This window comes from Aquitalea pelogenes, from assembly GCF_001515305.1.
GTDB lineage: Bacteria > Pseudomonadota > Gammaproteobacteria > Burkholderiales > Chromobacteriaceae > Aquitalea > Aquitalea pelogenes.
The window spans coordinates 1-56,260 of the sequence record NZ_LNQV01000008.1 but is presented as its reverse complement, the minus strand read 5'-3'; the positions used below and the strand labels follow the sequence as shown (position 1 = coordinate 56,260).

Genomic DNA, 56,260 nt, shown 5'->3' with positions numbered 1-56,260 from the left:
AGCGAGGTAAAAGCCTGGGAAGCCGATCAGGCCAAGATCAAGAAGCAGGAAGCCATGAAGAAGAAGCAGAAAAAACACAAGAAGGCCAGCGCTGCTGCCAGCACTGAATCCAAGAAAGACATCGGCCGCCGCGAAGACACCAGCAAGTAAGCCACACGGGGTGCTTGCCAACGCAAGCACCCTGACATTCCCGGCAAGTACCCCTCCTCCGTCATCCCCCGGCATCACGTCCAGTCACAGTGCAGTCAGCACCATCGGCAACAGTTCAACACATAATTTGATCAAATCATTTGGCAAGTACGGAAGGTCTGGGCTAGAATCATCTGGCATGTGCAAAATATTAAACGAAAAAGTTTAACGAAATGCCACAAACCAGCTACCCAGAATCCTACTATGCCGCCTCTGCCAAACCGGCCCCGTCCCGTCCGGCACTGCAAGGCGATATCGAAACCGACATCTGCATCATCGGTGCAGGCTATACCGGTCTTTCCACTGCCATTTCCCTGCTGGAAAACGGCTTCAAGGTTACCGTGCTGGAGGCCGCCAAGGTTGGCTTTGGCGCATCCGGCCGCAATGGTGGCCAGATCGTCAACAGCTACAGCCGCGACATTGATGTGATCGAACGCAGCGTCGGCAGCAAGCAGGCCAGGCTGCTGGGCGACATGGCCTTTGAAGGCGGTCGCATCATTCGCGAACGCATCGCCAAATACGATATCGACTGTGCGCTGAAAGATGGTGGCGTATTTGCTGCGCTGAGTGAAAAGCAGATGGGACATTTGCGATCACAAAAGGCATTGTGGGAACGTTACGGCCACAAGCAGCTGCAACTGCTGGGCAAGGACGACATGCGTGGCATCGTGGCAACCGACCAATACATCGGCGGCATGCTGGACATGAGTGGCGGCCACATCCACCCGCTGAACCTGGCACTGGGTGAAGCGGCAGCAGTAGAAAAACTGGGCGGCGTCATCTACGAACAATCGCCGGCCCTCAGCATCGAACGCGGTCAGCAGCCGGTGGTAACCACCCCGCAAGGCCGGGTCAAGGCCAGGTTCCTGATCGTGGCCGGCAATGCCTACCTGGGCAATCTGCTGCCGGAACTGGCCGCCAAATCCATGCCTTGCGGCACCCAGGTCATCACCACCGAACCTTTGGGCAACGAACTGGCTGCCAGCCTGCTGCCGCAGGACTACTGCGTGGAAGACTGCAACTACCTGCTGGACTACTACCGCCTGAGTGAAGACAAGCGGCTGATTTTTGGCGGCGGCGTGGTCTACGGCGCGCGTGATCCGGCCAATATCGAAGCCATCATCCGGCCGAAGATGCTGAAAGTGTTCCCGCAGCTGGCCAATGTGAAAATCGATTACGCCTGGACCGGCAACTTCCTGCTCACGCTGTCGCGCCTGCCGCAGGTTGGCCGCATTGGTGACAATATTTACTACTCGCAAGGCTGCAGCGGTCACGGCGTCACCTATACCCATCTGGCCGGCAAGATTCTGGCCGAGGCACTGCGCGGCCAGGCCGAACGGTTTGATGCCTTTGCCACCCTGCCGCACTACCCCTTCCCCGGCGGCACCCTGTTCCGGGTTCCGTTTACCGCCATGGGCGCCTGGTACTACTCGCTGCGCGACAAGCTGGGTATCTGAGCAGTTTGCACTCGCACCATTCAGGGGCTGCCGACAGGCAGCCCTTTTTCATTCCCAGACATTTACTGTTTTTAACCTTGTTTGCAAAAGCAAACATTGTTTGACCTGTTTTGCCGCGCGGCGGCTGCCGCCCTCGGGGATAATACGCGCTACGAGCATGATTCCGTCATCCTCCATCCTCAAGGCAGAGCAAGACAAGATGAGCAGCGCATCCATCACCACCACGGCCGGTCCGCTCGACGTACAGAACATCGTCAGTCAATTGATGACGGTGGAAAAGCAGCCACTCACCACCAGCCAGGGCAAGCTGAAAACCTTCAACAGCAAGCTCAGCGACATCGGCCAGGTCAGCTCGGCCCTGTCGGGTTTGCAAACTGCCGTCAGCGGCCTGTCGTCCACCAGCTTCCTGCATACGCTGAAGGCCAGCAGCTCAGACCCGACCGTCGCCACGGTAGACACCAATGGCACGGGCGTTCCCGGTAATTACCAGTTGGATGTGGAGGAGCTGGCCAAGCCGCGCCAGCTGGTATTTGACACCGGCGCGGACGGGCAAGCCCTCAGCAGCACAGCACCGCGCTGGACAATGTGCCCGACAGCCTCAGCCTTGAAGTAGCCGGCACTACCACCACCGTGCAATTGCGTGAGCCGGTCAGCACGGTCACCAACAGTGACGGCACCACCACAAGCACCACGCCAGCCAGCGTCACCCTGCAGGACATCGCCGACAAGATCAATGCCGCCAATGCCGGGGTCAATGCCTCCATCGTGCAATACAAGGGCAATTACTCGCTGGTAATTGCCGCCGCGGAACCGGGCTCGGACAAGGCATTCAGCATTACTGCCGGTGGCAGCGACAGCAGCCTGAGCGAAAACAGCAGCAACACGCTGGCCGGGCTGCAGCAAAGCGATACCGCCATCAGCGAATCCAACGACGCCACCGACGCCTCGCTCACCGTCAACGGCGTTTACGTATCGTCCAGCAGCAATACCGTCAGCGATGTCATTGGCGGTGCCACCCTCAGCCTGCAAAAAACCGGTGAAGCCAGCATCAGCATGGCGCAGGACAACAGCAGCATTGCCAGCAAGCTGCAAGGCTTTGTCGATGCCTACAACAAGGTGCAAAGCACGCTGGACAGCGCCGCCGGCGGCAGCATGAAGGGCGACGCAGCACTGACGTCCATTCGCAACCAGCTCTCCGGCGTGCTGCAAACGCCGGTCAGCGGGGCCGACCCGGTCAGCTCCTATGCCTACCTGTCCCAGGTGGGCATTGCCATCCAGAAGGACGGCACCTTGTCGCTGGACCAGACCGCCTTCAACAAGGCGCTGAGCAGCAAGCCTGCCGCCGTGGCCAATCTGTTCGGCAACAGCAGCAACAGCGGCTTTGCCGACCGCTTCAGCACCACCATCAATAATCTGCTGGGACCTGCCGGAATCATCATGACCAAGCAGCATGACCTGAACCAGAATGTCACCGACGAAACCACGCACCAGACACAGCTGCAAACCAAGCTGAGCGACAAGCAGGCCAACTACCTGCACCAGTACACCACGCTCAATGCCACGCTGGCCAAGATGCAGCAATCCACCAGCAATCTGTCCGGCCTGATGGCCGGGGTCAGCGCCGCCGGTTCATCTTCCGGCTCGGGCAGCAGTTGATCCCGGCCACGCTCACGCGTCAGCCGGTTGTTTGACAATGTGTGACGGACTTCACAGTTGGCAACATCTTTTAACCGGGGTTTGCCATCAAGACCTCCCTGCATCCGCCCGATAATGCAGACAGAGCCAGCCATGGCCTGTCTGCCCGATGGCGGACAGCAAGGAGAACATCATGAGTTCAGCATCCATCACCACCACCGCCGGTCCGCTCGACGTACAGTCCATCGTCAGCCAGCTGATGAGCGTGGAACAGCAGCCACTGACCGACAGCCAGAACAAGGTTTCCACCTACAAGACCGAGCTGAGCGACATGGGCCAGATCAGCTCTGCCCTGTCCGCGCTGCAAACCTCGGTCAGCAGCCTGTCGTCCGGTGCCTTCCTGCAAAGTTTCAAGGCGACAAGCTCCGACAGCACCATTGCCTCGGTCACCACCAGCACCGGCGGCATTGCCGGCAGTTACCAGTTGAATGTGAGCAAGCTGGCACAGTCCCGCCAGCTGGTATTCGATGAAAACAGCAGCGGCCAGCCCATTACCAGCGCTACCACCGCCATCAGCGGCGTGCCCTCCTCGCTCACTTTCAGCGTGGCCGGCACCAGCACCACGGTAAAACTGAACAATGGTGGCAGCGGCGGTGAAAGCCTGCAGAACATCTCGGACGCCATCAATTCAGCCAATGCCGGGGTCAATGCTTCCATCGTGCAGTACAACGGCAATTATTCGCTGGTGATTGCTTCGGCCAATTCCGGCTCGGCCAATGCCTTCAGCGTGACATCCGGCGGTACTGACAGCGGCAATACCAGCGGCAACACCCTGGCCGGCCTGCAACAAAGCAGCACGGCGGCCACCGAGTCGTTTGCCGCCAGCGATGCCCTGCTCACGGTCAATGGCGTCAATGTGTCATCCAGCAGCAATACCCTGACCGGCGTCATCAATGGCGCGTCGGTGAATCTGGAAAAAGCCGGACAAGTCACCATCGGCATGAGTCAGGATACGTCCGGCATTGCCACCACCCTGCAAGGCTTCGTCGATGCCTACAACAAGGTGCACAGCACGGTGAATAGTGCATTCAGCGGTGACATGAAGGGCGATGACTCGCTGCTATCCATCCAGGACCAACTATCGTCGGTTCTGCAGACACAGGTGGCAGGTGTGGATGCCACCACGTCCTTCGCCTATCTGTCACAAGTGGGCATTAGCCTGCAAAAGGACGGCACGCTGGCACTGGACCAGACCGCCTTCAACAAGGCGCTGACTAGCAACCCAAGCGCAGTGGCTAATCTGTTTGGCAACAGCAGCAGCACCGGCTTTGCCGACCGCTTCAACAGCACCATCAATAATCTGCTGGGGCCGACCGGCATCGTGGTGACCAAACAGAACGACCTGAACCAGAGCATTACCGACGAAACCAGCCACCAGACCGAAATCCAGACCAATCTGGACGCATTGCGTGCTTCCTATCTGCAGCAATACACCACGCTGAATGCCACGTTGGCGCAAATGCAGCAATCCACCAGCAACCTCGCCGGCTTACTGGCCTGAGATAGCTTGGCACCCGCCATGAAAAACGCCACCCGGTCCTGCCGAGGTGGCGTTTTTTATTGGTAAAGACAGGAGAATCAACCCAACAACTGGTTGCCGTTGATGGCATTCATCAAGGCCAGCGCCCCCAGCACCACAAAAATCAGCGATGCAACAATATGCACGGCCTTGGTGGGCAGGCGGTCGGCAAAGCGGCTACCCAGGTAGATGACCGGCACGTTGGCCAGCATCATGCCCAATGTGGTGCCAGCCACCACCGGCAGGAAGTCATGAAAACGCGCCGCCAGCGCAATGGTCACCACCTGGGTCTTGTCGCCCATTTCTGCCAGGAAAAAGGCAAACACGGTGGTGGCAAACACGCCCATCTGGCGCTTGGGCATGACGATTTCGCCTTCATCCAGCTTGTCCGGAATCAAAATCCAGCCAGCCATCAGGGCAAAGGAAGCAACCACAGTCCAGTTAAGGATATTGGGACTGAGTGCGGTGGACAGCCAGGCCCCCACACCACCGGCACCGGCATGATTGACCAGCGTGGCCAGCAAAATGCCAAGAATGATGGGAACAGGCTTGCGGTAACGCGCGGCCAGAATCAGGGAAAGCAGTTGGGTCTTGTCGCCGATTTCGGCCAGGGCTACTACACCGGTGGATACCAGAAAAGACTGCATCAAGTGTTCTCCATGGCCGGGACGCGAAAACGAGTGACCGCAATGCGTCCCGGCCATGCAGAGCATTACGGTCAAAAGTCTCGCCAAGTCTCGGACCACGTGTGCCATGCCGGAACCGGCAAGTCTGTTGACACACGTCCCTCTCGCATTCGGAGGGCGGCTACTCCCTGATGACGGGCTGCATTGTAAACGAGTCATGCCATTTGGCAAGCCCCTTGCCCTGATTTTCGCCATGCGCCGGGCCATGCAGCTGCCCGGCCATGGCCACCACGTTTAGCGCGCCGCCCAGGCGTTGAAACGCTGCTCCAGGTTTTCGCCGTGATCCACCCAGAAGCTGCTGTCTATCGCCACGCCCTGCTTCAGGTTTTGCGGTGCGGTAGGCAGATTGCCCAGCAGGCCCTTGTCGATCAGCGCTGGCGCCTTGCGGTGACTCACCCCATAGCTGATGCCCTTCACGTATTCAGCCTGCGCTCCCGGCTGGCTGACAAAGGCCAGGAACTTGTAGGCGGCATCCAGATTGGCGCTGCCCTTGGGGATGGTCCAGTAGTCGTAATCGTAGATATTGCCGTTCCACACCATTTGCAGCTGTTTACCGCCTTCCTTCTGCGCCGCGCTGATGCGCCCGTTATAGGCCGAACTCATCACCACATCGCCAGCGGCCAGATACTGCGCGGGCTGGGCACCGGCTTCCCACCACTGGATATAGGGCTTGAGCTGGTCGAGCTTGGCAAAGGCACGATTCAACCCCGCCGGGGTATTAAGCACCTTGTACACATCATGCGGTGCCACCCCGTCTGCCATCAGGGCAATTTCCAGCGTGTACTTGGCCCCTTTGCGCAAGGCGCGCTTGCCGGGGTATTTCTTCACGTCCCAGAAATCCGCCCAGGAACGCGGGGCGGTCTTCAGCTTGTCGCTGTTATAGGCCAGCACCGTACTCCAGGCGTAGGCTGCCATGCCACAGGCCTGGGCGGCACCGGGCAGCAGTTCTGCAGGCTTGATGATGCGGCGGTAGTCCAGCTTTTCGAACATGCCTTCATCACAGCCGCGCAGCAGGTCTGGCGATTCGACATCCAGCACGTCCCAGCTCACCCGCTTGCTGTCTACCATGGCACGCACCCGTGCCATTTCACCGTTGTAATCGCCACTCACCACCTTGATGCCGCTGCTGGCGGCAAAGGGCTGGTAGTAGGCTTTTTGCTGGGCTTCCTTGTTGGCACCACCAAACGACACCACGGTCAGTTCGGTAGCCTGGGCGGCAGCGCTCAGCAATACGCAGCCCAGTACGGCTGCAACACGACAATGCTTGAATGTGGGCATGGCAAATCCTTACAGGAGACTCAGCCAGGTGGGCGGCTGCAAGCACACTGTAGGGACAGCCCGGGGCATTGGTAAAATAGCTTTACCTTGTCAACTGCATCGGTTTTTGCGATGCACCAAAACCGCGCTCAACCCAAACGGCTGATGCTCTGCTCGCACAGCGAGACAAAGGCCTCGGCGCGGCGTGTCAGGCGCAGCTCTTGCGGCCACGCCAGCACGATATTCAGCGCAGGCACATCCTCCACAATCGGCAGGTACACCAGGGCATCGCCAGCATAGGACTGCCGGGTTTGCGGGCGCAGATTCAGCAGCGCATAGCCGTTGCCTGCCGCCACCAGGCCACGCACCAGTTCAAAACTCACTGTCTTGTGGCGCACCCGTGCCTCCAGATTGTGCAGACGAAATACCGACAGGAAATACTCGCGACTGTGTGGCAAATCCAGCAACACCATGGGCAAATCGGCCAGATCATGCAGTGACACCGCCGTTTGCGTGGCCAGCGGGTGATTGGCCGGCAGCACGGCGTAAGGCAAGACGGTTTGCAGCGTCTGCCGGTACAGGCTGGGTGCCAGATCCAGGTCGTACAGCAAGGCCAGCTCGGTTTTCCCGCTGAGCAGTGCCTGCTGCAACTGGCCGGTATCACCCTCGTGCAGCTGTACCGTGATATCGGGGTAGGACTCGCGCATGGCAGCCAGCAGGCGCGGCAGAAACAAGGGCGCAATGGTGGTGAAGCAGCCCAGCTGCAACTCACCCTGCAAGGACTGGCTCAATGCGCTGGCATGCAGGCTGAGGTCGTCCGCATGCGCCAGCAGGTTGCGCGCTGCCGCGACAAAGCTTTGCCCGGCGGGCGTCAGCGACACGCCCTTGGCATGGTGGCGAATGAAAAACTGCAGGCCGAACTGCTCTTCCAGCTGGGCGATGGCGCTGGAGATCCCCGGCTGCGAGGTGTACAGGGCATTGGCTGCCGCAGTGACACTGCCGTGGTCGGCCACCGCCACCAGATAAGCCAGCTGCCGCAGGGTATATTGCATAATATTTATCTATCCAGCAGAAAAAATAATAATATTTTCGGTATTCAATGTCGCAAGCTAGATTCGCCTTGTCAACCGACACACCACGCAAGCTGCCTTGCCCAAGGCGTAACGCAAAAACAATGCCCGGCCGCCGCAATCGGCATGGCCGGGGTGTAAACTGACGCACGGCCCTTGCCTGGCCGCCACACCGCATGCTGCGGTTTCATGGAAAGACGTTTGATGGAATCCCTTACCCTGCTCAACACGCTGACCGGTTTTGACACCACCAGCCGGCTGAGCAATCTGCAGCTGATCCGCTTTGTCAAAAACTACCTGGCTGGCTATGGCATCAGCAGCCACATCGTGGAAAACGAAGACGGCAGCAAGGCCAATCTGTACGCCACCATCGGCCCCACCGACCGCCCCGGCGTGATGCTGGCCGGCCACACCGATGTGGTACCGGTAGATGGCCAGACATGGCATAGCGACCCGTTCCAGCTGGATATCCGCGACGAGCGGGCCTATGGCCGCGGCACGGCTGACATGAAAGGCTTTCTTGCCAGTGTGCTGGCCCAGGTACCGCAACTGGCGCAAAGCCAGCTGCACACGCCGGTGCACCTGGCCTTCACTTACGATGAGGAAATCGGCTGCATCGGCGTGCGCCGCTTGCTGGAAGTGCTGGGCGGGCTGCCGGTCCTACCTGCCATGGGCATCATTGGCGAACCGACACAAATGAAGCTGGTGGCCGCCCACAAGGGCAAGACTGCCTGGCGGGTGACAGCGCGGGGGCACGAAGGCCATTCCAGCAACCCGACGGCCGGGGTGAACGCGGTGGAATACGCTGCCGAACTGGTCAGCTTCATCCGCAGCCTGGCCCGGCAGCGACGTCAGCACGGCCCGTTCGATCCGCTGTACGAAGTGCCTTACAGCACCCTGCACGTCGGCACCATGCAAGGCGGCACCGCGCTGAACATCATCCCCGCGCACTGCCAGTTCGACTTTGAAATCCGCCATTTGCCGGAAGACCCGCCGCAAAGCCTGCTGGACGCCATCCGCAATCATGCCCTGCAGGTGCTACAGCCGGAAATGCAGGCGGTGGACCCCGACTGCGGTTTTGGCTTCACGGAAAAAACCAGCTATCCGGGTTTGCTCACTCCGCCGGATGCCCACGTCGTGCGCTTTGTGCAGGATCTGCTGAACGACCACACCCCGCCACGCAAGATTGCCTTTGGCACCGAAGGCGGGCTGTTTGCCGAACGTTGCGGCATTCCCACCGTGGTGTGCGGCCCCGGCGACATCGCCCAGGCGCACCAGCCGGACGAATGGCTGGCATTGGAGCAACTGGCCGCCTGCGATGCGTTTTTATCACGCCTTGGCAGCCAGCTCGCCAGCCGCTGAGCCTGTCGCATGACAGCAACCGGCCCGTCTTTCTGCACAAGGAAGCCGGGCGTTTTTGCCCAACAGTGTTATCCTCTGCTGCCTTTGCCGACAGGAGCCCGCCATGGCCTTTTGCAGCAGCTTCAGCCCACAGGATCAAGAACCCGGCGCCGAACAGCTGGCGACGCAGCCCGGTCCGCTGCTGCTGGAATTCGGTGCACCCTGGTGCCAGTACTGTCAGGCGGCGCAACCATTGCTGGCCAGCGCCATGCAGCAGTACCAGGACTTGCCCCACCTGAAGATAGAAGACGGCAAAGGCCGTCGCCTCGGCCGCAGCTTCCGGGTCAAGCTGTGGCCCACGCTGGTGCTGTTGCAAGACGGACAGGAAGTTGCCCGACTGGTACGGCCCGACAGCCTGCAGGCGATCCAGCAATTACTGGCCAGCCTGCCCGCCGCGCCGCGCACATCCTGAATACCGCCCGTCGCCGCCAAGCCCCATCTGCGGCGGGCCGCAGCAATCAATGAAAGCCATGCAGTTGAATACCACCCCCATGCAGACGTCCACAGCCAATGCGTCGCCACGCGTGTTGTCGCTCATTCCGCCGATGACGCAGCTGAACACGCCCTATCCGTCCACCGCCTATATCACCGGCTTTCTGCGCTCGCGCCAGGTCACCGCCTTTCAGGAAGACCTGGCCTTGCAGCTGGTATTGCGACTGTTTTCGGCAAGTGGCCTGCAAGCCGTGCGCCAGCAGCTTGACACCATTCCGCCGAAAAAACGCAGTGCACAGCTGCACAGCTTTGTCGGCCAGTTCGAGCGCTACCTGGCCACCATCGGCCCGGTCATTGCCTTTTTGCAAGGGCGTGACTCCACCGTGGCGCACCGCATCTGCGGCCGTAATTTCCTGCCAGAGGGCGAGCGTTTTGCCGCGCTGGAAGTGTATGTGGACCCGGACGACCCCTATGGCGGCGACCCGCTAGCCTGGGCTTTTGGTGCACTGGGTCAGCAGGACCGCGCCCGCCATCTGGCCACGCTCTACCTGAATGACATTGCCGACGTGCTGCGCGAAGCGGTGGATGAGCGTTTTGAATTCGTGCGCTATGCCGAATCGCTGGCCATGAGCCAGCCCACCTTCGACCCGCTGGCACGGGCGCTGGCCGGCAAACCCACGCTGGTGGACGACACCCTGCAACAGCTGGTGGAAGAAGCCATTGCCCGGCATCAGCCGGACATCGTGCTGCTGTCGGTGCCCTTCCCCGGCTCGGTATATGCTGCCTTCCGCATCGCCCAGACCATCAAGGCGCGCTGGCCGGCCATCCGCACCGTGCTGGGCGGCGGCTTCGTCAATACCGAGCTGCGCGAACTCAAAGAAGCACGGGTATTCGATTACTTCGACTTCATCACGCTGGACGATGGCGAAAAACCGCTGCTGGCCCTGCTGGAACACCTGCAAGGCAAGCGTTCGGTATCGCGCCTGGTACGCACCTTCGTGCGCGAAGGCGGCGAGGTCCGCTACATCAACATGATGGAAGCCGACATCCCCTTCGAGGAAGTCGGCACCCCCACCTGGGACGGTCTGCCCATCGACCGCTACCTGTCCTTGCTCGACATGCTGAACCCCATGCACCGGCTGTGGAGCGACGGGCGCTGGAACAAGCTGACCGTGGCACATGGCTGCTACTGGAAAAAATGCAGCTTCTGCGACGTGACACTGGACTACATCTCGCGTTACGAAACCGCCTCCGCCAGCACGCTGGTGGACCGTATCGAGGCCATCATTGCCGAAACCGGCCAGACCGGCTTCCATTTTGTCGACGAGGCCGCACCACCCAAGATGCTGCGCGCGCTGGCCGAAGAACTGCTGCGCCGCAATGTGTCCATTTCCTGGTGGGGCAATATCCGCTTCGAGAAATCCTTCACGCCGGAGCTGTGCCAGTTGCTGGCAGAAAGTGGCTGCATCGCCATTTCCGGCGGGCTGGAAGTGGCCTCGGACCGCCTGCTCAAGCTGATGAAAAAAGGCGTGTCGGTGGAACAGGTGGCGCGGGTGACGCAAAGCTTTACCGAAGCAGGCGTGCTGGTGCATGCCTACCTGATGTACGGCTTCCCCACCCAGACGGTGCAGGACACGGTGGATGCACTGGAATACGTACGCCAGCTGTTTGATACCGGCTGCATCCAGTCCGGCTTCTTCCACCGCTTTGCCTGCACCGTGCATTCGCCGGTAGGCCAGAACCCGGAAGAATACGGCGTCACCCTGCAACCCTTGCCGCCGGTCAGCTTCGCCAAGAACGATGTCGGCTTCATCGACCCTACCGGCACCGATCACGACGCCATGGGCAAGGCGCTCAACAAGGCCTTGTACAACTTCATGCACGGCATCGGGCTGGATCAGGACGTACGCAACTGGTTTAGTGGCCGGGTACCCAAGCCACGCGTGCCACGCAACTTCATTGCCCGCGCCCTGGGGTGAAACAGCATTGACCGTGCTCGTGCCGCCCCCTGTCGGCCACTCCTCTTGGACAGGGAAAATGCTGAACGATTAGCGGGAAGATGACTCCAAGCAGCTGTTGCACGCGCAACAACTGCCCTTCCCCGCTACCGTCCAGTCCCCAAGGAGAAGCACCATGTCATCCAACGACAAGTCTACCCAGCCAAATCAGACTGCCGGCGTGGATATCACGCTGAAATTCCTGCAAGTCTCGATGAACAACGTCGAACAACTGGTCAATTTCCAGATCAGCACCAGCCGCGAGCATCTGGATACTTACGCCAAGTCACTGCACGCGCTGAGCCAGGCCAGCACGCCACAAGAAGCCATCAGCCAGATCAGCGACCTGGCCAAAGCCAATGCCAACCGCGCCATGGAGTGCTCTGGCGAATTTTGCGGCATCCTGTCCAAGGCACAGGAAGACTTGCAAGGCCTGGCTCTGGAACATCTCTCCAGCATGCAAAACTCCTTGCAAGGCATGGCCAGCTACCTGCAACCCCCGGCCAATACTGGCGACAAAAAGAAATAAGCTTTCACCCAAGCAAACAGCCCGCCATCCTGCCGGATGTGCGGGCTGTTTGTGCTTGACTGAGCAAGGCCTGTCAGACTGGCTTCAATCGTCGCCAAAGTCCGCAGCAGCGGCTTGCTCGTCTGCCTGCTTTTGCTCTTCGGCCAGCCGGGCCTGCCACTGCTCTTCGGTCAGGCCATGGCTACCATCACAATAGTCGCGCCGGCCACAGCCACAACGACCGATATCGGCCGGATTTGCCTGTACTCGCATTGCTGTCTCCTGTTCATCCCTTGCCTGCAGCCATCTGCACGGCAGTAACGGGACGGCTGCAGAGACTACCCCGTGCCGCCCGGATATTCAACGGTCACGATTGATTATCCGCCCTGCTTCGCCACTGACACGGATTCTGGCCACACCAGCAACAACATCCCGGATTACAGGATGTGCCACGGTTTCAACGCCCTGTTTTCAGTTGCGTCCACAAGCGGTTCTGCAAGCGCAGGATATCTGTCGGCAAAGGTTGCAACAGGAACAGCGTCTGCATCACCGCGGGCGGCGGGTAGATGCCGGCATCACTGGCAATGGCAGGCTGCACCAGTTTGCGCGCCGGGATATTGGGCGTGGGGTAGAACACCTTGTTGGTGATGCCGGCCGCACATCCGGCTGCAGGATGTGGTTGATCCACTGGTGCGCCGCTGCCGGGTTGGGCGCATCTTTCGGTATGGTCATCATATCCACCGAAAACGGCGCGCCGCTCTTGGGAATGACGTAGGCAATCTGGTAATGCTTGCCGGCATCTGCCGCCCGGCGCCGGGCAATGCCGATATCGCCCGACCAGCCTACCGCCAGACAGACATCGCCATTGGCCAGGTCATTGATATAGCCGGAAGAATTGAACTGGGTGATATAGGGTCGGATTTTCTTCAGGGTTTCAAACGCCGCCTGATAATCGGCCGGATTCTTGCTGTTCGGGTCCTTGTGCAGGTAATGCAGAGTGATGGCAAACACATCGCTGGCCTGATCCAGCATCGATACCCCGCAACTCTTCAGCTTGCCCAGCCGGGCCGGGTCAAACAGCAGGTCCCAGCTATCCAGTGGCGCATCATTGCCCAGCGCCGTCTTCACCTTGTTCAGGTTCAGCCCCAGCCCGTCGGTAAACCAGGCATAGGGCACGCCGTATTTATTGCCAGGGTCGGCACTGGCCACCATTTTCATCAGCTGCGGGTCCAGATTGGCCAGATTGGGCAGCAACGCCTTGTTCAGCGGCTGATAGATGCCAGCGGCGGCCTGACGCGCCATGTAGTTGGAGGTGGGCACCACCACGTCGTAACCGGCGCGGCCGGTAAGCATTTTGGCCTGCAAGGTGTCATCGCTGTCGTAGACATCGTATTTCACCTTGATGCCGGTCTGTTTTTCGAAGCTGGCAATGGTTTGCTCGCCGATATAGTCCGACCAGTTGTAGACATGCAGCTCGGCCGCCTGGGCGGTGAGGCCAAGACAGCAGAGCGTGGCGGAGGCAAGACGGCGCAGGGTGGGTGTGAAGCGCATGATGGTGAAACTCCTGTAGTGCGGACTGGCAACACCCGTCCACCGGCCAGGCTGACCGGTGGCGGGAACGATGGCGCTGTGCTGAAGGAGTGGTCCCGGCAAGGTCTGGCCGCTGAACGGCTCTGTAAGGATGCCGGTGGCGGGGCTTACAATATGCCCAGCTCGCGGGCGGTACGGTCGACTGCCCGCAGGGTTTTGCTCAGCAGCTCGTCAACCTGGCTGCGAGTGATGGCCAGTGCCGGTGCCATGATCATGCGGCCATGGGTGGAGCGGATGATCAGCCCCTCGTCAAAGCCATGGCTACGGCAACGCCAGCCGATATCATCTTCATTGGCAAACAGCTTGCGGCTGGCCTTGTCTTCACACAGCTGCAAGGCCGCCACCATGCCCGTGCCCTGGATGTCGCCCACCAGCGGGTGATCGGCAAACACTTCACGCAGGCAGCGTTGCAGATAGGGGCCGGTATCCTGCTTGACGGCATCCACCATGCCTTCGCCCTGCAACACATCCAGATTGGCCAGCGCCACGGCGGCGGCCACCGGGTGACCGGAATAGGTCAGGCCATGGGCAAACACTCCGCCCTTGTCGATCAGAGCCTGCGCCATGCGCCGCGACAGCACCAGCCCGCCCATGGGGATGTAGCCGGAGGTCAGCCCCTTGGCGATGCTCAGCGTGTCGGGCTGGAAGTCGAAATGCTGATGGGCAAACCATTCGCCGGTACGGCCAAAGCCGCCAATCACCTCGTCGGCACACAGCAGCACATCGTACTGACGGCAAATACGCTGGATTTCCGGCCAGTAGCTTTCCGGCGGAAAAATCATGCCACCGGCACCCTGGAACGGCTCGGCCACAAAAGCCGCCACCTTGTCCGCGCCCAGTTGCAGGATTTTCTGCTCCAGCGCGCGGGCACACTGCAGGCCGAATTCCGCCGGGTTGAGGTTGCCGCCGTGGCGATACCAGTCTGGCTCGTCAATGTGTTCAACCCCCGGAATCGGCAGATTGCCCATTTCGTGCATGAAGGCCATGCCACCCAGCGAGGCGCTGCCCACAGTGGAGCCGTGATAGCCATTGTGGCGGCCGATGAAGATTTTCTTGTCCGGCTGGCCCATCACGTCCCAGAAGCGGCGCACGGTACGAATCAGCACTTCATTGGCTTCGGAGCCGGAGTTGGTATAGATCACATGGCTGTAACTGCCGGGCAGCAGGGAAAACAGCCGCTCGGACAACTCCACCACCGCCGGGTGGGTGGTATGGAAAAACATATTGTAGTAACTCAGTTCCTTGAGCTGCCGGGTGGCGGCATCAATCAGCTCCTGCCGGCCATAGCCGACATTGGTGCACCACAGGCCGGACATGCCGTCCAGATACTGCTTGCCTTCGCTGTCCCACACATACAGCCCTTCGCCACGGGTGATGACGCGCGGCCCCTCCTCGTTCAGGGCTTTCTGGTCCAGAAAGGCATGAATATGGTGAGCGGCATCCATGGCCTGATAGTCGGCGGTACTGCGTTGCTTCTGATTGGTGTGCATTGTGGTCTCCATGCCGGGGCACCGGCTTACAGGCTGATCCAGGTGGTTTTGAGCTGGCTGAACTTGTCCAGCGCATGCAGGGACAGGTCGCGGCCAAAGCCGGACTGCTTGCAGCCGCCAAACGGTACGCCGGGGTCCAGTGCGTCCACGGTGTTGACCGAGACAGTACCGGCGCGCAAGGCACGCGCCACGCGGTGGGCCCGCTGCAGCTGGTCGGTCCATACCGCAGCCGCCAGGCCGTAAATGCTGTCATTGGCCATGGCAATGGCTTCGACCTCGCTGTCAAAACGCAGCACCGACAGCACCGGGCCGAAAATCTCTTCGCGGGCAATACGCATCTGCGGCGTCACTCCGGTAAACAGGGCGGGCTGCAAATAGCAGTCACTGTCACCCAGTCGCAGCCGCTCGCCACCAGCCAGCAAGCGCGCGCCCTGCCGCACGCCGTCCTCGATAAAACCGTGCACCCGGCCGGTATGCCCGGCATCCACCAGCGTGCCCAGCCGCGTGGCCGGGTCCAGCGGATTGCCCGGCTGGTAATGCGCCATTTCGGTCAGCACCTTTTCGACAAAACGGTCGTGGATGCTGCTTTCCACCAGCAGGCGCGAGCTGGCAGAACACACCTGGCCCTGATTGAAGCAGATGCCAAAGGCCGCCTTGCGTGCCGCCGCGTCCAGGTCGGCACAATCGGCAAACACCAGATTCGGGCTTTTGCCACCGCACTCCAGCCACACCATTTTCATGTTGGAAGCGGCGGAATACGCCAGAAAGCGCTTGCCGATTTCGGTGCTGCCGGTAAACGACAGGCAGTCGATGTCCGGATGCAGGCCCAGCGCCTGCCCGGCCTCCTCGCCATAGCCGGGCAGCACGTTCAGCACACCGGCCGGCAGACCGGCCTCGCTGGCCAGCTGCGCCAGACGGATGGCAGACAACGGCGACTGCTCGGCCGGTTTCAGCAGCACGCTATTGCCTGCCGCCAGCGCCGGTGCCACTTTCCAGGCGGCCATGTCCAACGGGAAATTCCACGGAATCACTGCCGCCACCACGCCCACCGGTTCGCGCGTCACCAGCGCCAGCGCATCCGGGCCGCTGGGGGCCACTTCGTCATACAGCTTGTCGCAGGCTTCGGCATACCAGTCGAACAAGGCCGCCGTGGCCGGCACGTCGATATTCAGCGCATCCGAGATGGGCTTGCCCATGTCCAGGCAATCGAGCAAGGCCAGTTCGTCGGCATTGTCGCGCAGCAGTTGCGCCAGTTTTTGCAGCACTGGCTTGCGCTCTCGCGGATGGCACCGCGACCAGTCCCCGGCCTCAAAGCTGCGTCGTGCGGCGCTCACTGCCAGGTCAACATCTGCCTGTGCACAGCGCGCCACCATGGCGATGGTCTGGCCGGTATGCGGACAGATGCTGGCAAACTGGCGGCCATCTACTGCATCTTGCAGCCGGCCATCCATATAGGCCTGTGCAGCAGGCTGCAGCGCGCTGGCGCAAGCCGTCCAGAATGACAGATCTTTCGATGACAACATGCTACTCTCCTGTCGGGTTTAGCCAGTCGCGACTCCACATACGACTGACATGCGATGGCCACAGTCTAGGCAGACTGCCCCACCCCGCCCATCGCCTTGATGGGTGAGGCCACTCACCCCTTGGGGGTAGCGCCGGGGCAGAACAGTTGCGGCATCATGCAAAACCATGGCCAATAGCGAAACAGGAGCAAGAACAGACATGCAGATCGCCGTGAGTGACCTGGCCTTTCATCACCGGCTGGGGAAATTGCTGGAACAACTGGGAGAGCCACGCTTCTGGCCGGTGCTGGCCAGTTTTCTGGGCGAGATTGCCACCTTCGATACCTGGGTAGTGCTGCTGTTCCAGGCTGACCAGCCACCGCTGATCCTGGCGGACCATGCCGCCAACCTCGCAGCGGACGACCTGTTTGCCGACTACCGTGCCGGGCTGTACCGCATTGACCCCTTCTATGCGTTCAGCCAGCAAAATCCGATGCCCGGCCTGTATCGGCTGGACGATGTGGCACCGGATTCCTTCCGTGACACCGAATACTACCGCCAGTATTTCAGCCGCAATGTCGGGGAAGACGAGCTGCAATTCCTGCTGCCCATTGCCGGCCAGGGCGTGCTGTCATTGTCGCTGGCCAGCCGTCAGCGCTTCAGTGCCAGCGAGATTGGCAGCTGCCAGTTATTCAGCCCCTGGCTGCTGACCCTGCTGCGCAAGGCATGGCAATTTGACACCAGCCTGATCGAACAGCAGCGCGACAACCCGGTGGAACGCCAGTCAAGGCTGGAAGATGCCTTGCGCCAGCGCGGCAATCCGCAACTGACCGAGCGTGAGGTGCAGGTCGCCCTGCTGATTCTGGCCGGGCACTCCACCAAGGCCATTGCCCGTGAGCTGGGCATTTCACTGGATACCGCCAAGGTGCACCGGCGCAATCTGTACGCCAAGCTGGGCGTCAGCCAGCAGGCCGGTTTGTTTCTGCTGTTTGCGGCCCCGGATGGCACTTCCAGCGCACCGCGCAAGCAGAAATAGTATTTGTCTTTTATTTTCAATGACTTGATTCATTGAAAAATATCAAGAACAGCAAGAATGCCACACTAAAACCCGGCATTTTCACATTGGCATTGCCAAGTCATTTGAATTTGTACACAATCAATTCAACGCAAGCGAAACAGGAAGAGCCAAGATGGCACAAGGAGGCAAACGAGATGGTGCCGGACGCAAATCGGCATTCGGTGGTGACAAAACCGTAGCCATGCGTGTGCCGGAACCCTTGCGGCCACTGCTGGAAAACTGGCTGGCTGAATATCGCCAGCTGCGTACGGTCAGAACAGCGGACACCCAGGATATCCGCACCCTGTCGGAAACCCTCAGCCAGCTGTCACTGCCCTTGTTCGCCAGCCGGGTACCTGCCGGCTCGCCCGTTGCCGCCGATGACCTGAAAGAAGCCGACATCGACCTGAATGCCCATCTGGTCAGCCACCCTGCCAGTACCTTCATGGTGACGGTGAAAGGCGACTCGATGATCAATGCCGGCATTCACGATGGCGACCTGCTGATTGTCGACCGCGCCCTGCCAGCACGCAGCGGCAAGGTGGTGGTGGCGGTCATCAACGGCGAGCTTACCGTCAAGCGGCTGGAAAAAACGGCAAGCGGCCTGTTCCTGATGCCGGAGAACCCGGCTTACTCGCCAATCGAAGTGCCGGAAGAAGCGGCATTGTTTATCTGGGGTGTGGTGACCAACGTCATTCACCCGGTCTCGTAAAGGAGCGCATGATGCAAATCGATGAAAGCCTGATCAAGATGAAGTTCATGGACTGGCGCCGTCTGCCGCGTGCTTTTCGTGAAGTCCGCGCCGGACAACCGCAGGTGCTGGTATCCCGCACTGGTCGCAGCTACTTTGTCCCGGTGCAGTTCGTCTAGACCGCGCGTCCGGGCAAGTTTCCCCTGTCGCGACAACATCATCAGACCAGCATGCCTGGTCTGATTTCATTTGGTTTACTCCCAGCGACAGCCCCGTTCTCATCGGCCAGATTGGCGTCGTGGGGCTGACCAGATCATCCTGATGGCCATGCAGGCAAAAAAAACCCTCCCGCAAGGGGAGGGATTAACAGGGTATCGGGGAAGTGTAACGACCGGAAGCTGAGGGCAGCCGGTCATACAGCGCCTGGATCCATACCAAGAACCAAGCACGTTTTCATCCTAACGTTTGCACCTGGCATTGGCTATGGGTGAATTTACTTAACAGACATATCCTGCATTACTCTCAGAATATTCTCAGCAGAAGTTTCGCGGCGAATCACTTCGAAAAAGTCACCCGCCTCCGGGTAGGTTTTTTTCAACTGCCCCAGCCACTGCTTGAGCCGTGCTGGCGGATAGCGCGACTCCCCTGCCTCGGTAAAGCACTGCTGGTAGAAATCCAGCAACCATTTCATCAGGGCCTGCCAGGCCATGGGCGTGTCGGATTGGTCGCCCGCAATGCGCAGTGCCAGGTCGGGCGCGGCAATCAGCCCCCGGCCAATCATTACCCGCTCACAGCCGCTTTGCGCCCGGATGGCATGGTAATCCGCCACGGTCCATACCTCGCCATTGGCAATAACCGGCACCGTGACATGCTCCCGGATACGGGCAATCCAGTCCCAGTGGGCTGGCGGCTTATACCCTTCCACCTTGGTACGCGCATGTACCACCAGCTCGGCTGCCCCGGCACTTGCCAAGGCAGCAGCGCAGTCCAGTGCCAGGCTCTTGTCCTCATAGCCCAGCCGCATCTTGGCGGTTACCGGTATCTCGGCCGGAACAGCCGCCCTCACCTGCCTGACAATGGCGTGCAGCAGTTCCGGCTCGGTCAGCAGTACCGCCCCGCCACGATGACGATTGACCGTGGGTGCCGGGCAGCCAAAGTTCAGGTCCACCCCCGGCGCACCCAGGCTGGCCACCTTGGCGGCATTTTCCGCCAGACAGACCGGGTCCGAGCCCAACAACTGCACCCGCACTGTTGTTCCGGCGCGGGTTTTGCCACCGTTCAGCAATTCCGGTGCCAGCCGGTGAAAAGTACGGGTGGGCAACAGCACATTGGTGACCCGGACAAATTCGGTTACACACAAGTCGATACCGCCCAGACGGGTCAGTACATCCCGCATGATGGGGTCAACCAGACCCTCCATCGGGGCCAGCATCAGATTCATGACTTAACCTGCTGAAAAAAGGGCGCTATTGTAACGGAATCACTGCCCGGGAGCGAATGCATGACCTTGAAGATCAGCCTTGTCACCCCACACCAGCTTGAACACTGCCTGCCGCTGTTTCAGGCTTATCTGGCTTTTTATCATGTACAGCAAAGCGATGCGGACTGCCTGCAGTTTCTCGAAGCCCGCATACGCCAGCACGAGGCCTGCCTGTGGCTGGCGGAGGACGCCGGCGTGGCCGTCGGCTTTGCGCTGATGTATCCCGGTTTCAATTCACTGACGCTCAAACCCAACTGGCTGCTGCACGATCTGTATGTCGCACCGGACTACCGCGGCAGCGGTGTCAGCAAGCAGCTGCTGCAAACCTGTCAGGCCCATGTCATCAGCCTGGGTGGTGGCGACATCATGCTGCAAACCGCCCACGACAACACCCGGGCACAGCGACTGTACGAGCGTAACGGCTTTGTGCTGGATACCGAATTCCGGGTGTATTACTGGGATGGCAAGAATACTTGACCGCACTGCCCGGCAGCGCCATGCTGGCGGCCCAGCAGAAACCGACAAGGAACACAGATGGACATTCCACGCGGCATTTATCGTCATTACCGGGGCAATCTTTACGAAGTGCTCGGGCTGGGTCTGCATTCTGAAACGCATGAACCCATGGTGGCCTATCGCGCGCTCTATGGCGATTATCAACTGTGGACACGCCCTGCCGGCATGTTCCTGGAAACCGTCATCCACGAAGGCGAGAGCCTGCCACGCTTCTCACCCGTCAAACTGTTCTAGCCACACAGTCCATGCGCATTTACCGTACCGACCAGTTTGCCCTGCCGCTGCCGGAAGGCCACCGTTTCCCGGCTGAAAAATACCAGCTGCTGGCCACCGCAGTGGCGCAATTTGCCGCCCCCCTGATGGAGGAAGCCCCGGCGGCCAGCGCATGGGAACTGCAACAGGTACATGCAGCAGACTATGTCGCCCAGGTGCTGGATGGCAGCCTGCCGCCACGCGCCTGGCGTGAAATCGGCCTGCCATGGTCGCCGCAACTGGTGGAGCGCTCGCGTCGCTCGGTCGGTGCCACTGTGGCCGCCGCCCGCACCGCCTTGCTGCATGGTTGCGGGGTGAATCTGGCCGGGGGCACCCATCATGCCTATCACGACAAGGGCAGCGGCTTTTGTGTATTCAATGATGTAGCCGTGGCCTCGCGCCTGCTGCTGCAAGAAGGCCTGGTGCGCCGCATTCTGGTCATTGATCTGGATGTCCATCAGGGTAATGGCACGGCCGCCATTTTCCGCGATGAACCACGCGTGTTCACCTTCTCCATGCATGGCGAAAAGAACTTTCCCTTCCGCAAGGAAGCCAGCTCGCTGGACATCGACCTGCCCGACCAGACCGACGACGCCAGCTACCTTTCCCGGCTGCAACGGCATTTGCCCGCGCTATTGCAACAACAGCCCGATATCGTGTTTTACCTGGCCGGTGCCGACCCTTATGCAGGTGACCGGCTGGGCAAGCTGGCACTGAGCAAGGCGGGTTTGCTGCAACGCGACCAGCTGGTCATGCAGCAAGTGCGGGACAGCGGTGCCGCACTGGTCATCACCATGGCTGGGGGCTATGCCAACCCGATCAGCGACACGGTGGAAATCCAGACCAAAACCGTCGCTGCCGCGTACCAGCTATTTGGCTCAGGCGTGTAAGATTCACCCGCCAGCCCCGACGAAACAGCGTACCTACCCCCATAAAATGGAGAGCGCAATGAACAAAGCCACCCTGGCCGGCGGATGCTTCTGGTGTACCGAGAGTATTTTTCTCGCCCTCAACGGGGTAAGCCAGGTGCAATCCGGTTATATCGGCGGGCAGACGCCCAACCCTGACTATCGCAGCGTCTGCAGCGGCCACACCGGCCATGCCGAAGCAGTACAGATCCGTTTTGACCCGGCCATCATCAGTTATCGTCAGCTGTTGCAGGTATTTTTTGCCACCCACGACCCCACCACCCTGAACCGACAGGGACATGATGTGGGCAGCCAGTACCGCTCCGCCATCTTTTATCATGATGCAGAGCAGCTGGAGACGGCCAGGGCCGTGATGGCCGACCTGGAACAACAAGGCATTTTTGCCGCACCCATCGTCACCAAGCTGGAGCCGGCCAGCCAGTTTTATCCGGCCGAGGACTACCATCAGCAATACTTTGCCCGTAACGCCGAGCAACCATACTGCCAGGCTGTCATTCAGCCCAAGCAGCTGAAGCTGCGCCGCCAGTTTGCCGACTGGCTGAAACCATGACGATACTGACCCGGCGACATCAAACCGCCGATAAAGTATCACCATGACAGCAGTCCGTGCAGCCAGCCAGCCATTATGCTGATAACATTCGCGCTGGCTGGCGCTGCTTGCGGCATTGCAACAAGCAAGCAATACCGGCAGCACATGCCGGCAAAAGGCAGACCGGACAAGGCGGTCACGGGTATCATGGAGCGCATTGACTTCGGGAGCTGCCCTTACCCGGTCGCCATGCCCCGCCACAAGCACACGAACCCGGCAAGACCACCCATGCTTCCCGTTGCTGACAGCCAGACAGGCAACGGGCCTGGCCTTGCCGTATCTGGCACATAAACAGCAATCGCTGTTGCAGGAGATGACCGTTAATGAAGTACATGATGCCCACCGTTTTCATTGTGGATGACGACCCGGCCGTACGCGACTCACTGGCCTTGCTGATCATGGCCCAGGGCATGCGCACGGTGACGTTCGCCAGCGCCATGGAATTCCTTGAAACCTATACCGAAGGTGAAATCGGCTGCATGGTGCTGGATATCCGCATGCCGCAGATCACCGGCCTTGCCCTGCAGGAAAAACTGGTAGAACGCGGCCTGTCCATTCCCATTGTCTTCATCACCGGCCATGGTGATATCGAACAGTGCCGCCGTGCTTTCCAGTCCGGTGCCATTGATTTCCTGACCAAGCCCATCGACCAGAACCGTCTGATCGACAGCCTGCGCAAGGGCATACGCCTGAGCATCCAGCAACAGCAGCAGGATGAAGAAACCCAGGAAGTGATGAACCAGCTGGCCCGCATCAGCGGCCGCGAGCGTGAAGTGCTGGAACTGGTGGCCGACGGCCTGTCCAGCAAGGAAATCGCCCGCCAGCTGGACCTGTCGCCGCGCACCATCGAAGTGCACCGCGCCAACCTGTTCAGCAAGCTGGGGGTGGATTCACTGGCCGACCTGATCCGCTTTTACCTGAAGGCGCTGGAAGCCACCGGCAAAAAACGCAGCGACGAGTCTTTTTTGAACGAAACCGCCCCAAGGCAGTAGAATCGCCACATGGAACGACTGTTCAAACATGTCTGCCTGGTGGCAAGACACAGCAAACCGCAAGTGGTGGAATCGCTGCGCACCCTGGCCGATCATCTGGCCGCTGCCGGCGTCACCGTATTCGTGGACAAGGAAAGCGCCACCCCGGCCGAAGCCGGTCCCCATCAGCTGATCGAACGCAGCGACATGGGCAAGCTGGCCGATCTCGTCATCGTGCTGGGCGGGGACGGTACCATGCTGTCCATCGCCCGCCAGCTGGCACCCTATCGCGTGCCGCTGGTCGGCATCAACCAGGGCCGACTGGGCTTCATGACCGACATTCCGCGTCATGAAATGCTGGAAGCCATCGACGCCATCCTGGGCGGCAATTTCGTGCCGGAAAACCGCATCCTGCTGCAAGCATCGGTGATTCGCGAAGACGCCGAAGTCGCCAATGCGCTAGCCTTCAACGACATCGTGTTCAGCCGCGGCGCCGTGGGATCGATGATCGAATTCGAGGTATTCATCGACAACCAGTTTGTCTACAGCCAGCGCTCGGACGGCCTGATTGTCTCCACCCCCACCGGCTCCACTGCCTACTCGCTGGCCGCTGGCGGCCCCATCCTGCACCCCACGCTGCAGGCAATTGCACTGGTACCCATCTGCCCGCAGTCGCTCAATAACCGCCCGATTGCGGTGAACGACTCCTGCGAAGTGGAATTCATGCTGACCCGCGGCCTGGACGCGCGCGTGCACTTTGACGGCCAGTCGCATTGCGACCTGATGGAAATGGACCGCGTGCTGATCCGCCGTTACCGCAACCCGCTGCGCATCCTGCACCCAGTGGGCTACAACTACTACGACATGCTGCGCCACAAGCTCCACTGGGGCGAGCGCCTGCTCTGACACGCACACACCATGCTGCTATCCCTTCTGGTCAAAGACTTCGTCATCGTTGACAGCATTGCGCTGGACTTCTCGCCCGGTTTTACCGTATTGACCGGTGAAACCGGGGCTGGCAAATCTATTTTGCTGGATGCCCTGGGCCTCTTGCTGGGCGACCGCGCCGAAGGCTCGCTGGTGCGCGAAGGGGCCGAACGCGCCGAAATCAGCGCCGAATTCGACAGCCGCCAGCGTCCGGAAATCAAGGCCTGGTTACAGGAAAACGCCCTGTCGGGCGACGACGACATCGTGCTGATCCGCCGCGTACTGGACAAATCCGGCCGCTCGCGCAGCTTCATCAATGGTCAGCCAGCCACCCTGGCCCAGCTCAAGCTGCTGGGCGAGTTCCTGGTCGACATCCACGGCCAGCACGCCCACCAATCACTGGTGAAAGCCGAGGCCCAGCGCGAACTACTGGATGCCTATGCCGGTAGCAGCTCGCTGGCCCGCGAAGTGCATCAGGCCTGGCAGGAATGGCAAGCCGCCCGCAAGGCACGCAGCGATGCCGACAAGCTGTCGCGCGAATCCGAAGTGGAACGCGAACGGCTCACCTGGCAAATCAACGAACTGACCGAACTGGGCCTGCAACAGGACGAATGGGCCGGGCTCAACCAGAGCCACTCCCGCCTGGCCAATGCTGCCGAGCTGGTACAAAGCGCGCAGTACGCGGTGGATACCCTGTCCGAGATGGAGGGCAACTGCCTGTCCGTGCTCACCCAGGTACAAAGCCGCCTGAGCAAGCTGGCCAACCTCGACCCACGGCTGGCCGACACCCTGTCCCTGCTGGATTCGGTAGATGCCGAACTGCGCGAAGTCGTCTACAGCCTGCGCGACTACGCCAGCGACATCGACGAAGACCCGGGCCAGCTGCAACAGGTGGAAAGCCGCATCGACAGCCTGATGAGCATGGCGCGCAAATACCGCGTACAGCCGCAGGAACTGCCGCTCAAGCTGGCCGACTGGCAAGCCCAGCTGGCCGCACTGGAAGCCTCCACCGACAGCGAAGCCCTGGCGTTGGCCGAAACCGCCAGCCTGTCGCGCTACCGTACCCTGGCCGAAGCCCTGTCCGGCAAACGCCGCCAGGCTGCCAGCGAACTGTCCGCCCGCATCAGCAAGGAAATGCAGCAACTGGCGATGAGCAGCGCCCGCTTCGCCATCGAACTGGCGGCCCTGGCCGAACCCGGTGCCCATGGTCTGGAATCCATCGAATACCTGGTGGCAGCCAACGCCGGAACCAGCCTGCGCCCCTTAGCCAAGGTGCCTTCGGCGGCGAGCTGTCACGCATCAGCCTGGCCATGCAAGTGGTGATCAGCCAGGTGGCCAGCGTGCCCACGCTGATTTTCGACGAAGTGGATGTCGGCATTGGCGGGCGCGTGGCGGAAGTCATCGGCCATATGCTGAAGCAACTGGGTCAACGCTATCAGGTGCTGTGCATCACCCACCTGCCGCAGGTGGCCTCCTGCGGCGAGCAGCACTGGCAAGTCAGCAAGCGCGAGGAAAAGAAGCGTGTGGTCAGCCGCATCACCCCGCTGGACGCCGAGCAGCGCGTGCTGGAAATCGCCCGCATGCTGGGTGGTGCCGAGCTCACCCAGACCACCCGCCAGCACGCAGCCGAAATGCTGGAAATGAACCGCGCCACCCCCTAGCCAAAATGGCTTGGGGCGGTTATGATTGCGTCCTCTTCGCCAGACGACACGGTCGCTGGCAAGAAACTGCGGAGGTTTGGGTGAGTGGTTTAAACCAGCAGTCTTGAAAACTGCCGACGGGAAACCGTCCGTGGGTTCGAATCCCACAGCCTCCGCCATTAATTATCATTAAAGCCCTGATTAATCAGGGCTTTTTTGTTTTCCACATCCACTGGTATGCCATTAGGTATGCCAGCAAGACATTCATTGTCTTACACGGCACTCACTCGCACGCGATGAATACACAACAAACTTATTCGTTGTCGTTTCACACCCGCCCTAGAAACGTTCTTTAGTCAGCACGCAAACTACACTGACCAACCGTTGCCATGTCACTGAGTACTGGAATACTCGTTTGCACGGGAGAAAAGTTTCTTCTCTTTCCATAAAATCAATTCATAGGCACATTTTCACTACCATACAAAAATGAACTTGTTATGCCATTTGCGCTGAAACTATTCATGGCATTGCTCACGACATCACCTCAAAAATGTTTGACTTGTACTAAGAGTTGGGTTACCACAACTATCGACCGGCCCCATCCATACAACCAAAGGACTTTCTACTCGACCATCAATACGATATTTCAGTCGGTACACTATCCTTACAAATCGCCAGCCCTCTCCAAATATACTCTTCCAATACTCCAACTCCCCCTCATCAACATTTCGCCTCTTAACAACAGAACAGCATCCTTTATTTTTATCAATAAAATCCCTAACGCCATCGTAATAAATAACATCCTTCGGATTAATATAGTTATCATAATTTTGAGCCACCCCTTCCCCCCGGAAGCTTTCTTTATAATCATCATAACCCGAAGCAGGCTGCGGATAACTCATAAGTAAATTTGCAATCGCCAGATTAATCAACTCATCATCAGAATACCTCCGCCGATCACTTATACAATAACCCTCAAGAGAGTCAAATGCATACCAGAGACTAAAAAAAATAACAACCAATAATGTAAAAATAATCTTCCATTTCATACAAACCCCAAACAATATAACCTCAAAATTGAATAAACATTAGCCGCACAATTTTCCACTCAACAATATGATTCACAAACAACCCCCTTCATCGCTGCCGCAATCCCTCACCCCGCCCCGGCCACCCACTTCAATCATGCCTTGATGCAGCGCAGCTGACAGACCCGGCAATCAAGAGCGCATACAAGTAATGCAATAAAGAGTGCTTCAAATCCAGCCTCACCTCGGATTTCGCAAATTCTTTTTCAAGTCATCAAAAACAAAAACCTCCTGCACTACATAAAACCAGCTATCATCCGGCTCATATTGCCTCCACCCCGCGGGCAACTCCGACTTGGCAACATAGCCTCTAAAATTAGGAGCCGTTAAAAATTGCAGACCATTTTCCCTATAAGCATCACCAACAATATAAATACGCCTGGATTTTGATAATTTATAAAAGTACAATCCAGAGTCACATCCATATGGTTGATCATAAACAAACGCACCCCTCACCCCCTTCCTCGAATAACGTATATTGTACTTTGCGAAATACGCTCGCAACGAATAATATCTGTCAGGATCCCCATCAATAATACACTCACCTTTGTAATTACGATTAACCACTACAAAACCCTTCCTGCCATTTTCATAGTAACCAACCTCCAAAAAATCAGGCACCCCCTCAACAACATTACCGACGCTAGCCATTGCCTCAGCCATTGCAATGTATTTGAATACACGAATTTCTGAAGCACAGGAAAAGCCAATGCATTCATAAAGAAACATGAACAAAATTAACTTATTCATCAATCTCTCCACTTAACCGACCGGCACACCCGAAAACAGTATCAGCATGATTTACTCACTCAATAATATCCATCATCAAGAATCCCTGCTGGCTTGATCACTTTTGCAAGTCTTCACGATAAATCGGCCAAGCTTTTCAAACATCAAAGAATCTACGGGGTATACAGTGGCTTTTTGAAGGACCCCGCTCCATCCTCCGGCCATCCCCTTCAATCATGCCTTGATGCAACATCTTTCAGCTCCCAAGTCAGACCTCCCCGATATGGCGTTTTAACCATTAATACAGCTTGAGAACAGACATACCGAGTTGAGTGACCTGTTTGGTGATGGAGGTATAGGATAGCGGCGTTCAATAAGCTGCTTGACAGCTTCGATCTTGAAGTTTTGGGGAAACATTCCATCAATGACTTTTGCATAAAAGCCAGTATGAGGCTTCCAAGCCATCAGGAAAAGAAGGAATGATTACAGCTCAATCAAACAAGCTGCCCTGCTCCGGTGCGGCTTCTTTCGGCTTGAGCGGTGCGGGGGCGGCGGTCATCAGTTCGGCGGGGTAGAGAGTGAGAAAGCTGCGTGCCTGTTCGGGATTGGAGCAGTTCAGCCAGTGCATGTACTGATCCGGCGGCACAATCACCAGCGAGCGCTTTTCATCGCCCGGCCGGTGCATGCGCTTCATCAGCGGATGGTGGTCGGCGTTGATGGTGATCTGGGTAAAGGTGTGGCTGATGCTGCCATCCGGCTCGGACCAGGCACGCCACAGGCCGGCCACGGCAAACGGACTGCTGTCGGCCATGCCGATTTGCCAGCGCTCGGCGCGGCCGGATTCATAACACGGCTCGTAAAAGTGCTGCATGGGCACCAGGCACAGGCTCTGCTGCTGCCAGGCACGGCGGTAGTTGAACAGTTCACCAATGGTTTCGGCGCGCGCATTCATGGTGCTGATGCGCACGCCGGGTGGCTGGTGGCGTTTGGGCACCATGCCGTAGCTGGCCAGTTGCAGCACCGCTTCGCCGTGGCGGCCTTTGACGATGATGGGTGCCAGATAGTCTTGCCAGCACTCGTCCGGCCACAGCAGGTCACCAGCTGGCAGATTGAAATGGCTTGCCAGCTGGCGCGGGTTTGGAGGCATGAAGTTGATGCACATGGCGGCATGGTATGCCGTCCGGCCCGGCCTTGCCAAGCGCGGCGGCTTCGGTTTTTCTCGCGCAAATCCTCACCCTGCACTGCCTGCTTTCTGCTATATTTGATTTTGTACATAATCATATAGAGCAGTTGCCATGCACTACCCCATTCCTCTGTCCCGCTCCAGCCCGCTGCGCATTCCACTGGTGGCCAGCAGCGTGCGTGCCGGTTTTCCCAGCCCGGCCGACGACTACGTGCAGGACAATATCAACCTCAACACCCTGCTGGTGGACGACCCGGACTGCACCTTCCTGATGATGGCCAGCAACGATGCCATCCACGGCATTTTCAAGGGCGACTATGTGCTGATCGACAAGGCACGCAGCCCGGTACACGGCAATGTGGTGGTGGCCGCGCATGAGGACGGCTTTGTGCTGCGCCGCCTGCACAAGCAGCAAGGCATGCTGGCGCTGCTGGCCGATGCGCCCGGCTATCCGATGATTCCGGCAGAAGGCGATTACACCTTGCAGATATGGGGGGTGGTGATTGCCGTGGTGCGGCGGCTGGTATGAGCACCTTTGCACTGGTGGATGGCAACAGCTTTTACGCCAGTTGCGAGCGGGTGTTCCGCCCGGACCTCATTGGCCGCCCCATCATCGTGCTGTCCAATAACGATGGCTGCGTGGTGGCCCGTTCGGCCGAGGCCAAGGCGCTGGGCATTCCGGCTTTCCTGCCTTTTTTCCAGATACAGCAACAGTGCTACAAGCACCGTGTGACGGTGTTTTCCAGCAATTACGCGCTGTACGGTGACATGTCGCGCCGCATGATGAATGTTCTGAGCCGCTTTGCCCCGGTGCAGGAGATCTACAGCATTGATGAGTGCTTTCTGGACGTCACAGGCATTCCAGACCTGGACAGCCACGGCCACCAAATCCGCCAGGCCGTATGGCAGGGATTGGGAATACCCACCTGCGTGGGCATGGGTAGCAGCAAGACGCTGGCCAAGCTGGCCAACCATGTGGCCAAGAAGCGGCCGGAGTGGAACGGCGTGTTTGAATGGGACTGGCTGAACCCGCGCGAGGCGGACCGGCTGCTGGCCGAATTCCCGGTCGGCGCGGTGTGGGGGATTGGCCGACGCATTGCCGAAAAGCTGACCCTGATGAATATCCACAGTGCTTTGGACCTGAAACTGGCCGACCCGCGCCATATCAAGCGCAAGTTCAATGTGGTGGTGGAGCGCACGGTGGCAGAACTGAACGGCGTAGCCTGCCTGGCACTGGAAGACGTGGCTCCGGCCAGGCAGCAAATCATCTCCAGCCGCAGCTTCAGCCGCCTGGTGCACGACCTGCCCTCGCTGTCGGCCAGCATCAGCCACCACGTAGCCCGTGCAGCAGAAAAGCTGCGCGCCCAGGGCTGCACCGCCGGGCTGATTGGCGTCAGCATCCGCACCAACCCGTTTCGCGACCTGGGCCAGTACCACGGCTACACCTGCGTGCCGCTGGTGCACCCCAGTGCCGACACCCTGCTGCTCAACCAGGCAGCCCAGGCTGCGCTACGCGCCATCTGGCGCAAGGAGTTCAGCTACCACAAGGCCGGAGTCATCCTGATGGACATCGGCCCCGCCACCCGTCAGCAGCCGGATATGTTCTGCCCGCTGCCCGACCCCAAACGCAACCGGCTGATGGCCGCCATCGACAAGCTCAACCGCGATTTTGGCAGCGGCACCATCAAGCTGGGTGCCGAAGGCCTGACCGAGGACTGGCGGATGAAGCAGGAAAAGAAATCGCCCTGCTACACCACCCGCGTGGGCGACATCGTGCAACTGCGTTAAGAGCCGCTAACAAAAACCCTGCTGCTGTGTTGCGCCGCCTTGCCGTACTCCATGTACTGTCGGCGTCGGCGCGGCCTGCTGGCGCTGATGCTGCACACTCAGGCCCCGGTCGCCACATAGCCAATCCGGTAACAGGCGCCGTCCATCTCCTGCTGCCGGAAATCCTGCTCGCCACGCCAGGCCGATACCCGCAGCAGCTGCCATTGTCGCGGGTCGTAAGCGGTCAGCACCGACACGGCACCTTGCTGCTGTAACCGGGCGGCCTGTTCCTGCTCCTGCTGGCGCAAGGCGTCAAGCGACTGACCGGGCAGAATGGCTTGCGTCTGGCAGAGGCACACGCTGGCGGTGGGCATGGCATGGCTCCCGATGCTGTTCCAGACCGGCCAGATATCCACATGCGGCCTGCCAAAGTCGGCGCACAGTGCCTTGAAACCGGGGCTGGAAAGAAAACGGTTGATGCCCTCGTTATCCCGCCACAGGTAGAACGGCGCATAGGCATTGACGCTGCCCGGCTGCCGGACATCATGTTCGGACCAGAGATAGGCCTTCCATTCGAGCTGGGGAAAGCCATCCAGCAGATGGCCGCGTTCACGGATGCGCTGCCGGATGATGGCCATGTCGTAGTCGGCGGGCAGGACAAAACGGTATTGCATGGCAAGCATGATGGGTCTCCTAACTGTCGCATTCAGGCAGTGCCGACTTGCCATTGCCAAATGACCAGTCTTCCAGCCCGGTGGTGGTAATCACCACCATGATGTCTTGCTGGCGCAAGCCGGGGCTGGCCGCCAGCCGCTCTGCCAGCCGGGCAAAGAATGCGCGCTTGCACGCCGTGCTGCGCGCCCGACCGGCGGTAATGTGGAACAGGGTGAAGTCCGCGCTGCGCGCACCTGCGGTGGCGAAATAGTCCCGGTCAAACACCAGCTCGCCAGCCCCACATTGCTGGAACACCTGAAAACAGTCGCCGGCCGGCACCTCGAAACTTTCTTCCAGCGCCTGCTGCAGGCTGAGCGAGATGGCCTTCAGCCAGGATTCCGGCTTGCCGGCGGCCAGTGCGATACGGGTATAAGGCATGACCGGCTCACTTTCCGTGCGGAATGGCGGCCAGCACATCCACCGCCGATGCAGCGGCAGGCCAGCCGGCGTAAAAGGCCAGATGGGTGATGAGCTCGCCCAGTTCGGCCCGGCTGATGCCATTGTCCATGGCCAGCTGCAAATGAAACGGCAGCTGTTCCAGCCGGTATAACGCGGTGAGTGCGGCGACCGTGGCAATGCTGCGCTCGCGCGGACTCAGGCCGGGGCGTTGCCAGACATCGCCAAACAGGAGCGATTGGGTGATTTCAGCCAGCCTGGGGGCCTCGGCTGTCATGTTCTGCATGCTGCGTGAAGAAGAGCTGGTCATGCCTGATTTCCCTGTCGTTTTTGACAGCACCCAGCTTAAGCAGTCAGAATGATTTTGATAATCAAAATGTTTTTTCATTACCGTTCACTTTTTCAGGACTATTACCGTGAGCCGCATCAGCCTGGACCTGGATGTGCTGCGCAGCTTTGTGGCTGGCGTGGAGATGGGCAGCTTTGCCCTGGCCGCCCAGCGCATGAACCGCTCCACTTCCGCCATCAGTGCCCAGCTGAAAAAGCTGGAAGAACAAGCCGGCCAGCCCCTTACGCGCAAGGCAGGCCGGGGCCTGGTGCTGACACCCGCCGGGGAAGTCATGCTGGCCTATGCCCGCCGACTGCTGGCACTGAATGACGAGGCGGTACAGGCGGTGCAAGGCAGCGGGCTGGAGCAAGGCTGGATACGCTTCGGCATGCAGGAAGACTTTGGCGAATCGCTGTTACCGGCCATTCTGGGGCAGTTTTCCCGTGCTCATCCGCAGTTCCGGCTGGAGGTAAAAGTGGCACGCAATCAGCAATTGCTGGATGGTCTGGCCAAAGGAGAGCTTGATCTGGTCCTGGCCTGGGATGGCGGCCAGTCCTGGCCGTATCAGCAGGTGATGGGCACGCTGCCGCTGTGCTGGATAGACAGCAAGGCCAACCCGTGGCCATACCCGGCGGACAGCGCCCTGCCGCTGGTGGCATTTGAAGCCCCCTGCCTGATGCGGGCAGCCGCCTGCGCCGCACTGGAACAGGCCAATCTGGCCTGGCGGCAGGCTTTTAGCAGCAGCAGCCTGAGCGGGATATGGGCAGCCGTTGCCGCCGGGCTGGGTGTGACGGTGCGCACCCCGGTCGGCGTGCCGGATACGCTGCAATTGCGGCAGGACCTGCCCGCCCTGCCCGACATCCGGCTCATGTTGTATCGTGCCGAATCTACCGCCACAGTCGGCTGCGAACGCTTGTCAGACATTGTCAGCCAGTCCTTGCAGGACTATCTGCATGGCCTGGGCGGTGCCTGAGCAGCATCCCGATACCGTCACCATGCTGCTGCGTCCGCGCAAATGCATGCCTGTCACCCGCGCCGCTGTGGCAAGATCGCTGCGTACTTATCACCAGACCAGTATTTCATGTCACGTACGGAAAGATTGTTCACCCTGTTGCAAGCCCTGCGGCAACACCGCTTCCCGGTGACCGGGGCCAGCCTCGCCGCTGAGCTGGGCATCAGCCTGCGCACGCTGTACCGCGACATCGGCACCCTGCAGGCACAAGGCGCCGAGATTGAAGGCGAACCAGGCCTGGGCTATGTGTTGCGACCCGGCTTCATGCTGCCGCCGCTGATGTTCAGCGCAGAGGAAATCGAAGCACTGGTACTGGGCTCGCAATGGGTGGCCAAGCGCACCGACACCCAACTGGGCCGTGCCGCACAGAATGCGCTGGCCAAGATTTCCGCAGTGCTGCCCGCTGCATTGCGCCACAGTCTGGACAACAGTTCGCTGCTGGTGGGCTCCCCTACACAGGCAGAAGCCGATGCGGTGGACTTGTCCATCATCCGTCAGGCCATTCGCGCCGGGTACAAGCTGGGCATCGACTACTGCGACTTGCAGGGCAATGTCACCCAGCGCACCATCTGGCCGCTGGCCTTGGGCTATTTCGACCACGTACGCATGCTGGCCGCATGGTGTGAAACACGGCAGGATTTCCGTCATTTCCGGACAGACCGCATCTTTGCCCTGCGTGCGGGCAAGGAGCACTACCCGCACAGAAAGCACGAGCTGCTGAAAGCGTGGCGCGCAGCCGATACCGCCCGGCAGGCCAAAAACAGTAACAACAGCTGACTACTGACAAAAACTGTCAGTGGCTGGCGTGACAATGGCATCACTCGAGATCAACCCACCGGAGTGAATGCCATGCGTCTTTATTACCACCCCCTGTCGTCTTGCAGCCGCCGCGTACTGCTTGTTGCCCGGCAACTTGGCTTGCCGCTTGAACTGATACAGGTTGATCTGTTCCGTGGCGAGCAGAACACACCCGCCTTCCTGCAGCTGAACCCGAATCATCAGGTTCCTGTGCTGGAAGACAATGGCCATGTGCTGTGGGAGTCTTACGCCATCATGCAATACCTGGCAGAGCTGGCGCCGGATCAGTCCCTGCATGCAGCCAGTGCACGCGAACGGGCCGACGCCAGCCGCTGGATGTTCTGGTGTGCCCAGCACTGGATGCCGCCAATCAGCAGCCTTAACTGGGAGAACGCAATCAAGCAAATGGCCGGGCAAGGCCCGGCCAGCGCGGTGGAAGTAGAACGGGCGGAAGCCGGTTTTGTCGCCGCCGGCCAGATTCTCGATCAGCACCTTGCCGGGCGGGAGTGGATATGCGGCCAACAGCCATCGCTGGCGGATCTGGCCATTGCCGCCCCGCTGGCCGACTGGCAACAGGCCCACCTGCCGCTCAAAGAGTTCGGGGAAATCGTCCGCTGGTTCGGCCAGATTCAGGCGCTGGACTGCTGGCAGCAAACCGGGCACATCACCAGCGTGCAGGCAGACTGAGCACGGCAGGCCTGCGCGGCAGCACAATGGCGCGCAGGCCCACATCGGCAAACAGGCGGTCAGCCTTGCTCAGGCCACGCTGTCTGCGTTCAGGTAGGGCGACACATGCTGTAAAGCACGTGCCAGGTAGTCTTCCTTCTCCCCCACTGGGGCCACGTAATGCAGTGCATCCCGGGCGGCCTGCATGCCTTCAAGCCTGGCAATCAGCCAGAAAGCCAGATACTGCGAGGCCAGACAGCCACCTGCCGTTGCCACATTGCCTCTGGCAAAAAACGGCTGGTTCAACACGCTGATACCCGCCTCCTGCACCCAGGGCTTGGTGATGAGGTCGGTACAGGCCGGGATGTCCTGCAACAGTCCAAGCCTGGCCAGTATCAGCGTGCCCGAGCATTGGCCCGCCAGCAGCTGACGGGAGGGGTCCAGCCGCAGCTGCGCCATCAGCGTTTCGTCGGCCACCACATCCCGCGTTTTCAGGCCACTGCCTACAATCACGGCATCCGCCTCGCAGGCCTGGGCCAGCGAAATGTGCGATTCCAGCACCACGCCATTCATGGACGTCACCCGTGCCGTCGGGCTGGCAATGGACACCCGCCAGTCCGGCTTCCTGATGCGGTTCAGGATGCCAAAGGCAATCAGCGAGTCCAGTTCGTTGTATCCGTCGAAGGTAAGAATGGCAATGTGCATGACCGGGCCTCGCGTGTTCGAAGTAATGGTGAAATGCCAGCCTGAGAGCGGCTGACAAAATAGCGTAGCATCCCTGGGGCAAGGCGTGCCGACGCAGACAGTACAAGGGTACGGCAAGGAGGCGCAGCGCCGCAGCAGGTTTTTTGTTAGCAGCTCCAGGCTGAATAAGCAGCACAAGCAAAAACTGGCATGAATACAGGCCATGAACCAAGCAGGATGCAAGCGGTTTCAGGCCCGCTTGAACCTGACGTGCGGCCTGCGGCACTGCATACCAGCGCCAGTATCATCCGGCTGCCCAGCGACTGCTGACTGGCAGCCGGTGCACGGCTCATGGCTGCTGACTGCGCGCGCGCAACTGTCCGGACAGGAAGTCGACAAAGCACGCCACCCGCGCCGCCAGAAAACCCTGACGGTAATACACCGCCCACACCGGCTGCCGCCACGGCAGCATGTCATCGGGCAGCAAGGCGGTGAGGTGACCGGCGGCAATATCCCGGTCGACCAGAAAATCCGACAGGCAGGCAATGCCGTTACCGGCCAGCGCCAGATAGCGTAGCGTCTCGCCATTGGAAGCGGTCATGGTCGGCTCTATCGCCAAACCGTCAACATGACCATGCCGCAAGGGCCACAGGTTCAAGGACGAGGGCTGGGAGAAGCCCAGCAGGCGCTGGCGGGCAAGCTCGGCCACCGAGTCCGGCGCACCGTGTTCGGCCAGATAGGCTGGCGACGCCACCAGCCGCCAGCGGCTTTCAAACAGCAAGCGCGCATTGAGGGTGGAGTCCTGCAACTGGCCGACGCGCAAGGCCACATCGGCCCCCTGTTCAATCAGGTCCCCTACCATCTCGCCACTGGTCAGCTCCAGCCGTATGCGCGGATAACGACGACAGAACGCGGGCAACAAGGGGGCCAGCACATGATCGAACACCGGCGTGGCGGCATTGATGCGCAACAGGCCGGACGGATGCTCCGCCGCCGACTGCAGCGTCAGCTCCGTTGCCTGCATGCGGCCCAGGATGTCGCGGGCATTCTCCAGGAACCAGCGCCCTTCATCGGTCAGATCCAGCCGCCGCGTGGTGCGCCTGATCAAGCGCACACCCAGCTGTTTTTCCAGCTTGCCGATACTGCGGCTGATGCCGGATGGAGTCAGCCCCAGCTGTTCTGCCGCAGCAGAAAACGAGCCCTCCTCAATCACGGTGACAAAAGCCTGCATGGTTTCTGTGCTCAGCATTGTTGATTACCAGTCACAAGACATTGGGTTTCAGACGTATTTTTCCTGCCTTTTCAAGCAACGATAATGCGAACTCTTCCTGCATTGCCAACCGACCTCCACGAAAACCCGTGCCGGGGCAGTCCGGTGCCAGCCATCCGCAACTGGCCCCCAGCTGCACCGGCGGAAGCGGAGCACGGGTCACCGGTGATGCCCTCACACTGCTTTAAGGAGTTTTTGCATGCCACTTGCCCTCTGGGCGCTGACACTCAGCGCGTTTGCCATCGGCACCACCGAATTCGTCATCGTCGGGCTGATTCCGACCATTGCCGCCAGCCTGCACGTATCACTGCCTTCTGCCGGCATGCTGGTCAGCCTGTATGCGCTGGGCGTGGCCATTGGCGCGCCGGTACTGACCGCCCTCAGCAGCCGCCTGCCACGCAAAACCCTGCTGCTGACCCTGATGGCCCTGTTCACGCTGGGCAACCTGCTGGCCTGGCAGGCTCCGGCGTATGGCACGCTGGCCATCGCCCGCGTGCTGACCGGCCTGACCCACGGTGTGTTTTTCTCGATAGGCTCCACCATTGCAACCAGCCTGGTGCCCAGGCAGAAAGCCGCCTCTGCCATTGCGCTGATGTTTTCCGGCCTGACGGTTGCACTGGTGACCGGTGTGCCACTGGGCACCTTCATCGGCCAGACATTTGGCTGGCAAACCACCTTTCTTGCCGTCTCCGGCCTTGGCCTGATCGCCCTTGCCGGCAGCTGGCTGCTGGTGCCTGACAACATCGCCCGCACGGCGCCCACCTCCTTGCTCGGCCAGTTTTCGGTACTGGGCAAGCCGCGGCTGTTGCTGGTGTACGCCATGACGGCGCTGGGCTACGGCGGTTCATTCATTGCGTTTACCTATCTTGCCCCGATGCTGGAGCAGGTCAGCGGCTTCAAAGCCTCGGCCACCGGCGTGCTGATGCTGGTTTACGGTATTTCGGTTGCAGTGGGTAATGTCTGGGGTGGCCGCCTGGCCGACCGCAAAGGCCCGGTGCGGGCGCTGCAGATCATCTTTGCAGGCCTGGCCCTTGCGCTGGTATTGCTGGCACTGACCGCCAGTTCGCAATGGCTGGTGGTGCTCACCATCTTGCTGTGGGGTGCGGTGGCATTCGGCAATGTGGCCGGCCTGCAGCTTTATGTGGTGCAACAAGCCCAGCGGGATGCACCGCATGCGGTGGATGTGGCATCCGGCCTGAACATTGCCGCATTCAATCTGGGCATTGCATTCGGTGCCTGGGCGGGCGGCCTGATTGTCGAGGCGATGGGCATCATGGCCACCCCGTGGATTGGCGCCCTGATCGTACTGCTGGCACTGGCGCTCACCACCTGGTCCGGCGTACTGGACCGGCGTGCCAGCCCCACGCTGGCAAACTGCACGCCATGAGCGCCCCTGCCTGGCCACGCCCTCTTCCCTGATAACGGATGGTGATTTGCCAAGGCACTAGCGAGGAGTCCGCACGCGGGCACAGGCCGATATGGGACTGGCTGCGGTTTCAGGGCAGGAGCGGGAAAAACACGGGATTGGAAAAGTCACTCACCAGCCAGTCGTATACCACGCGAACCCGCGCCGGAACCGGGCTGCGCTGTGGCCGGTACACACTCAGCGCCCACGGGGTGGGTGCCAGCTCGGGCAGCACCTCCACCAGCTCGCCGCTGCGCAGGTGCGGTATGGCGACAAAACCGGGCATCTGGGCAAAACCGAAGCCGGCCACCACCGCGGCACACTCGGCTTGCGTACTGTTGCTGATGAATGCCAGCTCCCGCGGAATCCACTGCGACTCCTGGCGGAAAAACCAGGGCCACGGTTTGCCGGTGCGCTGGTCGATGGTGCCGACCACTGGCTGTTGCTGCACGTCCTTCAGCGTGCGCGGCACCCCGCAGCGGGCCAGCAAGCCGGGGGCGGCCACCATGTAGAACGGCACTTCGGCCACTTGCCGCGCCACAAAGCGGCTGTCCCGGATCAAGCCGTGGCGGATGCCGATATCAATCTGTTCATCCACCACATCGGTTTCATCATCTTCCAGATGCAGTTCGAAATGCAGGCCCGGATACTGCTGGCGCAAGCGTGCCAGGCTGTGTACCAGGCTGGTCTGGCCGATGGCCTCCGGCGCGGTCAGCCTTACCGTGCCTTCCACTTGCTGCGCTGCATTGGCTTCCGCGCCGCGGAACAGGCAATCAATCCCCTCCACGCCTTGCCTGGCGATATGTGCCAGACGCTCGCCTTCGCGGGTAATCCGGCACTGACGGGTATTGCGATGGAACAACAGCTCGCCGAACTGGCTTTCCAGCTCCTGGATGGCACGGGTCACCACCTGTGGCGAGATGCCAAGTTGCTGCGCGGCTTCCTTGAAATTGCGTGCTTCCGCCGCAGTACAGAAGATTCGCAGCATTTCCAGTCGATTCAGCATGCTTCCACTCCCCTTGTGATACCGGCAGCTTATTCCTTTTTCAGGAATTCAAAAAGCTTGTTTCATCCATTCCTGAGAATTCAGCAATTGGTGATACTGACGGCCTCCTGCGCCAAACAGTACGACTGCGCATCGCAATCACCATGAAAAAAACAATCATGTTTACACCTTCGTCCTGCCTTGAAATGAGCCCGCCATGCAACTGATCCTGGCATCCATCCTCCCCATCATGCTGGCGCTATTGTGCGGATACGGCATCGGCATGCTGCTGCCGCGCCGCCATACCCGGCACTGTGCCCGCCTGTTGACACCGCTGATCTGGCTGTTGCTGTTCTTTTGCGGCAAGGGCTTCGGCACGGTGCTGAGTGATGGCAGCATGCTGGGCAAAACCCTGGGGACGGCGCTGATTTTTGCGTCCCTGACCAGCTTGCTGCCATGGGGGTTGATTGTGCTGTGCATGCGTCAGCCGCGTGCCAGCGGCAAAACAGAGCCAGCCGAACGCCCGCCCGTCACGCAGTTTTTGCATGCACTGCGCGACTGCCTGCTGGCCCTGGGCATGGTGGGCATGGGGGCCGTTGCATCCGGCTTTCAGCTGGGCTGGCTGGATGCCATCAGCACCAGCCAATTGCTTTACCTGCTGATTGTGCTGGTGGGCATCGACCTGGTGGAGCTGAAGCTGGGCAGTGCCTGGCGCACGCCGGAGGTGATGGTGCTGCCGGTTCTGGTCATCATCGGCTCGCTGGCCGGGGGCATGGCGGCGGCCGTGTTTACCGGCGAAGGGGTGTGGACTTCACTGGCGCTGTCCAGCGGTTTTGGCTGGGTCACCCTGTCCAGCATTCTGGTGAGCAGCAAGCTGGGCAGCAACTATGGGGCGATTGCCATGCTGACCGACCTGTTCCGGGAGCTGATGGCCATTGCCATGCTGTACCTGCTGGGCGCACGTTTCAGCAGGGAGGCCATCGGCATTTGCGGTGCCACCGCACTGGATGCCACCCTGCCCCTGATCCGGCAGAAATGCGGCACTCATCATGTATCGCTGGCCCTGATCAGCGGCTTTGTGCTGACCCTTGTCAGCCCGCTACTGATCATGATTTCCCTGGCCTAGCGCATCGGGCCGCCTGCCCACAGCAAGCTGCGGGCAGGTGAACATCATGCGCTATCGACCAAATAGCCTGGCTCAGCTCTACAGCACATAACTGCCAGGCGCATCACCCAGTGCCGGGTATTGCCGGCTGCTGACCGACGGTGCCTTGCCCAGCGCACCCGAGCGTGGTTTCAGCCATTGCATCCAGTCATCCCACCAGCTGCCCTGATGATGTTCGGCCGCTTGCTTCCAGTGTTCCGGGCTTTGGTGGCGCTCCGCCGGGGCCACCCAGAACGCGCGCTTGGGCGGATTGACCGGCGGGTTGACGATGCCCAGGATGTGGCCGGAGGTAGACAGCACAAAGCGCTTGTCGCCAGACAGGAAGTGATTGAGCCGGAAGGATTGTTTCCACGGTGCGATGTGGTCGTCTTCAGCGGCAACGGCATACACCGGCTGGCTGATGTTCTCCAGATTGATGGGGTGACCAGCCACAGTCAGCGCGTTGGGCTTGATCAGATTATTGTGCTGGTAAAACTGGCGCAGATACCAGGAATGCATGGTTGCCGGCATGCGGGTGGTGTCCATATTCCAGTACAGCACATCGAAGGCCGAAGGTTTTTCACCGTACAGCCAGCCATGCACCACGTAGTGCCAGATCAGGCTGTTGGGACGCAGCATGCGGAAGGACATGGCCATGTCCTTCCCATCCAGATAGCCGGTTTCGGCCATTTTCCCGTCCAGCCAGTCCAGCGTGGCCGGGTCGATGAATACCTCGATGTCACCCGGACTGTGATAGTCCACCAGCGTGGCAAAAAAGGTGGCGCTTGCTACCGGATTATCGCCATTGGTGTAGTGCTGGCTGCTCCATGCCAGCCAGGTGGCCAGCATGGCCCCGCCTATGCAATAACCCACCGCATTGACCTGCGGCTGACCAGACAAAGCGCATGCCACCCGGAATGCCTGGTCCAGCCCGTCCTGCAGGTATTGGTCAAAAGTGGTGCCGGACTGATCCGCGCCCGGATTGCGCCAGCTGATGATATAGGTGTCCAGCCCCTGCTCCAGCAGATAGCGGATCATGCTCTTTTTCGGGGTGAGGTCCAGCACGTAAAACTTGTTGATGCACGGTGGCACAATCACCACCGGCACCTGATGCACCGCCTTGACAGTGGGGGTGTAATGAATCAGCTCGAACAAGGCATTACGGAACACCACCTTGCCCGGCGTGGTGCCCAGGTTTTCCCCTACTTTGAATTCATCGGTACTGCTCATGCGCACCGCGCCCTGACGGGCATCTTCCAGAAAATTCTGCCAGCCCAGCCGCAGGCTTTCGCCATTGGTTTCGGCCGCCCGGCGCATGGCAACCGGGTTGCTCCAGAAGAAATTGCTGGGTGCCAGTGCATTCAGCCAGTTACGGCTCCAGAACGCCGCCTGTCGGGTAGTGCGCGCCGACTGGCCTGGGGTTTCGTACACCATGTCTTGCAGGTGATGGGTCAGGATCAGATACCACTGTTTGGCGATATCAAAACTGGCGGTATCCGACCATTCTGCCTCCACAAACCGGGTATCTTCCGGATGGGGTGACTCTACTTCCGGCCCTTTCACCCCAAGGCAGCGTCTGGCGGCATACTGCTGCAGATTGAACAGCTTTTGTGCCAGCCGGGCATTGGATTCAGCCAGCTGGGCGGGATGGCACAACCAGGCAAGCTGGGTGTGGATGGCAGACCTGTTCATGCCAAATGGGTCAAAAATATTTTCCAGCACATGCACAAAATGCTGTGCATTCTGGAAGGAATCGATAAACCAAGTATTTTCCGTTGCTGGCTTAGTCATGAAGCTCTCCCCGCAGCATGTACCTTGAATGGTCAAGCCAGCATAGCCCACCCAGGCGGCTTGCTCATGTCTTTGCCGGCTTTGTTTGATATAAAGCGCGAGTTGCTGCCAATAAGGCTGGGGCAAACACCACACATTCTCAAGCGACCTTACCGTTTTTTGTCAGGTAATGGTTTTTTCACTACAGCGCAGATCACAAAATGTACTGGCCATTAGGTTGTGTGTAGCCGCCCTGTTCCGCCAGCACCCGGTGGCTTGCAAGGTATCCATAATAATTGGCATGCAGGCAGACATTCGCAACAAACACCTACTCGCCCGGCAAAACATGGCCATTCATTTAGCAGAATGGCTTGGTAATGGTGCATCTATTGCCGGTGGGACTTGAAAGAAAAAGATTTAATAATAAGCTTCGCTTTGAAATATGTTTTATTTTCCGCAGGCAAGCATCCATACTATCTGGTGAGGACGTCTTGCGTCTGAAATCAACTGGCAACAAGGCAGGTGGATACTTCCCACGGCACCTGCTAGCCGGAACATAAAACTATAAAGGAGTGTGGATAATGCGGTCGTTAAAAGCCAAACTGATTATCTTTGTTGCAATATTGCTGGCCATCCTGAGCACCTGCATTGCCGCGCTGGTGTACAACCAGATGCGCAGCAGTATTGTCACCGGGGTGGAAAACGAATTGAGTGGCACAGCCAACGGCTATGGCACTTTTGTCAAAAGCTGGTACGACGAGAAGTTGCGCGCCGTGGTGGCAGGTAACCCGCTGGCCGACCATCCGGACCCTGTCCCCACCCTGGCCCGCATCAATGAGGCCGGTGGTTTCTCGCTGACCTATGTCGGCTTTGCCGATCACCACATTGTCTATTCCGACGGCCACGCCCAGAAGCCCGGCTACGACCCGGCCAAGCGCCCCTGGTACCAGCAAGCCGTAGCCGCAGGCAAGGCCACGGTGTCGGCCCCTTATGTGGACTTTGATACCGGCAAGCTGTGCCTGACCTTTGTTTCCCCGGTGTCCTCTGGCGGCGCACTCAAGGCCGTGGTGGGCGGTGACATTTTCATCGACGCCCTGGTCAAGACCGTGCTGTCGATCAAGCTGCGCGGCGATGGCTATGCCTTCCTGGTGGACAAGAGCGGCAACATCATCGCCCACCACAATCAGCAACTGACCCTCAAACCCATCACCAGCATTGCCCCCACCCTGTCGGCCGAACAGCTGAACAGCCTGGCCAGCAGCAATGCCATGCAGCTGATCCAGATGGAAGACAGCAACAAATACGTGAAGGTGGTGGCCATTCCGGGTACCGACTGGTTGCTGGGCGTGGTGATGAACGACAGCGTGATCCGCGAACCACTGAACAAGCTGTTGCTGACCATTGTCATCATCGCCGTTGTTTCGCTGCTGGTGCTGGTGCCGATTGCCAGCGTGATTCTGGCCTCCATGCTCAAGGGCCTGCGTCACCTGAACCAGGCCATGAATGAAATTGCCCGTGGCGAAGCCGACCTCACCCGCCGCATCGAGGTATCCGGCCAGGATGAAATTGCCGAAACCGCCCATGCCTTCAATCTGTTCGTCGATCATCTGCGTGACATGTTCCGCCAAGTCAAGCAGGAAGCGGACCGGGTGATCAGCGGAGTCGATGAAGCGGGCAGCACGGTACGCCGGGTGGCCGAAGACTCACGCGAGATATCCGACGTATTCAGCGGCAACGCCGCCACGCTGGAACAAATCACGGTCAGCATTGCCCATATTGCCGAATCCACCCGCGAAGCAGACCAGTTGGTGAGCCAGACCGACAGCGCCTCCACCCAGAGCGCCAGCGACATCAAGCAGATTTCGTCCGAAATGGCGCGCACGGTGGATGCCGTCAAGGGCCTGTCCGGCATTCTGGAAACCCTGGACAACCGTTCGCAGCAGATTACCGGCATTACCAATGTCATCAAGGACATTGCCGATCAAACCAATCTGCTGGCCCTGAATGCCGCCATCGAAGCGGCACGCGCCGGCGAGATGGGCCGCGGCTTTGCCGTGGTGGCGGACGAAGTTCGCAAGCTGGCCGAGCGCACGGCGCAAGCCACACTGGAAATCACCAGCATGGTGAACACCATCCGCAGCGAAACCAGCCAGGCGGTGAGCAATATGCAGCAGACCGTCAACTCGGTGGATGGCGGGGTGGAAATTACCCAGGGCGCGGTCAAGCGTATCGACGACATCCGCCAGGCCATGCAGGACGTGGTGAGCAAGATGAACGAGATTTCGCTGTCCACCAAGGAACAGCACAACGCCACCACGGCCATTTCGCAAAGTACCGAACGTATCAACAACCGCATCATCGACAGCGACCAGTCCTTGCAGGGCGTGCACAGCACACTGTCCACCCTGAATGACGCCGCCTCGAAAATGCGCGAAATGTTCAGCCGCTTCAAGGTGTAAACCCGCACCACACGGGCTGGCCACTCTCCGGTCAGCCCCTTCCTTCATGCCCCGCGCATGATATTGCTGCGAATACTCCACTCACTTTGCACTATGTGCATGCCCCCATCTCTGCCTGGTCCTGCAACAGCAAGCAACACATCATCAAATGGAAACTGTGTTGAGCCTCCTTCCAGTTACGGCGACAGAACCACGCTGGCGGCAATCAACAATCCGGCAGACCACCGGCGGCATACTACCCGTCCATCTTCTGCAAGCGGGATTGCAACAAGTCGGTCATCCAGTTCATGAATACCTGCACCCGCTGCGGCAGCTGGCGACGGTTGGCATAGATGAAGGAAATCGGCATCGGTGCCGGGCGATAGTCGGGCAGTATTTCCACCAGCTGTCCGCTGGCAAGATAGCTGCGCATACCCGGCTCGGGCGACTGCACGATGCCAAGGCCAGCCAGGCAGGCTGCTGTGTAGGCTTCGGAATTGTTCACGGTGAGCACACCGGCCATGGCGACATGGTGCACGCTGCCCGGCGCTTGCGGGTCGACATATTCAAAGCCGGGGTCCCGCCCGCCAAAATTGGCCTGGTAATGCACCAGCCGGTGCCGGTCCAGCTCGGCCGGTGACTGCGGCATGCCGTATTCGGCGATATAGCGCGGGCTGGCGCAGTTGATCATCCGGTACTGCCCGACCGGCCTGGCAATCAGGCTGGAATCCAGCAAGGCTCCCACCCGCAACACACAGTCAAAGCCCTCACGCACCAGGTCCACCCGCCGGTCGGTGCTGCTCAATTCCAGCTGCAAGGCCGGATGCTGGCGCAGGAAATCCGGCAGTTGCGGAATCACCAGCTCGCGCGCAATGGCCAGCGGCATGTCCACCCGCAAGCGCCCGCTGAGCGCGGCAGGCTCTGAGCGAAACATCTGCTGCAATTCGCTCATGTCGGCCAGCAGGTCCTTGCAGCGTTCCAGCACCACCTGCCCGTCCTGCGTCAGTTGCACGCTGCGCGTGGTCCGGTGCAGCAAGCGGGTGCCCAGCTGGTTTTCCAGCTGCTGCACCGCCAGCGAAACCGTTGCCTTGGGCAGCCCCAGGCTTTCTGCGGCGGCAGTAAAACCGGACAGTTCGGCAACGCGGACAAAAACCTGCATGGCGTCGAGTTGATTCATGGTGACGCGCCTTATTGTTAGCAAATACTGGACAGTCTAGCCATAAATTGCATGTTTATCGGCAAATTAATCAGCAATAGACTGCACAGCATCCGGCAGGCAATGCCCCACCCCACCTCTCGCAGGAGAACACCATGCAACAACGCATCGCACTCATCACCGGCGGCAGCCGTGGTCTTGGCAAGAATGCAGCACTCAAGCTTGCCGCCAAGGGCATCGATGTCATCATTACCTACCACACCCGGCGGGACGATGCCGACGCGCTGGTCCACCAGCTAGAACAACTGGGCCGCCGCGCGGCAGCGCTACAGCTTGATGCGGGCAATGTGCGCAGCTTTGCCACCTTTGCAGAACAGCTGAAAACCGTGCTGCAGGACAAATGGCAAACCGGGCAGATTCACCATCTGGTGAACAATGGCGGCATGGGCATTTACGGCAGCTTTGCCGAAACCACCGAGGAACAATTCGATGCACTGATGAATGTGCACCTGAAGGGGGTGTTCTTCCTCACCCAGACCCTGCTGCCCTTGATTGCCGATGGCGGGCGCATCCTTAACATATCCAGCGGCCTCGCGCGCTTCAGCTTCCCCGGCTATGCCGCCTACGCCACCATGAAAGGCGCGGTGGAAACCCTTACCCGCTACCTGGCCAGGGAGCTGGGCCCGCGTGGCATTTCGGTAAACGTACTGGCACCCGGTGCCATCGAAACCGACTTCGGCGGCGGCCAGACACGTGACAACCCGCAGGTGAATGCCATGATTGCCACCAATACCGCCATGGGCCGGGCCGGACTGCCGGACGACATTGGCGACGCCATCGCCGCCTTGCTGACCGCGGACAGCAACTGGATTACCGGCCAGCGGATTGAAGCTTCGGGCGGGATGATGCTGTAAGCACATGGTCGTCATGACAGAACCGGAGGGCTATCCGGCGCAGGAATGCGACGCGGACAGCCCTCCGGCCACGTTCATGACTGCCGTGCAGCGGCCACCATGCCATCCAGCCAGTCCTGATGGCCGTTGATCATGGGATTGGGCCTGGTTTGGGCCAGCGCCTGCGCCGGCTTGCCCACCTGGGTTTCCTGCGTGAGGATGCGCACCCGGCCAGCAGAAAGCTCTTCAATCAGCCAGGCGTGATGTACATCCAGCCTGTCTTCCGCCGTGCTGCCGGCCCAGCCATGCCAGGCAATGCGGGCAGCCTGGCCGGGGACTGGCGCGATGTACTCGACAACTTGCGCCTCCACCGGGAAGCCGAAGGTTTCAAAGTAAAAACGGTCGCCCATGGCCAGTTCCGGCCCCTTGCCATCGTAAAAGCGCGGATTGGCCGAATTGGCATAGTAGCCAGGCCACAGCTGCGGTGTGTTCAGCAAGGTCCACAGTTTTTCGATGGTCACGCCAGTGACAATCACTTCATTGGAACAGTAATTGTCGGTAAAGCCGGGCACATAGCCGGCCGGCCAGATAATGTCGCTCATGATGTTTTCCTTGCGGCAGTTAACAGTAAGAAAGTCTGCTGCTACTGTACGCATTGCACATCAGCGAATAAATGGCGGTAAAATCACATCATCTGTTACATAAAAGAACAAATATGCCCGCATTCGACGCCACCCAGATCAGCACCATCGCCCTGTTTTGCAAAGCGGCAGAGCTGAGCAGTTTTTCCGCGGCGGCGGAAGCGCTGGGGCTGACGCCAGCCTCGGTCAGCCGGGCCATCAAGCGTCTGGAAGAACGGCTGGGTGTACGCCTGTTTGCACGCACCACACGCACCATGCGGCTGACCCACGAAGGCGAACTGTACTGGCAGCAATGCCGCCAGGCACTGGACCAGATTGCCGAAGCCGAGCGCACCATCACCGGCCGGCAGAAAGTGCCCAGCGGCCTGCTGCGCATCAGTGTTGGCACCCTGTACGCCAATTACCGCTTGCTGCCCTTGCTGGAGGAATTCACCAGCGCCTATCCGCAGATCGAACTGGAGCTGAGCCTATCCAACCGGGTGGCTGATATTGTCGAAGAAGGCTACGACCTGGCCATCCGCATCGGCACACCACAGGATTCCCGCCTGGTGGTGCAGAAGCTCGAAGACGCCACGCTTGGCATCTTTGCCACACCCGGTTATCTCGCCCGGCGCGGCGTGCCGCGGCAGATTGATGAGCTGGCCGGGCATGACTGCCTGCAATTCATCCTGCCCAGCACTGGCCGCGCCATGCCATGGCTGCTGACCCTGCCCGGTGGCGAAGCGCTGGACCATCAGTTCCACAGCCGCCTGCGCCTGCTGGACGATGCCCAGGGCTGCATCAGCTGGGGGATGGCCGGAGGCGGACTGTTCCAGACCTACCATTTCATTGCCGCGCCCGCACTGGCACGCGGCGAGCTGGTGGAAGTGATGCCGGATCACGCTGGCCGGGCACGGCAGTTTTCCGTCACCTACCCGCAAAACCGTCACCTGTCGGCACGGGTGCGGGCATTTGTCGACTTTCTGCTGGCCCGGCTGCGCCAGCCTGCCTGAAACCGGCCAGAAGCCGCACAGGCAGGCCCTGCCCCACCACGCAATACACCAGCCACACAACAGCCACACAACAGCCAAGCCGATTGACAAGGCCCCGGCCCTGCGGTTAGCCTGCGCAACATGGAAACGTTACCACAAACTGCCAACAGCATTCGCGAAGTGGCTGCGCTGGCGCAGACTTCCGTCTCCACCGTGTCGCGGGTGCTCAACCAGTCCGGCTATGTCAAAGCCGAGGTACGCGAGCGCATTGAACGGGTGATTGCCGCCACCGGCTTTGTCCCCAGCGCCGTGGCCAAGGGCTTGCAGCGCAAACAGTCCTCGCTGGTGGGCGTGGTGATTCCGCGTATCGACTCCTACAGCATCAGCGCCATGATGGCGGGCATTTCCGCCGTGCTGGAAGCAGCAGGCTACAGCCTGCTGCTGGCGCATACCGACAATCAGGCCGAGCGTGAACTCAAGGCCCTGCAACTGTTCAAGGAGCAACGCGTCAACGGCGTGCTGCTGCTGGCTGCCGAACTGGGCGAGCAACACCGCCAGGCTTTTGCCATGCTGCAACGCCCGCTGGTGGTGCTGGGTCAGGACGCATCGGACCTGGGCCTCAGCTGCGTATTGCAGGATGAATGCGCCGCCGCCACCGCCCTGACGCAGGCATTGCTGGAGCGCGGCCATCGGCGCATTGGCTTTATCGGCGTCAATGCCCGCGACGTTCAAGTAGGCGGCGAGCGCAAGCGCGGCTACCAGAACGCCCTGGCAGCAGCAGGCATTACACCGGATGACACCCTGATGACGGCAGGCGGCTTTGATTTTGCCAGCGCGGCACAGGCCGTGGACCTGCTGATGGCCCTGCCGCAGCGGCCCACTGCCCTGCTGGCGGCCACCGACCGGCTGGCCATTGGCGCCATCAGCCGTCTGACAGAACTGGGCTTGCGCGTGCCGCAAGATGTTTCGGTGGCCGGCATGGGCGATATCGATATTGCCGCCATGATGCAGCCGCGCCTTTCCACCGTGCATTACGATTACCAGGCCAGTGGCCGCCAGGCAGCGCAATTGCTGCTGGACCAGTTGCAGCAAAAGACGGCCACCAGCAGCAAGCTGGTGATGCCGTTCACCATCAAGATGCGCGATAGCGCACGGCAGTTGGCCCCGTAACACTTTGGGGCTTTTTAAAACGCAAATGTGGTAACGTTACCATATGGAGGAGACAATGAATTACCAACAAATTGCCGCCGATATCCTGCCCCTGGTAGGCGGCGCAGAGAACATCGACAGCATTGCCCATTGCGCCACCCGGCTACGCCTGGTGCTGCGCGACACGCAGCTGGTGGACAAGGCCGCGCTGGATGCGCTGGACAGCGTGAAAGGCAGCTTTGTCAATGGCGGTCAGTTCCAGATCGTGCTGGGGCAAGGGCTGGTCAACCACGTCTGCGCGGCGCTGATTGCCAGCACCGGACTGAATCAGGCCTCCACCCAGGAAAGCAAGAAACTGGCGGCAGCCCGCCTGGGGCTGGCCCAGCGACTGGCGCAGACCCTGTCCAATATCTTTGTGCCCATCATTCCGGTCATCGTGGCTTGTGGCCTGCTGATGGGCGTCATCGGCACCGCCAAGACACTGGGGCTGGCCAGTGACACGCCCTGGCTGCAGATGGTGGACATGTTCTCCAACACCGCCTTCGTGTTCCTGCCCATCCTGATTGCCTTCTCCGCCGCGCGCGAATTCAATGGCAACCCCTTCCTGGCGGCCGCGCTGGGCGGCATCATGATTCACCCTGCCCTGCAGAATGCCTGGACGCTTGGTTCCGGCATTCATGAATACTGGACGCTGTTCGGCATGCATGTGGCCAAGGTGGGCTACCAGGGCACGGTGTTGCCGGTGTTGCTGGCGGTATGGGTGCAAAGTCATATCGAGCGCCAGTTGCGCCGCATCGTCCCCAACAGTCTGGACCTGATCCTCACCCCGTTTCTCACGCTGATGTGCAGCGCGCTGATTGCGCTGCTGCTGATCGGCCCCTTCGGCCGCATGCTGGGGGATGCCATTTCCATCAGCCTGATGCTGATCTACCAGCATGGCGGTGCACTGGCCGGCCTGCTGTTTGGTGGCCTGTACTCACTGGTGGTGATTACCGGCGTGCATCACAGCTTCCATGCCATCGAAGCGGGTTTGCTCAGCAACCCGGCCATTGGCAAGAATTTCCTGCTGCCCATCTGGTCGATGGCCAATGTGGCGCAAGGCGGTGCCGCGCTGGCGGTGTTTTTCCGCACCCGTGACAACAAGGTCAGACAGATCGCCCTGCCGGCCGCCCTGTCCTGCCTGCTGGGCATTACCGAGGCCGCCATCTTCGGCGTCAACCTGCGCTTTGTCCGTCCCTTTGTCGCCGCGGCACTGGGTGGCGCACTGGGCGGTGCCTGGGTGGTGTTCAACCAGGTGTCGATGACTGCCATCGGCGTCACCGGCCTGCCCGGCATTGCCATTGTCCCGGCCGGCAGCATGCTGTCTTACATTGCCGGCCTGCTGATTGCCTTTGGCAGCGCCTTTGCCGCCAGCTGGCTGTTTGGCCTGAAAACACAGGATGCAAAGCGTGAGCAATAAGCACCACGCAGCCACTGGCAACTGGCGACCGGCCTTTCACCTGTCGCCCCCGCAAGGGCTGCTGAACGACCCCAACGGACTGGTTTATTTTGCCGGGCGTTACCATGTGTTTTTCCAGTGGAACCCCAATGCCTGCACACATGGTGCCAAATCATGGGGCCATGCCAGCAGCCCGGACCTGCTGGACTGGACCCTGCACCCGCCTGCACTGCAACCGGGCGAGCGTTATGACAGCCACGGCTGTTATTCCGGCTCCGCCTGGGTAATGGATGAGCGGCTGTGGCTGATATACACCGGCAATGTGCGTGACGGTGAAATACGCCACAGCTACCAGTGCCTGGCGGTGACCGACGACGGCATCCACTTCACCAAACTGGGCCCGACACTGGAGCAGCCGCCCGCAGGCTATACCAGCCATTTCCGCGACCCGCGGCTATGGCGGGAACGGGACGGTTTTCACCTGGTACTGGGCGCGCAGCGCAACAACGGCAGTGGCACGGTGCTGCATTTTCACAGCCCTACGCTGGAAAAATGGACGCTGCGCGGCGAGCTGTTACCCGGCAGCAACAACGGCTATATGTGCGAATGCCCGGACCTGCTCACCCTGCAAGACCGCCAGCTGCTGCTGTTCTGCCCGCAAGGGCAGGCCGGCACAGGCTGGCCCTGGCCCAATGCCAATGCCAGCTGCTACACCAGCAGGCCGCAAGACAGCGCTGTATTTGACCTTCCGCAGGCGCTGGATTACGGCCCGGACTTCTACGCCCCGCAAACCCTGCACGGCCCGCATGGAGAACACATCCTGTGGGGCTGGATGGGCAGGCCGGAACAGCCCGACACCCCCAGCGTGGCCGATGGCTGGAGCCACTGCCTGAGCGCGCCACGGTTGCTGAGCTGGCATGACGGTGAACTGAGCCAGCAGCCGCACCCAGCACTGCAAGCCTTGCGTGGCGAAGGCCTGTTGCTGACCAATCAGGCCATTCACGGCAACTGGCAGCATGCCGCCGTGCACGGCGAGTGCGCCGAACTGCAACTGAGCCTGCACAGCGAGGACGCCAGCGCCTGTCACCTTGTCTTGCGACAAGGCCAGCACTGCCACACCCGGCTGAGCTGGCTGCCGGCCACGGCCGAGCTAGTGCTGGACACCCGTCACAGCGGCAGCGCACAAGGCCGTATCAGCCGCGCACCACTCCCCGCTGGCAACAGGCTGCAACTGCATCTGCTGCTGGATCGCAGCACGCTGGAAGTATTTGCTGCCGATGGCACGGTGGTGATGTCGGCCTGCATCTTCCCCGATGCAGACGCCCAGGGCATCAGCCTGCAGGCAGAGGGCGACATCCATATCGAGCAACTGGCGTTCTGGCCACTCAATGCCATGCCGGTACGCATGGCCGCAAGCGGAGAAAGCCTGACAGCATGACGCACCCGCACTATCTGGTTTTTGGTGAAGCACTGACCGACTTCATCCTGCAAGACGATGGCCGCTGGCAAGACTATCCGGGCGGTTCCTGCTGGAACGTGGCGCGCGTGGCGGCACGGCTGGGTGCCCGCGCAGCCTTTGCCGGAGCAGTCAGCCAGGACCGTTTTGGCGATGCCCTGTGGCAAGGCGCGCAAGCAGCGGGCCTGGACATGCGCTATACCCAGCAACTGCCCTACCCGCCGCTACTGGCCATGGTGCCATCCACCCGGCCACCGCAATATTTTTTCATTGGCGACAACAGTGCCGACCTGCACTTCGACCCCGCCCAACTGCCTGCGGCTTGGGAGCAGTCGGTACGCATTGCCCATTTTGGCTGCATCAGCCTGGCACGCGAACCACTGGCCAGTCGTCTGGTGCAACTGGCCAGACAACTGGCGGCACAAGGCTGCCGGATTGCCTTTGACCCCAACTTCCGCAACAGCATGCACACGCCAGGTTACCTGGCACATTTCAAGGCCATGCTATGCCTGGCTGACTACATCAAGGTGGCAGACGATGACCTGTTCGGCCTGTATCCCGGGCTGGACAAACACGCGGCACTGGCCACCCTGCGCCGACAGGCTCCGCAAGCCAGCATCCTGTTCACCCGGGGTGCCGACGGCATGACGCTGTTTGCCAACGGCAAACAGTACCAGCAGGCCGCCCTGCCCGTTAGCGTGGCAGACACCGTCGGCTGCGGCGACACAGCCATGGGTAGCTGGATGACGCACTTGCTGCAGCAACCGGAGGCCACGCCGCAAGACTTGCTGCGCTTTGTTGCCGCCGCAGCGGCCTGCACGGCAAGACAGCATGGTGCGCATGCACCCACGCGGGAAGAAGTGGCGCAGCTATTGGCTGAGCACAGCGGCTAAGCAGCGTGCAAGTGGTATTGGCAACAGTCAATCAGAATGGCCGGGTTTAACCCGGCCACTCCGGCTACAGACAAAGAAATCACTGCAACCCAGCCAGATTCGATATAGCGGGGCCATTCGATCAAGCAATGGATTCCGCAGCACTCTCAATTTATTCCCCATTCCCTTGCCTTTGCCTTTGCCTTTGCCTTGCCAATCGCAAAAGGCAGTCACGATTCTGTTAAAGAAATATATATTTTTACTTTGTCAATAATCTGAAAATGGCCAAAACCGGCATTTGAGGCTGTTGACAAAGTAATCTCCATGACTCACCTGACTCGGCATAGCCGAACCTTTCTATTAAGTGACCAAAGTCACAACCTTCGCACTTCTCCGCTCCACCCTTTCCTTGAAAATAATTTAAGGCAATATCAGATTTTTCCTACAAATCTATAAGTGAAATTTGTCAAAAATCTGAAAAATAGAATCTAACTCAGCTTTTATTTCAGCAAGATCCTATTTACTTCCCTTGTGACTCACAAGAAGGTTACCGAAGAAGGTAATCGCCACCACGCCAACGCGCTCTTTTCCGCAGTCAAATATATTGCATCCAAAATCTTTCGGGCTTTCATACGGTCACGATAAGCCCCACTGCGCTCTGCCATTCCCTTCCATATTCGCCAATACCTCCATCTGTTGATTTAAAGAGAAGCATCTCTATCATCAGGCACCATCTACTTTAACGGAGCGATCTACATAAGGCGAAGATTCCCTATCTTAATGAACGGAGGAATTTAAAAATCAAAAACCAGATTATTCCCATTGATAAATACGAAAAATATCCAGGAATGCATATTAATCATGCAGGCTACTTGATTTGCATGACACCAACCATTGACAAACACACTCTCTACAGCCTTGCACCTAGCCAACAGAACGGAGAGCTGCCGTCTTTCACTGAATATTGAACTTAAATATGGCAAAGCCGCCAGCTGCTCTTGCAGGCACTGCGCGCCAATACTCACCTGAAATCACATCCAACACAAAGCGAACCACTTTTACAAATCCAACTTAAAGAAAGATTCTTCGTGAAGACGGTTTTTAAAAAAATAATTCACTACATGCATGCCAATAAAATCTGGATTATTCCTGCAATAGCCATTGCACTTCTCCTTCCATACAATACTGGATATGGAAGCATTGGAAATGCATGCCTAACTTTCGCCACATTGATAGTCGCAAGAAAAAGCAGACCAGCACTGTGCCTGTTATTCATATTACTCACACCTGCAATCTTGTACATCCCAGCCGGACACGCCTACGGCAGGATAAACATAGGACACGCCGCATCCCTTTTACAGACAAATACAGTTGAAGCAATTGAATTTATTAAATTAAACTTTGTCGGCATTATTTTATGCATATTGACAATGCTTTTCCTCTTTATATTCATTGCCAAATCATGGAATTCAAATTCAAAAAAAGGTCAATATATATATCTGACTGCATTCATCCTATTGAATGTAAACTCATACCCCAAACGATTTGCCATTGCAGCATACGTGGGATTAACAGAGGCAAAAACCGAAGTTGCAATCTTAAAACAAGGCATTTCAATTAAAGATCAATTCACCATCACCAAAAATGACATCAAATATAAAAATATATTAGTAATTATTGGAGAAAGTGTTACTCGTGAATACATGTCTGTTTATGGCTACCCGCTAGACACAACACCATGGCTGAAAAATGCCAATGGTGATTTTTATACGCATGCAATCTCACCCGCACCAAATACCTTTCTTTCGCTACCAAGAACGCTTGCAATATTTGATGAAAATAAAAAAGAAGCAGCAAATAACATCGTAAATTTATCAAACAAAGCGGGTCTCGATACATACTGGGTGTCAAATCAAGGGCGTATTGGGCAGTTCGACACTCCCGCAGCAATTATTGCATACAACGCCAGACACAAGATTTATTTAAACAGCGGCGACTACGAGAGCGCCAAAAATTCTGACGACTTTAAAATGCTACCCTATATAAAAAACATAATCCAGGGCAAAGATAATAAAGTTATATTTGCACACATGATTGGCTCACACCCAAATCCATGCGACAGACTTCAGTCCTATCCATTATCTTTCAACACTGGAAATAAAATCATAAATTGCTACCTCTCATCAATCCAAAAGCTCGACACCTTCATAAAGAGGTCAGCCGAAATGCTAGTACAAGATGGCAAGCCATATGTGATTTTTTACCTTTCGGATCACGGACTTACCATTGACGACTCAAGCAATCCAGTTCGGCACGGCAATGCTCGCAGAGAAAATTACGACATACCTTTTTTAATTATTGATAGCAAATCCACAACGCACAGATTAATAGATATTCAATTTAGTAGTTCTGAATTTTTATCGAAATTTGCTAAAAAAGTTGGCATTGAATACAAACTACCTTTAGACATAAAGCAAACCTCAACCAATATGGTTTACAATGGCACATCATTCATCGATTACGAATCCTTGCCGACTTCCAAAATAATTGACTGACAACTGTAAGGACTGAGGGCACTATTAAATCGGAAGAATTCTCCACCTGTAAATCAATGTATTGGCTGAGCACAGCGGCTAAGCAGCGTGCATACCACCGATTACCGCTATCCATAAAAAAGCCATGCACTGCATGGCCTTTTTTATGGTTCATCACGGATTACGGGACACTGACTCAGTGATGCTCACCCGCACGCTGGCGGTTTACCTCGCACGGGGTTCCGGCGGTGCAGAAGGCATCATTGGCATTGCGTCGGGCATGTTGCTGGCTTGTCTGGCTTTGCGCCGGAGTATCGGAGGCAAAGACCTGGCTGCTGCATGCCACCAGCAGCAGGAAGGGGGCGATGAATTTGTGCATGCTGTTTCCTTTGAATTGGTTTCTGTTTCGTTGATGTTTACTTGCTGGCGTTGTCATCCCAGCTGCCGCCCAGTGCGCGGATCAGGCTGAGTGAGGCCAGGTAGCGGTCCTGTCGGATACTCAAGGCCTGACGCCGTATGCTCAGTTCGCTGCGCTGGGCGTCCAGCAGTTCCAGCTGGCCGGTCTGGCCATTGCGATAGCGCGAGTCAGCCAGCGCACTGGCGCGGGCTGCGCTGTCCACTGCTTGCTGCTGGGCCGCTTCCTGCTGCGCCAGCAGGCGGATGTCGCTGAGCGAATCCTCCACTTCTGCCAGAGACTGCAGGATGCTGTGGCGGTAATCCGCCATCGCCACTTCCATGTCGGCACGGGCCGAACCCAGCAGTGCCTGACGGCGGCCACCATCGAGCAGCGGCAGGGACAGCAGGCCTTCCACCGACCAGGCGCGGGCCGACCAGCGGAAGATGTCGCGCAGCTGCGAGCTGGCATAGCCACCGGCCGAGGTCAGTGTCAGATCCGGAAACCAGGCGGCTTGCGCCACCCCGACGCGGT

55 protein-coding genes, 1 tRNA gene, 1 pseudogene and 1 riboswitch (1 of these 58 cut by a window edge) are annotated in these 56,260 nt (G+C 59.2%); of the genes and pseudogenes, 35 read left to right on the top strand and 22 right to left on the bottom strand.

Annotated features, from left to right (window positions below; translation table 11 throughout):
- The 5 genes from AWT75_RS05045 to fliD (AWT75_RS05030) all read left to right on the top strand — a co-directional run.
- A protein-coding gene (locus tag AWT75_RS05045; RefSeq protein WP_062787898.1) for a hypothetical protein crosses the window boundary here: on the top strand, window positions 1-150 show its 3' portion. The gene continues 87 nt to the left of window position 1, outside the view; the window shows 150 of its 237 coding nt (coding positions 88-237); the start codon falls outside the window, past its left edge; its stop codon occupies window positions 148-150.
- Between the two features lie 212 nt (window positions 151-362).
- Window positions 363-1,646 (top strand): NAD(P)/FAD-dependent oxidoreductase, encoded by a 1,284-nt coding sequence (locus AWT75_RS05040; protein WP_062787896.1) that lies wholly within the window; start codon window positions 363-365, stop codon window positions 1,644-1,646.
- Between the two features lie 157 nt (window positions 1,647-1,803).
- The gene (locus tag AWT75_RS22640) at window positions 1,804-2,259 is read left to right on the top strand and encodes a flagellar cap protein FliD N-terminal domain-containing protein (protein ID WP_239689474.1); all 456 of its coding nucleotides are present in this window, start codon (window positions 1,804-1,806) and stop codon (window positions 2,257-2,259) included.
- Window positions 2,232-3,302: a flagellar filament capping protein FliD gene (gene fliD, locus AWT75_RS05035; RefSeq protein WP_239689473.1), complete on the top strand. Its 1,071-nt coding sequence runs from the start codon at window positions 2,232-2,234 to the stop codon at window positions 3,300-3,302. Before AWT75_RS22640 ends, fliD (AWT75_RS05035) begins: the two co-directional genes overlap by 28 nt.
- Window positions 3,303-3,474: 172 nt before the next feature.
- Entirely contained in the window at window positions 3,475-4,842 is a 1,368-nt protein-coding gene (gene fliD, locus AWT75_RS05030) for a flagellar filament capping protein FliD (protein WP_045847401.1), read from the top strand.
- A gap of 77 nt (window positions 4,843-4,919) precedes the next feature.
- Here the strand turns inward: fliD (AWT75_RS05030) and AWT75_RS05025 are convergent, their stop codons facing one another.
- The 3 genes from AWT75_RS05025 to AWT75_RS05015 form a co-directional block, all read right to left on the bottom strand.
- Complete coding sequence (locus tag AWT75_RS05025) at window positions 4,920-5,507, bottom strand: TMEM165/GDT1 family protein (RefSeq protein WP_193394065.1); 588 nt, start codon at window positions 5,505-5,507, stop codon at window positions 4,920-4,922.
- An 11-nt stretch (window positions 5,508-5,518) separates the two neighbouring features.
- A riboswitch (yybP-ykoY riboswitch) is annotated at window positions 5,519-5,688 on the bottom strand.
- Window positions 5,689-5,780: 92 nt separating this feature from the next.
- On the bottom strand, window positions 5,781-6,824 hold the full coding sequence (locus AWT75_RS05020) for an ABC transporter substrate-binding protein (RefSeq protein ID WP_062787892.1): 1,044 nt from the start codon (window positions 6,822-6,824) through the stop codon (window positions 5,781-5,783).
- Between the two features lie 128 nt (window positions 6,825-6,952).
- Window positions 6,953-7,855 (bottom strand): LysR family transcriptional regulator, encoded by a 903-nt coding sequence (locus AWT75_RS05015; RefSeq protein ID WP_062787890.1) that lies wholly within the window; start codon window positions 7,853-7,855, stop codon window positions 6,953-6,955.
- Window positions 7,856-8,077: 222 nt separating this feature from the next.
- Between AWT75_RS05015 and argE the strand changes: the two genes are divergently transcribed.
- The 4 genes from argE to AWT75_RS04995 all read left to right on the top strand — a co-directional run bounded on the left by argE (window position 8,078) and on the right by AWT75_RS04995 (window position 12,232).
- On the top strand, window positions 8,078-9,235 hold the full coding sequence (gene argE, locus AWT75_RS05010; protein WP_062787887.1) for an acetylornithine deacetylase: 1,158 nt from the start codon (window positions 8,078-8,080) through the stop codon (window positions 9,233-9,235).
- A 103-nt stretch (window positions 9,236-9,338) separates the two neighbouring features.
- Window positions 9,339-9,686, top strand: a complete 348-nt coding sequence (locus AWT75_RS05005) for a thioredoxin family protein (protein ID WP_062787884.1) — start codon at window positions 9,339-9,341, stop codon at window positions 9,684-9,686.
- A 58-nt stretch (window positions 9,687-9,744) separates the two neighbouring features.
- A complete protein-coding gene (locus AWT75_RS05000) occupies window positions 9,745-11,685 on the top strand; it encodes a B12-binding domain-containing radical SAM protein (RefSeq protein ID WP_239689472.1) in 1,941 nt (646 codons plus the stop codon).
- A 154-nt stretch (window positions 11,686-11,839) separates the two neighbouring features.
- A complete protein-coding gene (locus AWT75_RS04995; protein WP_062787882.1) occupies window positions 11,840-12,232 on the top strand; it encodes a phasin family protein in 393 nt (130 codons plus the stop codon).
- Between the two features lie 84 nt (window positions 12,233-12,316).
- Here the strand turns inward: AWT75_RS04995 and AWT75_RS21875 are convergent, their stop codons facing one another.
- From AWT75_RS21875 to AWT75_RS04980, 4 genes are all read right to left on the bottom strand, one after another.
- Complete coding sequence (locus tag AWT75_RS21875; protein WP_156156973.1) at window positions 12,317-12,484, bottom strand: hypothetical protein; 168 nt, start codon at window positions 12,482-12,484, stop codon at window positions 12,317-12,319.
- A gap of 273 nt (window positions 12,485-12,757) precedes the next feature.
- The gene (locus tag AWT75_RS04990; RefSeq protein WP_204376880.1) at window positions 12,758-13,762 is read right to left on the bottom strand and encodes an extracellular solute-binding protein; all 1,005 of its coding nucleotides are present in this window, start codon (window positions 13,760-13,762) and stop codon (window positions 12,758-12,760) included.
- A 146-nt stretch (window positions 13,763-13,908) separates the two neighbouring features.
- A complete protein-coding gene (locus tag AWT75_RS04985; protein ID WP_062787880.1) occupies window positions 13,909-15,291 on the bottom strand; it encodes an aspartate aminotransferase family protein in 1,383 nt (460 codons plus the stop codon).
- A gap of 26 nt (window positions 15,292-15,317) precedes the next feature.
- Window positions 15,318-16,814, bottom strand: coding sequence for an aldehyde dehydrogenase (locus AWT75_RS04980; protein ID WP_062787878.1), 1,497 nt, complete (start codon window positions 16,812-16,814; stop codon window positions 15,318-15,320).
- Window positions 16,815-17,013: 199 nt separating this feature from the next.
- Between AWT75_RS04980 and AWT75_RS04975 the strand changes: the two genes are divergently transcribed.
- The 3 genes from AWT75_RS04975 to AWT75_RS21870 all read left to right on the top strand — a co-directional run bounded on the left by AWT75_RS04975 (window position 17,014) and on the right by AWT75_RS21870 (window position 18,720).
- Window positions 17,014-17,829: a helix-turn-helix transcriptional regulator gene (locus AWT75_RS04975; protein WP_062787875.1), complete on the top strand. Its 816-nt coding sequence runs from the start codon at window positions 17,014-17,016 to the stop codon at window positions 17,827-17,829.
- Between the two features lie 154 nt (window positions 17,830-17,983).
- Window positions 17,984-18,562 carry a LexA family protein gene (locus AWT75_RS04970; protein WP_045847380.1) on the top strand — a complete coding sequence of 193 codons (579 nt, stop codon included), beginning with the start codon at window positions 17,984-17,986 and terminating at the stop codon, window positions 18,560-18,562.
- 8 nt (window positions 18,563-18,570) lie between these two features.
- Window positions 18,571-18,720 (top strand): hypothetical protein, encoded by a 150-nt coding sequence (locus tag AWT75_RS21870; RefSeq protein WP_156156974.1) that lies wholly within the window; start codon window positions 18,571-18,573, stop codon window positions 18,718-18,720.
- A 314-nt stretch (window positions 18,721-19,034) separates the two neighbouring features.
- Here AWT75_RS21870 and AWT75_RS04965 read toward each other — a convergent pair whose 3' ends face one another.
- Window positions 19,035-19,982: a tRNA dihydrouridine synthase gene (locus tag AWT75_RS04965; RefSeq protein WP_062787873.1), complete on the bottom strand. Its 948-nt coding sequence runs from the start codon at window positions 19,980-19,982 to the stop codon at window positions 19,035-19,037.
- A 60-nt stretch (window positions 19,983-20,042) separates the two neighbouring features.
- On the opposite strand from AWT75_RS04965, the gene AWT75_RS04960 reads away from it, so the two are divergent.
- From AWT75_RS04960 to AWT75_RS04920, 8 genes and pseudogenes are all read left to right on the top strand, one after another.
- Window positions 20,043-20,498: a GNAT family N-acetyltransferase gene (locus tag AWT75_RS04960; RefSeq protein WP_045847382.1), complete on the top strand. Its 456-nt coding sequence runs from the start codon at window positions 20,043-20,045 to the stop codon at window positions 20,496-20,498.
- A gap of 57 nt (window positions 20,499-20,555) precedes the next feature.
- Window positions 20,556-20,771: a DUF1653 domain-containing protein gene (locus tag AWT75_RS04955; RefSeq protein WP_045847383.1), complete on the top strand. Its 216-nt coding sequence runs from the start codon at window positions 20,556-20,558 to the stop codon at window positions 20,769-20,771.
- A gap of 11 nt (window positions 20,772-20,782) precedes the next feature.
- The gene (locus AWT75_RS04950; protein WP_062787871.1) at window positions 20,783-21,679 is read left to right on the top strand and encodes a histone deacetylase family protein; all 897 of its coding nucleotides are present in this window, start codon (window positions 20,783-20,785) and stop codon (window positions 21,677-21,679) included.
- 58 nt (window positions 21,680-21,737) lie between these two features.
- Entirely contained in the window at window positions 21,738-22,268 is a 531-nt protein-coding gene (gene msrA / locus AWT75_RS04945; protein WP_062787868.1) for a peptide-methionine (S)-S-oxide reductase MsrA, read from the top strand.
- A 362-nt stretch (window positions 22,269-22,630) separates the two neighbouring features.
- Entirely contained in the window at window positions 22,631-23,299 is a 669-nt protein-coding gene (locus tag AWT75_RS04935) for a response regulator transcription factor (protein WP_062787864.1), read from the top strand.
- A 9-nt stretch (window positions 23,300-23,308) separates the two neighbouring features.
- The gene (locus AWT75_RS04930) at window positions 23,309-24,184 is read left to right on the top strand and encodes an NAD kinase (protein ID WP_045847387.1); all 876 of its coding nucleotides are present in this window, start codon (window positions 23,309-23,311) and stop codon (window positions 24,182-24,184) included.
- Between the two features lie 12 nt (window positions 24,185-24,196).
- Window positions 24,197-25,866, top strand: a pseudogene (gene recN, locus AWT75_RS04925) (DNA repair protein RecN).
- Window positions 25,867-25,936: 70 nt separating this feature from the next.
- Window positions 25,937-26,024: transfer RNA gene (locus AWT75_RS04920), tRNA-Ser, on the top strand.
- Between the two features lie 360 nt (window positions 26,025-26,384).
- Here the strand turns inward: AWT75_RS04920 and AWT75_RS21200 are convergent.
- From AWT75_RS21200 to AWT75_RS04905, 3 genes are all read right to left on the bottom strand, one after another.
- Window positions 26,385-26,894 carry a hypothetical protein gene (locus tag AWT75_RS21200; RefSeq protein ID WP_153013245.1) on the bottom strand — a complete coding sequence of 170 codons (510 nt, stop codon included), beginning with the start codon at window positions 26,892-26,894 and terminating at the stop codon, window positions 26,385-26,387.
- A gap of 219 nt (window positions 26,895-27,113) precedes the next feature.
- On the bottom strand, window positions 27,114-27,683 hold the full coding sequence (locus AWT75_RS04910) for a hypothetical protein (RefSeq protein WP_062787860.1): 570 nt from the start codon (window positions 27,681-27,683) through the stop codon (window positions 27,114-27,116).
- A 469-nt stretch (window positions 27,684-28,152) separates the two neighbouring features.
- Window positions 28,153-28,809: an SOS response-associated peptidase gene (locus AWT75_RS04905; protein WP_239689471.1), complete on the bottom strand. Its 657-nt coding sequence runs from the start codon at window positions 28,807-28,809 to the stop codon at window positions 28,153-28,155.
- Window positions 28,810-28,957: 148 nt separating this feature from the next.
- On the opposite strand from AWT75_RS04905, the gene AWT75_RS04900 reads away from it, so the two are divergent.
- Together AWT75_RS04900 and AWT75_RS04895 are read left to right on the top strand one after the other, a co-directional pair.
- Entirely contained in the window at window positions 28,958-29,374 is a 417-nt protein-coding gene (locus tag AWT75_RS04900) for a LexA family protein (protein ID WP_062787855.1), read from the top strand.
- Window positions 29,371-30,633, top strand: a complete 1,263-nt coding sequence (locus tag AWT75_RS04895; protein WP_062787853.1) for a Y-family DNA polymerase — start codon at window positions 29,371-29,373, stop codon at window positions 30,631-30,633. Before AWT75_RS04900 ends, AWT75_RS04895 begins: the two co-directional genes overlap by 4 nt.
- A 98-nt stretch (window positions 30,634-30,731) precedes the next feature.
- Here AWT75_RS04895 and AWT75_RS04890 read toward each other — a convergent pair whose 3' ends face one another.
- Genes AWT75_RS04890 through AWT75_RS04880 form a run of 3 tightly spaced genes read right to left on the bottom strand, consistent with a single transcriptional unit; the run spans window position 30,732 to window position 32,032 of the window.
- Entirely contained in the window at window positions 30,732-31,295 is a 564-nt protein-coding gene (locus tag AWT75_RS04890; protein ID WP_062787850.1) for a DUF4865 family protein, read from the bottom strand.
- A gap of 10 nt (window positions 31,296-31,305) precedes the next feature.
- Window positions 31,306-31,704: a tautomerase family protein gene (locus tag AWT75_RS04885; RefSeq protein ID WP_062787848.1), complete on the bottom strand. Its 399-nt coding sequence runs from the start codon at window positions 31,702-31,704 to the stop codon at window positions 31,306-31,308.
- A 7-nt stretch (window positions 31,705-31,711) separates the two neighbouring features.
- Complete coding sequence (locus tag AWT75_RS04880; RefSeq protein WP_062787846.1) at window positions 31,712-32,032, bottom strand: carboxymuconolactone decarboxylase family protein; 321 nt, start codon at window positions 32,030-32,032, stop codon at window positions 31,712-31,714.
- A gap of 106 nt (window positions 32,033-32,138) precedes the next feature.
- Between AWT75_RS04880 and AWT75_RS04875 the strand changes: the two genes are divergently transcribed.
- The 3 genes from AWT75_RS04875 (at window position 32,139) to AWT75_RS04865 (ending at window position 34,547) form a co-directional block, all read left to right on the top strand.
- Window positions 32,139-33,023 carry a LysR substrate-binding domain-containing protein gene (locus AWT75_RS04875; protein ID WP_062787844.1) on the top strand — a complete coding sequence of 295 codons (885 nt, stop codon included), beginning with the start codon at window positions 32,139-32,141 and terminating at the stop codon, window positions 33,021-33,023.
- A 108-nt stretch (window positions 33,024-33,131) separates the two neighbouring features.
- Window positions 33,132-33,839 carry a helix-turn-helix transcriptional regulator gene (locus AWT75_RS04870; RefSeq protein ID WP_062787842.1) on the top strand — a complete coding sequence of 236 codons (708 nt, stop codon included), beginning with the start codon at window positions 33,132-33,134 and terminating at the stop codon, window positions 33,837-33,839.
- A 72-nt stretch (window positions 33,840-33,911) separates the two neighbouring features.
- Window positions 33,912-34,547 (top strand): glutathione S-transferase family protein, encoded by a 636-nt coding sequence (locus tag AWT75_RS04865; protein WP_062787998.1) that lies wholly within the window; start codon window positions 33,912-33,914, stop codon window positions 34,545-34,547.
- A 69-nt stretch (window positions 34,548-34,616) separates the two neighbouring features.
- Here AWT75_RS04865 and AWT75_RS04860 read toward each other — a convergent pair whose 3' ends face one another.
- Window positions 34,617-35,231 (bottom strand): DJ-1/PfpI family protein, encoded by a 615-nt coding sequence (locus tag AWT75_RS04860; protein WP_062787840.1) that lies wholly within the window; start codon window positions 35,229-35,231, stop codon window positions 34,617-34,619.
- Window positions 35,232-35,559: 328 nt separating this feature from the next.
- The gene (locus AWT75_RS04855) at window positions 35,560-36,459 is read right to left on the bottom strand and encodes a LysR family transcriptional regulator (RefSeq protein WP_062787838.1); all 900 of its coding nucleotides are present in this window, start codon (window positions 36,457-36,459) and stop codon (window positions 35,560-35,562) included.
- Window positions 36,460-36,679: 220 nt separating this feature from the next.
- Here AWT75_RS04855 and AWT75_RS04850 point away from each other — a divergent pair, with 220 nt between their 5' ends.
- Complete coding sequence (locus tag AWT75_RS04850) at window positions 36,680-37,867, top strand: MFS transporter (protein WP_062787836.1); 1,188 nt, start codon at window positions 36,680-36,682, stop codon at window positions 37,865-37,867.
- 109 nt (window positions 37,868-37,976) lie between these two features.
- Here AWT75_RS04850 and AWT75_RS04845 read toward each other — a convergent pair whose 3' ends face one another.
- Window positions 37,977-38,891 (bottom strand): LysR family transcriptional regulator, encoded by a 915-nt coding sequence (locus AWT75_RS04845; RefSeq protein WP_062787834.1) that lies wholly within the window; start codon window positions 38,889-38,891, stop codon window positions 37,977-37,979.
- Between the two features lie 196 nt (window positions 38,892-39,087).
- On the opposite strand from AWT75_RS04845, the gene AWT75_RS04840 reads away from it, so the two are divergent.
- Window positions 39,088-39,996: a LysO family transporter gene (locus AWT75_RS04840; protein ID WP_062787831.1), complete on the top strand. Its 909-nt coding sequence runs from the start codon at window positions 39,088-39,090 to the stop codon at window positions 39,994-39,996.
- A 78-nt stretch (window positions 39,997-40,074) separates the two neighbouring features.
- Here AWT75_RS04840 and AWT75_RS04835 read toward each other — a convergent pair whose 3' ends face one another.
- Window positions 40,075-41,706 (bottom strand): PHA/PHB synthase family protein, encoded by a 1,632-nt coding sequence (locus AWT75_RS04835; protein ID WP_062787996.1) that lies wholly within the window; start codon window positions 41,704-41,706, stop codon window positions 40,075-40,077.
- 659 nt (window positions 41,707-42,365) lie between these two features.
- On the opposite strand from AWT75_RS04835, the gene AWT75_RS04830 reads away from it, so the two are divergent.
- Window positions 42,366-44,243 (top strand): methyl-accepting chemotaxis protein, encoded by a 1,878-nt coding sequence (locus AWT75_RS04830; protein ID WP_082695958.1) that lies wholly within the window; start codon window positions 42,366-42,368, stop codon window positions 44,241-44,243.
- A gap of 235 nt (window positions 44,244-44,478) precedes the next feature.
- Here the strand turns inward: AWT75_RS04830 and AWT75_RS04825 are convergent, their stop codons facing one another.
- A complete protein-coding gene (locus tag AWT75_RS04825) occupies window positions 44,479-45,399 on the bottom strand; it encodes a LysR family transcriptional regulator (RefSeq protein WP_062787826.1) in 921 nt (306 codons plus the stop codon).
- Between the two features lie 134 nt (window positions 45,400-45,533).
- Between AWT75_RS04825 and AWT75_RS04820 the strand changes: the two genes are divergently transcribed.
- Entirely contained in the window at window positions 45,534-46,292 is a 759-nt protein-coding gene (locus AWT75_RS04820; protein ID WP_062787823.1) for an SDR family NAD(P)-dependent oxidoreductase, read from the top strand.
- Between the two features lie 74 nt (window positions 46,293-46,366).
- Here the strand turns inward: AWT75_RS04820 and AWT75_RS04815 are convergent, their stop codons facing one another.
- Window positions 46,367-46,873 (bottom strand): SRPBCC family protein, encoded by a 507-nt coding sequence (locus AWT75_RS04815; RefSeq protein WP_062787821.1) that lies wholly within the window; start codon window positions 46,871-46,873, stop codon window positions 46,367-46,369.
- 113 nt (window positions 46,874-46,986) lie between these two features.
- Between AWT75_RS04815 and AWT75_RS04810 the strand changes: the two genes are divergently transcribed.
- From AWT75_RS04810 to AWT75_RS04785, 6 genes are all read left to right on the top strand, one after another.
- Window positions 46,987-47,904, top strand: coding sequence for a LysR family transcriptional regulator (locus tag AWT75_RS04810; RefSeq protein ID WP_062787819.1), 918 nt, complete (start codon window positions 46,987-46,989; stop codon window positions 47,902-47,904).
- Between the two features lie 120 nt (window positions 47,905-48,024).
- A complete protein-coding gene (locus tag AWT75_RS04805) occupies window positions 48,025-49,053 on the top strand; it encodes a LacI family DNA-binding transcriptional regulator (protein ID WP_062787817.1) in 1,029 nt (342 codons plus the stop codon).
- A gap of 55 nt (window positions 49,054-49,108) precedes the next feature.
- Window positions 49,109-50,491 carry a sucrose-specific PTS transporter subunit IIBC gene (locus AWT75_RS04800; protein WP_062787815.1) on the top strand — a complete coding sequence of 461 codons (1,383 nt, stop codon included), beginning with the start codon at window positions 49,109-49,111 and terminating at the stop codon, window positions 50,489-50,491.
- Window positions 50,481-51,908 carry a glycoside hydrolase family 32 protein gene (locus tag AWT75_RS04795; RefSeq protein WP_161937725.1) on the top strand — a complete coding sequence of 476 codons (1,428 nt, stop codon included), beginning with the start codon at window positions 50,481-50,483 and terminating at the stop codon, window positions 51,906-51,908. Before AWT75_RS04800 ends, AWT75_RS04795 begins: the two co-directional genes overlap by 11 nt.
- Entirely contained in the window at window positions 51,905-52,819 is a 915-nt protein-coding gene (locus AWT75_RS04790) for a carbohydrate kinase family protein (RefSeq protein WP_062787810.1), read from the top strand. Before AWT75_RS04795 ends, AWT75_RS04790 begins: the two co-directional genes overlap by 4 nt.
- Before the next feature lie 1,067 nt (window positions 52,820-53,886).
- Window positions 53,887-55,353 (top strand): phosphoethanolamine transferase, encoded by a 1,467-nt coding sequence (locus AWT75_RS04785; protein ID WP_082695957.1) that lies wholly within the window; start codon window positions 53,887-53,889, stop codon window positions 55,351-55,353.
- A gap of 175 nt (window positions 55,354-55,528) precedes the next feature.
- On the opposite strand, the gene AWT75_RS04780 is transcribed toward AWT75_RS04785, so the two are convergent.
- Entirely contained in the window at window positions 55,529-55,711 is a 183-nt protein-coding gene (locus tag AWT75_RS04780) for a hypothetical protein (protein WP_062787805.1), read from the bottom strand.
- A 37-nt stretch (window positions 55,712-55,748) separates the two neighbouring features.
- A partial coding sequence (locus AWT75_RS04775; protein ID WP_161937724.1) for a TolC family protein occupies window positions 55,749-56,260 on the bottom strand: 512 nt, incomplete at its 5' end.

Excerpts from the sequence above, each read along its gene's own strand:
- AWT75_RS05040 (WP_062787896.1), top strand. The coding sequence starts at position 363 with ATGCCACAAACCAGCTACCCAGAATCCTACTATGCCGCCTCTGCCAAA.
- AWT75_RS22640 (WP_239689474.1), top strand. The coding sequence starts at position 1,804 with ATGATTCCGTCATCCTCCATCCTCAAGGCAGAGCAAGACAAGATGAGC.
- fliD (WP_045847401.1), top strand. The coding sequence starts at position 3,475 with ATGAGTTCAGCATCCATCACCACCACCGCCGGTCCGCTCGACGTACAG.
- AWT75_RS05025 (WP_193394065.1), bottom strand. The coding sequence starts at position 5,507 with ATGCAGTCTTTTCTGGTATCCACCGGTGTAGTAGCCCTGGCCGAAATC.
- AWT75_RS05020 (WP_062787892.1), bottom strand. The coding sequence starts at position 6,824 with ATGCCCACATTCAAGCATTGTCGTGTTGCAGCCGTACTGGGCTGCGTA.
- AWT75_RS05015 (WP_062787890.1), bottom strand. The coding sequence starts at position 7,855 with ATGCAATATACCCTGCGGCAGCTGGCTTATCTGGTGGCGGTGGCCGAC.
- argE (WP_062787887.1), top strand. The coding sequence starts at position 8,078 with ATGGAATCCCTTACCCTGCTCAACACGCTGACCGGTTTTGACACCACC.
- AWT75_RS05005 (WP_062787884.1), top strand. The coding sequence starts at position 9,339 with ATGGCCTTTTGCAGCAGCTTCAGCCCACAGGATCAAGAACCCGGCGCC.
- AWT75_RS05000 (WP_239689472.1), top strand. The coding sequence starts at position 9,745 with ATGCAGTTGAATACCACCCCCATGCAGACGTCCACAGCCAATGCGTCG.
- AWT75_RS04995 (WP_062787882.1), top strand. The coding sequence starts at position 11,840 with ATGTCATCCAACGACAAGTCTACCCAGCCAAATCAGACTGCCGGCGTG.
- AWT75_RS21875 (WP_156156973.1), bottom strand. The coding sequence starts at position 12,484 with ATGCGAGTACAGGCAAATCCGGCCGATATCGGTCGTTGTGGCTGTGGC.
- AWT75_RS04990 (WP_204376880.1), bottom strand. The coding sequence starts at position 13,762 with ATGCGCTTCACACCCACCCTGCGCCGTCTTGCCTCCGCCACGCTCTGC.
- AWT75_RS04985 (WP_062787880.1), bottom strand. The coding sequence starts at position 15,291 with ATGCACACCAATCAGAAGCAACGCAGTACCGCCGACTATCAGGCCATG.
- AWT75_RS04980 (WP_062787878.1), bottom strand. The coding sequence starts at position 16,814 with ATGTTGTCATCGAAAGATCTGTCATTCTGGACGGCTTGCGCCAGCGCG.
- AWT75_RS04975 (WP_062787875.1), top strand. The coding sequence starts at position 17,014 with ATGCAGATCGCCGTGAGTGACCTGGCCTTTCATCACCGGCTGGGGAAA.
- AWT75_RS04970 (WP_045847380.1), top strand. The coding sequence starts at position 17,984 with ATGGCACAAGGAGGCAAACGAGATGGTGCCGGACGCAAATCGGCATTC.
- AWT75_RS21870 (WP_156156974.1), top strand. The coding sequence starts at position 18,571 with ATGATGCAAATCGATGAAAGCCTGATCAAGATGAAGTTCATGGACTGG.
- AWT75_RS04965 (WP_062787873.1), bottom strand. The coding sequence starts at position 19,982 with ATGAATCTGATGCTGGCCCCGATGGAGGGTCTGGTTGACCCCATCATG.
- AWT75_RS04960 (WP_045847382.1), top strand. The coding sequence starts at position 20,043 with ATGACCTTGAAGATCAGCCTTGTCACCCCACACCAGCTTGAACACTGC.
- AWT75_RS04955 (WP_045847383.1), top strand. The coding sequence starts at position 20,556 with ATGGACATTCCACGCGGCATTTATCGTCATTACCGGGGCAATCTTTAC.
- AWT75_RS04950 (WP_062787871.1), top strand. The coding sequence starts at position 20,783 with ATGCGCATTTACCGTACCGACCAGTTTGCCCTGCCGCTGCCGGAAGGC.
- msrA (WP_062787868.1), top strand. The coding sequence starts at position 21,738 with ATGAACAAAGCCACCCTGGCCGGCGGATGCTTCTGGTGTACCGAGAGT.
- AWT75_RS04935 (WP_062787864.1), top strand. The coding sequence starts at position 22,631 with ATGAAGTACATGATGCCCACCGTTTTCATTGTGGATGACGACCCGGCC.
- AWT75_RS04930 (WP_045847387.1), top strand. The coding sequence starts at position 23,309 with ATGGAACGACTGTTCAAACATGTCTGCCTGGTGGCAAGACACAGCAAA.
- AWT75_RS21200 (WP_153013245.1), bottom strand. The coding sequence starts at position 26,894 with ATGAAATGGAAGATTATTTTTACATTATTGGTTGTTATTTTTTTTAGT.
- AWT75_RS04910 (WP_062787860.1), bottom strand. The coding sequence starts at position 27,683 with ATGAATAAGTTAATTTTGTTCATGTTTCTTTATGAATGCATTGGCTTT.
- AWT75_RS04905 (WP_239689471.1), bottom strand. The coding sequence starts at position 28,809 with ATGCCTCCAAACCCGCGCCAGCTGGCAAGCCATTTCAATCTGCCAGCT.
- AWT75_RS04900 (WP_062787855.1), top strand. The coding sequence starts at position 28,958 with ATGCACTACCCCATTCCTCTGTCCCGCTCCAGCCCGCTGCGCATTCCA.
- AWT75_RS04895 (WP_062787853.1), top strand. The coding sequence starts at position 29,371 with ATGAGCACCTTTGCACTGGTGGATGGCAACAGCTTTTACGCCAGTTGC.
- AWT75_RS04890 (WP_062787850.1), bottom strand. The coding sequence starts at position 31,295 with ATGCTTGCCATGCAATACCGTTTTGTCCTGCCCGCCGACTACGACATG.
- AWT75_RS04885 (WP_062787848.1), bottom strand. The coding sequence starts at position 31,704 with ATGCCTTATACCCGTATCGCACTGGCCGCCGGCAAGCCGGAATCCTGG.
- AWT75_RS04880 (WP_062787846.1), bottom strand. The coding sequence starts at position 32,032 with ATGACCAGCTCTTCTTCACGCAGCATGCAGAACATGACAGCCGAGGCC.
- AWT75_RS04870 (WP_062787842.1), top strand. The coding sequence starts at position 33,132 with ATGTCACGTACGGAAAGATTGTTCACCCTGTTGCAAGCCCTGCGGCAA.
- AWT75_RS04865 (WP_062787998.1), top strand. The coding sequence starts at position 33,912 with ATGCGTCTTTATTACCACCCCCTGTCGTCTTGCAGCCGCCGCGTACTG.
- AWT75_RS04860 (WP_062787840.1), bottom strand. The coding sequence starts at position 35,231 with ATGCACATTGCCATTCTTACCTTCGACGGATACAACGAACTGGACTCG.
- AWT75_RS04855 (WP_062787838.1), bottom strand. The coding sequence starts at position 36,459 with ATGCTGAGCACAGAAACCATGCAGGCTTTTGTCACCGTGATTGAGGAG.
- AWT75_RS04850 (WP_062787836.1), top strand. The coding sequence starts at position 36,680 with ATGCCACTTGCCCTCTGGGCGCTGACACTCAGCGCGTTTGCCATCGGC.
- AWT75_RS04845 (WP_062787834.1), bottom strand. The coding sequence starts at position 38,891 with ATGCTGAATCGACTGGAAATGCTGCGAATCTTCTGTACTGCGGCGGAA.
- AWT75_RS04840 (WP_062787831.1), top strand. The coding sequence starts at position 39,088 with ATGCAACTGATCCTGGCATCCATCCTCCCCATCATGCTGGCGCTATTG.
- AWT75_RS04835 (WP_062787996.1), bottom strand. The coding sequence starts at position 41,706 with ATGAACAGGTCTGCCATCCACACCCAGCTTGCCTGGTTGTGCCATCCC.
- AWT75_RS04830 (WP_082695958.1), top strand. The coding sequence starts at position 42,366 with ATGCGGTCGTTAAAAGCCAAACTGATTATCTTTGTTGCAATATTGCTG.
- AWT75_RS04825 (WP_062787826.1), bottom strand. The coding sequence starts at position 45,399 with ATGAATCAACTCGACGCCATGCAGGTTTTTGTCCGCGTTGCCGAACTG.
- AWT75_RS04820 (WP_062787823.1), top strand. The coding sequence starts at position 45,534 with ATGCAACAACGCATCGCACTCATCACCGGCGGCAGCCGTGGTCTTGGC.
- AWT75_RS04815 (WP_062787821.1), bottom strand. The coding sequence starts at position 46,873 with ATGAGCGACATTATCTGGCCGGCCGGCTATGTGCCCGGCTTTACCGAC.
- AWT75_RS04810 (WP_062787819.1), top strand. The coding sequence starts at position 46,987 with ATGCCCGCATTCGACGCCACCCAGATCAGCACCATCGCCCTGTTTTGC.
- AWT75_RS04805 (WP_062787817.1), top strand. The coding sequence starts at position 48,025 with ATGGAAACGTTACCACAAACTGCCAACAGCATTCGCGAAGTGGCTGCG.
- AWT75_RS04800 (WP_062787815.1), top strand. The coding sequence starts at position 49,109 with ATGAATTACCAACAAATTGCCGCCGATATCCTGCCCCTGGTAGGCGGC.
- AWT75_RS04790 (WP_062787810.1), top strand. The coding sequence starts at position 51,905 with ATGACGCACCCGCACTATCTGGTTTTTGGTGAAGCACTGACCGACTTC.
- AWT75_RS04780 (WP_062787805.1), bottom strand. The coding sequence starts at position 55,711 with ATGCACAAATTCATCGCCCCCTTCCTGCTGCTGGTGGCATGCAGCAGC.